Origin of the sequence: Paracoccus thiocyanatus (assembly GCF_900156255.1) — a bacterium.
In the GTDB taxonomy this organism is placed as follows: Bacteria; Pseudomonadota; Alphaproteobacteria; order Rhodobacterales; family Rhodobacteraceae; genus Paracoccus; species Paracoccus thiocyanatus.
The window spans coordinates 1-54,610 of record NZ_FTMK01000003.1; the positions used below are offsets into that span (position 1 = coordinate 1).

The window sequence follows — 54,610 nt, forward strand, 5'->3', positions numbered from 1 at the left end:
ATCATCGGACAATGCTTTGAAGATACGCTCAAATACTCCCGCGGCACCCCAATCCCGGAAACGGCGGTAGACCGAGTTCCATTTCCCGAACTCCTCCGGAAGATCGCGCCATTGCGCCCCAGTCCGAGCGATCCAGAAAACCGCCTCGAGAAAAAGGCGTGCATCACCGCCCGTTCGGCCGGGATCGGTCTTCTTGCCCAAGCAATGCGGCTCAATCTTCGCCCACTGGCAATCCGTGACGATGTAGCGTTCAACTGGCATCCAAACCTCCCGTTTGGAAAGCTTGAATCAGAAATCAGCTGACAGGGGAATCCTGATACTCAACAGACCCTAGAACGCGATCTCGCCGCCGGTGTCGTCCAGCTCCCAGGCCAGCGCCCGCCCGGCGGCGCCGGCAAAGCGGGCCAGCAGCGGGAAATGCACCTCGGACGAAGCAGGCTCTGACCGCTCGCGGCCGGGAACGGCATCCAGCCAGGACCACAGCGCCGGATCGGGCTTGGTGCGGCTGCATTCCGCCACCAGCCGCCAGCCGCTGGCGCCGCGGCAGACCAGCACACTGCCGCCCCAGGGCATGGCGGTTTCCAGGCACATCACCGCCAGCAGGATCAGCCGCGCCTCGATGCGCGGCAGATCCCCCTCGGCCTCCAGCCGCAGGCGGATGCGCCCGCCCTTTTCGACATCGGCCAGAAGCGCGGCCAGTTCCGCCGGGCTAAGCCGCTGGTCTGCCGCCGCATGGCCGAAAGCCACCCGGAACCAGCGGATCCGCGCCCGCGCCGCTTCGACGCTTTCGGTGATCAGCTGCATCTCGACACTGTTGCCGATGCCGGGAAATTCGCCGGCAAGCTGCAAAAGCTCGATCCCGTTGCCGATCGCCCCCAGGGGCGAGACGATGTCGTGGCACAGCCGCGACCCGACCAGCGCCGCCAGCCGCTCGGCGGCAATGGCGGCGACGGCGGTCTCGGCCGGGCAATGGATTGTCAGATCGTCCATGGCGGGCTAGCCTGTGCGGTGCCGTGAAAGAGGCACGAGATGAATGAAATCCTGGAACCCGGCATGATCGTGCGCCATCCCGGCGCGCCCGAATGGGGCACCGGGCAAGTGCAGTCGCGCATCGGCGACCGCATCACCATCAATTTCACCCATGCTGGCAAACAGGTCGTCAATGGCAGACATATCAATCTTGAACTGGTCACAACCCACACCCCTTGAACGACAAGTGCAGAGTAATTCAACTTTTACGCGTGTCAATCGCCGTCGCGGCGCGGGGTTGCGGGCGGTTGCAATGTGACGCACCCCCGCCTAGACACGGGGCCAGAAAGCAACCAGGCGGGTTCCAGGCCGTAAGATGACGCCAGAGACGTCCTATTTCACGACCCGCCTCGCCACGGCCGAGGCCGACCTGCTCGCGGCGCAGCGCCTGCGCTATCGCGTCTTCGTCCAGGAACTGGGCGGCGACGGCCCCCAGGTCGACCATCAGGGCCGGTTCGAGCGCGACGAATTCGACCCGGTCGTGGACCATCTGGTGCTGGTGGACAGCCGCCGCTCGCGCGAGGCGCTGGACCATGTGGTCGGCGTCTATCGCCTGCTGCCGGGAGAGCGGGCGGCGGATTTCGGGCGCTTCTATTGCGACAGCGAATACGACCTGGGGCCGTTGCGGGCATCGGGGCGGTCGCTGCTGGAACTGGGGCGGTCCTGCGTCGATCCGGCCTATCGCGGCGGCTCGGGCATGTTCCTGATGTGGAACGCACTGGCCGAATATGTGCTGGCCCGCGGGATCGAAATCCTGTTCGGCGTCGCCTCGTTCCACGGCACCGATGTGCAGGCGCTGGCCCAGCCGCTTTCCTGGCTTTACCACCATCACCTGGCGCCGGCGGCGATCCGGCCCCGCGCCCGGCCCGACGGCTATCGGCCGATGGACCTGGTCCCGGCCGATCAACTGGACCGCCGCGCGGCCATGGCGGGCATGCCGGCGCTGATCAAGGCCTATCTGCGGCTGGGCGGCATGGTCGGCGATGGCGCCTGGCTGGACCGCGCCTTCAACACCACCGACGTCTTCCTGATGGTCGACACCAAGGCTATGTCGCAAAAGCACCGCAAGTTCTACGAAACCCGGCAGGGGCAATGACCGGGGGCAACCGCGCCACCTGGCGCGACCAGGTCCCACCGCCGGCCATTCCACGGCCCGGCGCGCGCGGCTGGCTGCTGGTCGTGCTGCGCGGCGGCGGCATCGCCCTGGTGCTGGCGCTGGGGGTGCTGCTGATCGTGCCGCTGCGCCTGGCCGAGCGGCTGTTTTCCGGCCCGCGCCGCCCCGTCACCGGGCCCTGGGTGCAGGGCGTCTGCCGGCTCTGCCTGTGGATCATCGGGCTGCGCTGGCGCTGCCTGGGCCGGCCGATGCACGGCCCCGGCGCGGTGGTGGCGAACCATTCAAGCTGGCTCGACATCTTCGTGCTGAACGCGGCGATGCCGGTATTCTTCGTCTCGAAATCCGAGGTGGCGGGCTGGCCGGGCATCAACATCCTGACCCGCGTCACCGACACGCATTTCGTCGCCCGCGACCCGCGGCTGGCCCGCGCCCAGGCCCAGGAATTTGCCGCCCGCACCCGCGCCGGCCACCGCCTGCTGTTCTTTCCCGAAGGCACCAGCAGCGACGGGCGCCGCGTGCTGCCCTTCAAGCCGACGCTGTTCCAGGGCTTCCTGGACCCCGCCCTGCCCCAGGGGCTGGCGATCCAGCCGATGAGCGCGCATTACCACGCGCCCCAAGGCCGCGATCCGCGCTTTTACGGCTGGTGGGACGACATGGACCTGGGGCCGCATCTGCTGGCGGTGCTGGCGCAATATCCGCAAGGCGCGGTGACGGTGCGGCTGCACGCGCCGATCCCGGTGGCCGCAGAGACCCGCAAGACCCTGGCCGCCAAGGCCCAGGGCGCGGTGCGCCGCGGCTTCGACCAGGGCTGAACGGCCCCGCCGGCGGCACGGCCGGCATGAGTATTTGGAAAACGGTGAAGACGCCAGGTCCATGCCCCCGCTTTCACCGTTTCCCAAATACTCCGGCGGCGGCGAAGCCAGGAGCCGCGGCCCCTGGTCTTACAGCGGCCAGAACAGCGGGATGGTCAGGCAGGCGACGATGCCGCAGATGATGTCCAGCGGCACGCCGACCCGCAGGAAATCGCTGAACCTGTAGCCGCCGGGGCCATAGACCATCAGATGCGTCTGATAGCCGATGGGCGTGGCAAAGGCGACGGTGGCCGCGAACATCACCGCGACGACATAGGGGCGCGGATCGTGGCCCAGCGAATTGGCCAGCGCGATGGCAACCGGGGTCAGCAGCACCGCGACGGCATTGTTCGACAGCATCTCGGTCATCACCAGGCCCAGGAAATAGACGGCGATCAGCGTGGCAAAGGGGGGCAGGCCGGCAAGGCGGGGCGCGACCGCATCGACCACCAGGGTGATCGTGCCGGTATGTTCCAGCGCCTCGCCCACCGCCAGCATGGCGAAGATCATCGCCATCAGCCGGGCATCGACGAATTCGAACGCCTCTTCGGTGTCCACGCAACGCGTGATCAGGACCACGGCGGCGGCCATGAACGACAGGGCCATGATCGGCGCCACGTCGAACGCGGCCAGCGTGACCACCGACAAAAGCGACAGGATGGCGATCGGCGCCTTGCGGCGGCGGAACGGCCGGGCCGAGGGGCGCGAGACATCGACCAGCTCCATGTCCGCGGCAAGGCGGGCGATATCCTCGGGCGCGCCTTCCAAAAGCAGCGTGTCGCCGACCTGCACCACCAGGTCGTCCAGTTTCCGGCCGATGTTCTGGCTGCGCCGATGCGCGGCCAGCACATAGACCCCGTAGCGCCGGCGCAGGCGCATGTCGCCCAGCCGCCGCCCGACCAGCCGCGCGCCGGGCGAGATCAGCACCTCGACCGTATCGGTGGCGACGGAACTGAGCTTGTCCACCATCTGGAAGTTCTTGTTGGCCTGCATTTCCAGCAGGTCCGCCATTTCCGAGCGCAGCACCACCCGGTCGCCCGGTTCCAGCACCACCTCGGGCAGGTTGCGCCGCAGCGAAGCGTCGCCGCGCAGCACGTCGATGACCCGCACCGCCTCGCGCTTGAAGATCGGCGCCGACAGCACCGGCTGGCCGACCAGGCTGGAATCGCCGGGAATGGCGACCTCGGTGAAATATTTCATCTCGCGCCGGCCGCCCAGGAAGCCGGCCAGCGAGGTGCGGTCGGGCAACAGCCGCCAGCCGATGGTGGCGAAATAGGCGATGCCGGCCAGGGTGATGGCGATGCCGACCGGCGCGATCTCGAAGATGGTAAAGGGGGCCATGCCCGCCTCGCGCGCGACGCCGTCCACCAGCAGGTTGGTCGAGGTGCCGATCAGCGTGATCATGCCCGCCAGGATGGTCATGTAGCTTAGCGGGATCAGCAGCTTCGAGGCGGGGATCCTGGCCCGCAGCCCAAGCTGGATCAGGATCGGGATCATCACCGCCACCACCGGGGTGTTGTTCATGACCGTCGAGGCCAGGATGATGAAGCCGAAGGTCAGCCCGATGGTCAGGAACGGCCGGTCGGCGGCCTGTCGCGTCACCATGCCCGACAGGATCTCCAGCGCGCCGGTGCGCAAAAGCCCGCCCATGATCATGAACATGAAGGCGATGGTCCAGGGCGCCGCGTTCGAAAGCACCCCGGCGGCGTCCTTGATGGGCAGCAGGCCCAGAAGCATCAGCACCGCGGCGGTGCCGATCGCCACCACTTCGGGCGGGCGCTTTTCGCGGACGAACTCGATGAACATGACGGCGACGATAAGCAGCATCGCAACCGACGCATTGGTTCCGGTCAGTTCAAAGCCCAGCATGAAACCCCGTGGCGTAGCGCCGCTAAATCACGGCCCGTTCGATGGGTAATAGAATTATTTAGCCCGGCGTCGCAAGCGAAAGCCGCCGCGGCCCCTGTGGCGGCCCTGTGGCCGCCCGCCCGTCAGGCGCGGGGCGGCGTTGCGGCCAGCCGGCCGCCCTGGCGCAGCGGCTCGACCGCGACGGCCTTGCCGCTGCGGTCGTCGGTGGTCACAAGCACCCCTGCAAGCGTGGCCTCGGCCTCGGCCGGGGTAAAGCGTTCCTGGGCCATGCCGGTCAGGAAGCGGCGCAGCGGCTCGGCCTTTTCCATGCCGATCACGCTGTCATAATCGCCGCACATGCCGGCGTCGGTCTGATAGGCGGTGCCGCGGTTCAGGATCATCGCGTCGGCGGTCGGCACATGGGTATGGGTGCCCACGACCAGGCTGGCGCGGCCGTCGCACCAATGGCCCATGGCCATCTTTTCGCTGGTCGCCTCGGCATGGATGTCGACCACCGCGGCCTGCACCAGCCCGCCCAGCGGATGGGCGCGCAGCACCGTGTCGATGGCGGAAAACGGATCGTCGAAGGGCCGCTTCATGAAGACCTGGCCCAGCACCTGCGCCACCAGCACCTTGCGGCCGCGCGTCGCCTGAAACACCCGCGCGCCACGGCCGGGCGCGACCTTGGAATAGTTCAGCGGCCGGATGATGCGCGGCTCGGTCTCGATAAAGGACAGCATTTCCTTTTGGTCAAAGGCGTGGTCGCCCAGGGTGATGCAATCGGCCCCGGCCTCCAGGATCAGCTTGGCATGGCCGCCGGTCAGCCCCATGCCGCCGCTGGCGTTTTCGCCGTTCACCACGGTGAAATCGACGCCCAGCCGTTCCTTGAGCGGGCCAAGCCCTTCTGCAATCGCGCGCCGTCCCGCGCGCCCCATCACATCGCCAAGATAAAGAATCCGCATGGGCCAGCGTTAGGCGAAAGCGGGGGCGCGCTCAAGCCCCCGCAGGTTCGGCCAGCCGCAGAATCGGGCGGCGGGCTAGACCAGCCACGCGCCCAGCGCCACGCCCGCCAGCGCCGCGACCGCGCCCAGCGCCACGCCCGCGCCAAAGCCGCGGCGGCGGCGGGGCGGCGGCGGAGGCGGCGGCTCGCGCAGCAGTTCCGGCATGCGGCGTTCCAGGAACTCTGGCAGCAGCGGCGCGAATCGGCCCAGCACCTGTGCCGCGCGCGTCAGGTCGCGCAGCGCCGCATGGGGGCCCAGATTGTCGCGGATATAGCTTTCCACCACCGGCCGGGCGACCTCCCACATGTTGATCTGCGGATCCAGCGAGCGGGCGACGCCCTCGACCACCACCATGGTGCGTTGCAGCAGGATCAGTTCGGTCCGCGTGGCCATGCCGAAGCGTTCCGTCACCTCGAACAGATAGGCCAGCAGGTTGGCCATGGAAATCCGGCTGGCATCGGCGCCGAAGATCGGCTCGCCCACGGCGCGCAGCGCGCGGGCGAATTCCTTGATGTCGCGGTCGGGCGGCACATAGCCCGCCTCGAAATGCACCCGCGCGACGCGTTCATAGTCGCGGCGGATAAAGCCCATCAGGATTTCTGCATAGACGCGGCGGGTATATTCGTCGATCTCGCCCATGATGCCGAAATCATAGACGATGATATCGCCGTTCCTGGCCACCTTCAGGTTGCCCTGGTGCATGTCGGCATGGAAATAGCCGTCGCGCAGCGCATGGCGCAGGAAAAGCTGAAGCACGCGCGCGCCGATGGCCGGCAGGTCGTGCCCCGCCGCCCGCAGGGCCGCGACGTCGCCCATCGGCAGCCCCTCGGCCCAGTCGGTGGTCAGCACGCGGCGGGCGCTCAGGTGCCAATAGGGAACCGGCACCGCCATCCCCTCGTCGCCCGTGGTGTTCTCGGCGAATTCCGAGGCCGAGGCGGCTTCCAGCCGCAGGTCCAGTTCGCCCGACACCACCGATTCGAAATGCGCGACCACGTCGCGCGGCCGCAGCCGCCGGGTCGAGGGCGACAGCCGCTCGATCATGCCGGCGGCGAAATGGAAGGCGTCGATGTCGCGGCGAAAGGCGGCCTCGATGCCCGGCCGCAGCACCTTGACCGCCACCTCGCGGCCATTGTCCAGCCGCCGCGCCCGATGCACCTGCGCGATCGAGGCCGCGGCCACGGGTTCGGAAAAGGTGCTGAACAGCGCCTCGACCGGGCGGCCCAGCTCGGCGGCGACGGTGCGGCGCGCCTGTTCCTGCGCAAAGGGCGCCAGCCGGTCCTGAAGCATCGAAAGCTGAAGCGCCAGTTCCACGCCGACCACATCGGGGCGCGTGGACAGGATCTGGCCGAATTTCACATAGGCCGGCCCCAGCGCGGTGATGGCGCGGGTGACGGGCGGCAGCGCCGGGTCGCCCTTGTAGCCCAGCCAGGCAAAGGGCCAGCCCAGGATGCGCGCGGCGATGCGCAGGCGGGCGGGCGCATCGGCGGCGTCCAGCGCGACCTTCATCGCGCCGGTGCGCTCGAACGTGGCGCCGGTGCGGATCAGCCGCCAGATATTGTGCGGGCCGCGCATGCTAAAGCTTCCAGCCCGAATGCAACGCCGCGATGCCCATCGACAGGTTGCGCCACTGCACGCGGCCGAAGCCCGCTTCGCGGATCATCTCGGCGAATGTCTCCTGGTCGGGGAACTTGCGGATGGATTCGACCAGGTATTGATAGCTGTCGCGGTCGTTCGCGACGACCAGGCCCATGACCGGGATCACGTTGAAACTGTAGCGGTCGTAAAGCCATTGCAGCATCGGCACCGGCATCTGGCTGAACTCCAGCACCATCAGCCGGCCGCCGGGGCGCAGCACGCGGCGCGCCTCGGCCAGGGCCTGCGGAATGCGGGTGACGTTGCGGATGCCGAAGCTGATCGTGTAGCGGTCGAAGCTGTCATCGGCAAAGGGCAGCGCCATGGCGTCGCCCGTGACCCAGGCCAGGCGAGAGGCCAGCTTGCCGGCCTGGGCGCGATTGCGCCCCTCGACCAGCATCGATTCGGTCATGTCGCAGACGGTGACGCGCCCGCCCGGCGCGCGTTCCAGGAAGCGAAAGGCGATGTCGCCGGTGCCGCCGGCCACATCCAGCAGGTGCTGGCCGTCGCGCGGCGCCAGCCAGTCCATCATCGCGGTCTTCCAGATGCGGTGGACGCCGCCGCTCATCAGGTCGTTCATCACGTCATAGCGCGAGGCGACGCGCGAAAAGACGCCATGGACCAGCCCGGCCTTGTCCGTTTCGGCCACGGTGCGAAAGCCGAAATGGGTCTGCTTTGGCTCGTCAGGGGTCATGTCGCTTGTCCATCCGTCGTTTCGCGCCCAGATAGTCCGAAAACGCGCCGCGCGCCATAGCAAGGCCGCGGCGGCACCATGCGACGAACGGGAAGAAAATGCCAGAACTGCCAGAGGTCGAAACCGTCCGGCGCGGCCTTGAGCCGCATCTTGAAGGCCGCGTCATCGCCCGCGCCGAGGCCCGCCGCCCCGACCTGCGCTGGCCGCTGCCGCCGGACCTGGTCCAGGTCCTGACCGGCGCGCGGGTGACGCGGCTGCGGCGGCGGTCGAAATACATCCTGGCCGAGCTTGGGGACCGCGGCAGCCTGCTTTTGCACCTGGGCATGTCGGGGCGGATGCTGATCGAAGGGGAAAGCCAGGGCGAGTTCCACCGCGACCCGGCGATCCTGCCGCGCCACGACCATGTGGTGATCTGGACCGACCAGGGCACGCGCATCACCTTCAACGACGCGCGGCGATTCGGCATGGTGGACCTGGTGCCGCCGGGGGCCGACCACCCGCTGCTGGCGCATCTGGGCCCCGAGCCGCTGTCGGACAGCTTTACCCCCCAAGGGCTGGCGGGCGCGCTGGCCGGGCGGCGCATGCCGGTCAAGGCGGCGCTGCTGGACCAGCGCATCGTGGCGGGGCTGGGCAATATCTATGTCTCCGAGGCGCTGCATCGCGCCGGGATCGACCCGCGCCGGCTGGCCGGCCAGGTCGCCGCGCCCGAACTGGGGGCGCTGGTCGGCCATGTCCGCGCCGTGCTGGAAGAGGCGATCGCGGCCGGCGGATCAAGCCTGCGCGACCACCGCCAGGCGACGGGCGAGCTGGGCTATTTCCAGCATTCCTTCCGCGTCTATGGCCGCGAGGGCGCGCCCTGCCCGACGCCCGGCTGCGCGGGCATGGTGCAGCGCATCGTGCAATCGGGCCGGTCCAGCTTTTTCTGCCCGCTCTGCCAGAAGTGAAGCCGCCTGCGGCGGCTGCCTCCGGCGGGGATATTTGGGCACGAAAGAAGCGCGCTGGCCATGCCTGCGCGGATTTGTTACGAGTCGCGGTCAACTTGCTTGCGAAAGGCGAAGAGTCGATGGCTTACCAGACCCTCACCGTCGAAGTCGACGATTATGTGGCGCTGATCCGGCTGAACCGGCCCGAGGCGCTGAACGCGCTGAACGCGCAGCTTCTGGGCGAGTTGGGCGATGCGCTGGCGGATGCGGACCGCAATGAAAAGGTGCGCTGCATCGTGCTGACCGGCAGCGAGAAAGCCTTTGCCGCCGGCGCCGACATCAAGGAAATGTCCACCAAAAGCTTTGTCGATGTCTATGCCGGCGACCTGTTCGGCCCCGAGATCGACCGCATCACCGCCACGCGCAAGCCGGTCATCGCCGCGGTGTCCGGCTATGCGCTGGGGGGCGGTTGCGAGTTGGCCATGGCCTGCGACTTCATCATCTGCGCCGATAATGCCAAGTTCGGCCAGCCCGAGATCAACCTGGGCGTCATCGCCGGCATCGGCGGCACCCAGCGCCTGACCCGTTTCGTCGGCAAGTCCAAGGCGATGGACATGCATCTGACCGGCCGCTTCATGGACGCGGCCGAGGCCGAGCGCTCGGGCCTGGTCAGCCGGGTCGTGCCGGCCGCCAAGCTGATCGCCGAGGCGATGGCCGCCGCCCGCAAGATCGCCGAAAAAAGCCAGGTCGCCGCCATGTCCGCCAAGGAGGCGGTGAACCGCGCCTATGAAACGACATTGCGCGAAGGCATCCTGTTCGAGCGCCGCACCTTCCAGGCGCTGTTTTCCACCGAGGACCAGAAAGAAGGCATGGCCGCCTTTCTGGAAAAGCGCGAGCCGCAGTTCCGCGACCGCTGATTGGCGCTTGGCATCGGGCGCGAATGGCTTTATAGGCCCAGGCTTACATGCGTGTGGGCCCGCTTAAAGGCAAGAATCAGGACCGTCCCCTTGGGACGGTGCCATGGGCTTTGCGCAATCAGGACATGAAGAACAGATAGGACCGCACCCATGGCCAATACGCCCCAGTCCCAGAAGCGCGCCCGCCAGATCGAGCGCCGCACCGCCGTCAACAAGGCCCGCCGCTCGCGCATCCGCACCTTCCTGCGCAAGGTCGAGGAAGCCATCGCCGGCGGCAATGCCGAAACCGCGCGCGAGGCGCTGCGGATCGCCCAGCCCGAATTGATGCGCGGCGTGACCAAGGGCGTCATCCACAAGAACACCGCCGCGCGCAAGCTGTCGCGTCTTTCGGCGCGGGTCAAGGCGCTGGCCACGGCCTGAGCGGCTGCGGCATTTTCGCAACTTTCGGTAGAATTGGCCAAGGGCGCGCACCAATCGGGCGCGCCCTTGCGCATGGGCAACAGCCGGATTTTCCTAGCTTTTCCAGGCAATTTCCCCCACCTGCCCCAGCGTGGCCCGGCCGCCAGATTCGATCAGCCAAAGTGACTGTCAAGCAAGAAGATCGGTTGCTGGCGATGCGTGGTTCTTGCTAGCGTGTAGCCTGCGATTCACCGTCGCGCCTGGGGGACATGCCCTGAACCGTCGGCTCTGCCGCCGACAGGCAGGGCGGCAGCAGATCGGACAGATCCGCTACCGATGATGATGCAGCCGGCTGCCACCGGCCTGTATCGCATGTCTGCAAGTTTCGGCCGCAAGACGGCCCGCAGGTCGCCCTTGGCGGCCGGGGCTTTCTATTGCCGAAATATCCTGCGTTCAGGCTGCGGCACCGGATCGCCTCACGTCGGAAAAATCCGGCGGCATGTGGGGACAAGAGACGGAACCGGACGAGATGGACAGACTTTGGGGGCAGGCGCGTGAAGAACTTCAGAAAATCGTCGGAACCGACAGTTTCTCGACCTGGATCGAACCGCTGCGGCTGACCGGCGTCGCGGACGGCACCGCCACCATCGCCTGCCCGACGCGGTTCCTGTCCGACTGGGTGTCGCGCCATTACAGCGACGACATCCTCAAGGTGCTGGACCGCATGGGCGGCCCGGTGCAGCGGCTAAGCTTCGAAACCCGCAGCCAGACCGCGCGCCAGGCCGCCGCGCCCGCCGTCAAGCGCCCCGCCCCCCGCCCCGCCGCGGGCGAAGAGGAACTGGCCGCGCCGCTGGACAGCCGCTTTACCTTTGACAATTTCGTGGTGGGCAAGCCCAACGAACTGGCCCATGCCGCCGCCCGCCGCGTGGCCGAAGGGGGTCCCGTCACCTTCAACCCGCTGTTTCTTTACGGCGGCGTCGGCCTGGGCAAGACCCACCTGATGCATGCCATCGCCCGCGAGATCCAGGCCCGCCAGCCCGAGGCGCGGGTGCTTTACCTGTCGGCCGAACAGTTCATGTATCGCTTTGTCCAGGCGCTGCGCGACCGCACCGTCATGGATTTCAAGGAGCTGTTCCGCACCGTATCCGTGCTGATGGTCGATGACGTGCAATTCATCGCCGGCAAGGATTCCACGCAAGAGGAATTCTTCCACACCTTCAACACCCTGGTCGACCAGGGCAAGCAGATCGTCATTTCCGCCGACCGCGCGCCGGGCGAGATCAAGGACATGGAGGAGCGCATCAAGTCGCGCCTGCAATGCGGGCTGGTGGTGGACCTGCACCCGACCGATTACGAATTGCGCCTGGGCATCCTGCAAAGCAAGACCGACAGCTTCCGCGCGCAATATCCCGGCCTGCTGATCGCGCCGGGGGTGCTGGAATTCCTGGCCCACCGCATCACCTCGAATGTCCGGGTGCTGGAGGGGGCCTTGCAGCGGCTGTTTGCATTCGCCAGCCTGATGGGGCGGGAAATCACCCTGGACATGGCCCAGGAATGCCTGGCCGACATCCTGCGGGCCAATGACCGCAAGGTCTCGATCGAGGAAATCCAGCGCAAGGTGGCCGAGCATTACAATATCCGCCTGGCCGACATGATCGGGCCCAAGCGGGTGCGCACCGTCGCCCGGCCGCGCCAGATCGCCATGTATCTGGCCAAGCAGATGACCTCGCGCAGCCTGCCGGAAATCGGCCGCCGCTTTGGCGGGCGCGATCATACCACCATCATGCACGGCGTGAAGAAGATCGAGGAATTGCGCAGCGCCGACCGCGGCCTGTCCGAGGATATCGACCTGCTGCGCCGGCTGCTGGAAACCTGATCATCTGCTTGACCTTGCGCGGGATTGTGCCACATTGGCGCCCCGCGGGGCGGGTGCGGGGACAAGGCTGGAAAGACATAAGGGTTGACCATGAAATTCTCGATCGAACGTGCCGATCTGGTGAAGGCCGTATCCCAGGCCCAGTCCGTGGTCGAACGCCGCAACACCATCCCGATCCTTGCCAACGTGCTGATCGAGGCGGCGCCGGATGGCGTCAGCTTCCGCGCCACCGACCTGGACACCGAGATCGTGGACCGCGCCACCGCCCAGGTCGAGCGGCCGGGCGCCACCACCGTCTCGGCCGGGATGCTGAACGACATCGCCCGCAAGCTGCCCGACGGCGCGCTGGTGCAGCTTAGCCTGGACGCCGCCTCGGGGCGGCTGTCGGTGCAGGCGGGGCGGTCGAATTTCAGCCTGGCCACCCTGCCGCGCGAGGATTTTCCGGTCATGTCCTCGTCGGAATATTCGGCGAATTTCACCGCCCCCGCGACGGTGCTGCGCCGGCTGTTCGACAAGTCGAAATTCGCGATTTCCAACGAGGAAACCCGCTATTACCTGAACGGCGTCTACATGCATGTGGCCCAGGCCGAGGACGGGCCATCCCTGCGCTGCGTCGCCACCGACGGCCACCGGCTGGCGCGGATCGACGCAGCCCTGCCCGCGGGGGCCGAGGACATGCCCGGCGTGATCGTGCCGCGCAAGACCGTGGCCGAGCTGCGCAAGCTTCTGGACGATGACGAGGCCGAGATCGCCGTTTCCGTCAGCGAAACCAAGGTGCGTTTCGCCACGCCGACGCTGACCCTGACCTCGAAGGTGATCGACGGCACCTTCCCGGATTATTCCCGCGTGATCCCTTCGGGCAATACCCGCAAGCTGGAGGTCGATGCCGGCGATTTCGCCAAGGCGGTGGACCGGGTGGCGACCGTCAGCAGCGAACGCTCGCGCGCGGTGAAGCTGTCTTTGGACGAAGACCGGCTGGTCCTGTCGGTGAACGCCCCCGATGCCGGCGCCGCGGATGAAGAACTGTCCGTCGCATATGCCGACGAGCCGCTGGAAATCGGCTTCAACGCCAAATACCTGCACGAGATCGCCAGCCAGATCGAGCGCGAGAACGCGGTCTTCCTGTTCAACGGTTCGGGCGATGCGGCGCTGATCCGCGAAGGGGGCGACACCAGCGCGGTCTATGTCGTCATGCCGATGCGCGTGTGACCCTGACCCGCCTGCACCTGACCCAGTTCCGCAGCTGGGCCAGGCTGGAAATCCAGGCGGATCGCCGCCCCGTCGCCATTCATGGCCCGAACGGCGCGGGCAAGACCAATATCCTGGAAGCCGTCTCGATGCTGTCGCCCGGCCGGGGCATGCGCGGCGCCGCACCCGGCGACCAGGCCCGCAAGGGGCCGGGGGTCGGCTGGCAGATCGCGGCCCGGATCGGCGACCATCAGGTGACGACCCGCGCCCTGCCCGGCCAGCCGCGCGAGGTGGCGATCGACGACAAGCCTTCGACCCAGATCGCGCTTGGCCGGCTGATGCGGGTGATCTGGCTGACCCCGGCCATGGACCGGCTGTGGACCGATGCGCCCGAACAGCGCCGCCGCTTCCTGGACCGCGTCACGCTAAGCTTTACCCCCGGCCATGCCGAGGATGCGCTGGCCTATGACAAGGCCATGCGCGAAAGAAACCGCCTGCTGCGCGACGAGATCCGCGACCCCGGCTGGTATCGCGCGCTGGAGGCGCAGATGGCCCAGGCCGGCGCGGCCCTGACCCGCAACCGGCTGGACGCCATAGCCCGGATCATGGCGGCGCAAGACGGGGCCGAGACCGCCTTTCCCGCCGCCAGCCTGGCGCTTTTGCCGGGCGAAGGCGCGGCCGACGATCCCGACGCCGAAAGCATCGCCGACCGCCTGGCGCAGGGGCGCGGCCGCGACATGGCGGCCGGGCGCACGCTGAGCGGCCCGCATCGCGCCGATCTGGGCGCGCATTGGGGGCCGCAGGCCATGCCCGCGGCGCTGTCCTCGACCGGCGAGCAGAAGGCGCTGCTTCTGTCGCTGATCCTGGCCAATGCCCGCGCGCTGGAGGGCGAGCGCCCGGTTCTGCTGCTGGATGAGGTGGCGGCGCATCTGGACGCCGGCCGCCGCGCGGCGCTTTACGATGAAATCTGCGCGCTGGACGCCCAGGCCTGGCTGACCGGCACCGGGCCGGAGCTGTTCGAGGCGCTGCGCGGCCGCGCGCAATTCGTCGCTGTCGCGCGGGAGGGCGAGACCTCGGCCATGGGTATTTGAAAAACGGTGAAAAGCGCAGGCCAGGCAAGCGTCAGGCGAACAGGTCGGTCAGTTCGAAGCGGGTGACGTCGACCAGCCCCAGATCCGAGATGCGCAGTTCCGGGATCACCACCAGTGCCAAGAGCGAATGCTGCATATAGGCGTTGTTGAGCCGGCAGCCGCAATCCTGCATGGCCTGGACGATGGCCTGCGCGGCCCCGGCCACCTCGGGGGCGGGGCGGTCGGAGATCAGCCCGGCGATGGGCAGCGCCACCGTCGCCAGTTCCGCGCCGTCGCGGAACAGGGTGACGCCGCCGCCGATCCGGCCCAAGTGATTGGCCGCCGCCGCCATGCTGTCGCGGCAGGTGCCGACGACGATCATGTGGTGGCTGTCATGCGCCACGGTCGAGGCCATGGCCATCCGGCCCCGGTAGCCGAAGCCCGAGACAAAGCCGTTCACCACGCCGCCCGTGGCCCGGTGGCGTTCGACCAGGGCGATATGGCAGGTCTCGCCCCGCCCCTCGATCACGCCGTCGCGGATCGGCAGCTCGGCGGTCAGGGCGCGGGTCGGGGCCTGGTTCTCGACCACGCCGATCACCCGCACGCGGGCGCTGTCGCCGCTGGCGCGGACGGCGAAATCGGCGGCGGCGAGTTCCTTGCCCAGATGCACCGAGCTGCGCGCCGCCTCGGGCCAGGCGATGCGCGGGCAATCGACCAGCAGCCGGCCCTGTTCGGCGACCAGCCGGCCCTGGGCGATCACCGCCTCGACGGGCAGGCTTCGCAGGTCCGGGGTCAGGATCACATCCGCCCGCCGGCCCGGCGTGATGCTGCCCAGTTCGCGTTCCAGCCCGAAATGCTGGGCGGCGTTGATCGTTGCCATCTGGATCGCCACCAGCGGGTCGCAGCCGCAGGCGATGGCATGGCGCAGGACGCGGTTCATATGCCCGTCATGGACCAGCGTGCCGGAATGGCTGTCATCGGTGCAAAGGATGAAGAAGCGCGGGTCGAGTCCCTTTTCGGTGATGGCGGTGATCTGGCTTGCCACGTCATACCAGGCCGAGCCCAGCCGCATCATGCAGCCCATGCCCTGGCGCACGCGGGCGATGCCCTGCGCCTCGGTCGTGGTCTCGTGGTCGTCATTGGCGCCGCCGGCGACATAGGCGTGGAAGGGCCGGCCCAGGTCGGGGCTGGCGTAATGGCCGCCCACCGTCTTGCCGGCGGCGCGGGTGGCGGCGATTTCGGCCAGCATCTGGCTGTCGCCCGCGGCGACGCCGGGAAAGTTCATCATCTCGCCCAAGGCCACGATGCCGTCCCAGCCCATGGCCTGCGCCACCTCGCCCTCGGTGATCGGCTGGCCGGTGGTTTCCAGGCCGGGGGCGGATGGCGCGCAGCTTGGCATCTGGGTGAACATGCTGATCGGCTGCAAAAGCGATTCGTCGCGCATCAGCCGCACGCCGTCCAGCCCCAGAACATTGGCGATCTCGTGCGGGTCGTGGAAGATCGTCGTGGTGCCATGCGGGATCACCGCCGCCGCGAATCCGGCGGGCGTCAGCATCCCCGATTCGACATGCATATGCGCGTCGATCAGGCCCGGGACCATGTAGCGGCCCGCCGCCTCGATCACCTGCGTCTCGGGGCCGACAGCGGGACCGGCATCGGGGCCGACATAGGCCACGCGGCCATCGGCCACGGCGATGTCGGTTCCGGGGATCACCTCGCGCGTGTGGACATTGACCCATTGCCCGTCCCGGATCACCAGATCGGCGGGCGCGCGCCCCGCCGCCACCTCGACCAGCCGCGCCTGGGCCTCGATCCACGGTTTCAACATGCCTGTCTCCTTGTTCATCCCCCGCAGATTGCGGCAGGGTGGCGCGAAAGGAAAGGCGGCGCGATGGAATGGAGCGGCGAGGCCAGCGTGATGGCGCAGCACAGGCACGGCGAAAGCGCGGTGATCCTGACCGTTCTGACGCGCGAGGCGGGGCTGATCCGCGGCCTGGTGCCCGGCGGGGCCAGCGCCCGGCGCGCCGCCATGCTGCAACCCGGCAACCGCATCAGCCTGCGCTGGCGGGCGCGGCTGGAGGATCAGCTGGGCACATTCGCGGCCGAGCCGGCGCGGGCGCGGCCGGGGCTGCTGGCCGGGGCCGATGCGCTGGCGGGCGTGAATGCCGTCACCGCGCTTGTGACCTTTGCCCTGCCCGAACGCGACCCCCATCCCCGCCTGGCCGACACGACCGAGACGCTTCTGGACCAGATGGACGCGGGCGCGGATTGGGCGGAAACCTATCTGCGCTGGGAAATGCGGCTGCTGGACGAGCTGGGCTTTGGCCTTGACCTGACCCGCTGCGCGGTGACCGGCACGCGCGACGGGCTGGCCTATGTCAGCCCGCGCTCGGGCCGGGCGGTGTCGGCGCAGGCGGCGGGGGATTGGGCGCCGCGGCTTTTGCCGCTGCCCGCCATGCTGGGCGGGCGCGGCAATGGCGGGATCGGCGATGCGCTGGCCGTGACCGGGCATTTCCTGAACGCGCGCCTGGCCGAAGGCCATGCGGGCAAGCCCCTGCCCCCGGCCCGCGCCCGGCTGGTGGCCCGGCTGGCCGGGCGCGACTAGGCGGCGGTCACGAGCCTTGCGCGGACCTGCACCCGCCGGGCGCCGGGCAAAGCGCCGTCATTCCTTGCGCTGGCCCGGCTCATAGGTCAGATAGGTCGGCCCCTGGATGGTCAGCACCCCGCCTTGGAAGGTGATGCCGTCGGCCCCCGAAAGCGCCTGGAAATAGCGCGATTCCAGTTCCCCGGCCCTGCCCGAACAGGCCATCTTCGTCGTGACCAGCGGACCCAGGGCAAAGCCCGGCGGCTCGGCGTTTTGCGCCGCCGAATAGCTGTTGCAGGGCGCGCGGCCGGAAACCGAGCCGTCGGCCTCGATCGTCAGGCCGACATTGCGCTGCGGCACGGTGTCCGAGCCGATGCCGACCAGCACATAGGCGCCGGTCGGGATATTGCTGCCCGGCACGTCGGGCGTGGCCGGCTCGCAGGCGGCAAGGCCAAGCGTGGCGGCAAAGGCCGCGGAAATCATCGGGATGCGGGTCATGGACAGCTCCGTTCAGTTTGGTTGCCGTCCATAATGCCGCAACGGCCCCCGCTGTCCAGCAGGGGCCGGAATTTCATCCTAGCCCAGTAGCCTGCGTGCAATGACCTGGGCCTGGATTTCCGCCGCGCCCTCAAAGATGTTCAGGATGCGCGCATCGCACAGCACCCGGCTGATGGCATATTCCAGCGCGAAACCGTTGCCGCCATGGATTTGCAGCGCATTGTCCGCGGCTGACCAGGCGACGCGGGCGCCCAGAAGCTTGGCCATCCCGGCTTCCAGGTCGCAGCGCCGGCCGTGATCCTTTTCCCAGGCGCTGAAATAGGTCAGTTGCCGGGCGATCATGATTTCCACCGCCATCATCGCCAGCTTGTCGGCGACGCGCGGGAACGCGATCAGCGGCTTGCCGAACTGCTTGCGGTCGATGGCGTATTGCATGCCGATCTCGGCCGCCGATTGCGCCACGCCCACGGCGCGGGCGGCGGTCTGGATGCGCGCGGATTCAAAGGTCTCCATCAATTGCTTGAAGCCGCGCCCCGGCTCGCCGCCCAGCAGGTTCTCGGCCCGGACGCGGAAACCGTCAAAGCCAAGCTCGTATTCCTTCATGCCGCGATAGCCCAGCACCTCGATCTCGCCGCCGGTCATGCCGGGGGTCGGGAACGGGTCCTCGTCGGTGCCCGGCGTCTTTTCGGCCAGGAACATCGACAGGCCGCGCCAATCCGTCGTTTCGGGGTCGGTGCGCGCCAAAAGCGTCATCACATGGGTGCGCTGCGCATGGGTGATCCAGGTCTTGTTGCCCGTCACCACCCAGTCGTCGCCGTCGCGCACCGCGCGGGTGCGCAGGCTGCCCAGGTCGCTGCCGGTATTCGGTTCCGTAAACACCGCCGTCGACAGGATCTCGCCCGAGGCAAGGCCGGGCAGCCATTTCGCCTTTTGCTCTTCGGTGCCGCCGCACAGGATCAGTTCGGCGGCGATCTCGCTGCGGGTCCCAAGGCTGCCCACGCCGATATAGCCGCGCGACAATTCCTCGGTCACGACCACCATCGAGGCTTTCGACAGCCCCAGGCCCCCGAACTCCTCGGGGATGGTCAGGCCAAAGACGCCCAGTTCGGCCAGTTCCTCGATGACCTCCATCGGGATCAGCTCGTCTTTCAGGTGCCATTCATGGGCGTTGGGGATCACCCGCTCATCGGCATAGCGGCGGAACTGGTCGCGGATCATCTCCAGGTCCTCGTCCAGCCCCGTCGCGCCAAAGGTGGCGCGGCCCTGATTGTCCTGCATCAGCCGCGCAAGTTCCGCCCGCGCCGGGGCGGTATTGCCGCGCATCAGCTTGGCCGCCGCCGCGCCGGGCTGCCAGTCCAGGCCAAGATCCGAAAGCCGCGCGAATTCGGTCTGGCTCATCGGGATGCCGCCGGCGATCTGGCTCAGATATTCGCCCAGGCCGATCTGCACGATTAGCGCCTCGGTCCGGCCCAGCCGGCCGGCCTCGTCCAGCCGGCCGGCCCAGGCGGTCAGTTGCCGGACCGATTCGACATAGGTGGCCAGCCAGGACAGCGCATGGGCGGCGTGCTGGTGCTGTTCCAGCGCCGCCGGCTCGGGCTTGCCCGAGGGCGCGACCAGCGCCCGCAGCGCCTCGGTCGCGCGCGATTGCAGGGATTCAAGTTCGGGCAGCGCCTCGGCTGCAAGCGCAAGCAGGGCAGAGGGCGTATCGGCGGGCATCGCGGGCATGTCCTTCATGGCAGACTCCTTTGCGGCGTTGCAGCATGACTAGCGGCTTCGCAGCCGCAGCGCAACTATCATGCGCAACATGGACGCCAGGCGAACGAAAGTGTCGGGCCGGCGCATCCCCCGCCGCGGGGCGGCACGGCGCATCCCACGAATCGGGGGTATCACCCGGCCCAAAGCGTGATAAGGGATGGTCCCGCCAATTCCTTAGCGATCCTGGCAGCCAGCACGGACGATCAGACGACAGAGAACCCAGCCATGCCCGCATACCGTTCCCGCACCACCACCCATGGCCGCAATATGGCAGGGGCCCGTGGCCTCTGGCGCGCGACCGGCGTCAAGAACAGCGATTTCGGCAAGCCGATCATCGCCATCGTCAACAGCTTCACCCAGTTCGTGCCCGGCCATGTGCATCTGAAGGACCTGGGCCAGATGGTCGCCCGCGAGGTCGAGGCGGCGGGCGGCATCGCCAAGGAATTCAACACCATCGCGGTCGATGACGGCATCGCCATGGGCCATGACGGGATGCTGTATTCCCTGCCCTCGCGCGAATTGATCGCCGATTCGGTGGAATACATGGTCAATGCGCATTGCGCCGACGCCATGGTCTGCATCTCGAACTGCGACAAGATCACGCCGGGCATGTTGATGGCGGCGATGCGGCTGAACATCCCGGCGATCTTCGTCTCGGGCGGCCCGATGGAGGCGGGCAAGGTCACGCTGGGCGACGGGCGCAGCGTGGCGCTTGACCTGGTGGACGCCATGGTCGCCGCCGCCGACGACAATGTCTCGGACGCGGACCTGGCCGCCATCGAGGAAGCCGCCTGCCCCACCTGCGGCTCTTGTTCGGGGATGTTCACCGCCAACTCGATGAACTGCCTGTCCGAGGCGCTGGGGCTGTCGCTGCCCGGAAACGGCTCGACGCTGGCCACCCATTCGCTGCGCAAGACCCTGTTCCTGGAAGCCGGCCGCCGCATCGTCGACGTGACGCGCCGCTATTACGAACAGGGCGACGCCTCGGTCCTGCCGCGCAACATCGCCAGCAAGGCGGCATTCGCCAACGCCATGTCGCTGGACATCGCCATGGGCGGCTCGACCAATACCGTGCTGCATCTTCTGGCCATCGCCCAGGAAGGCGGCGTGGATTTCACCATGGACGACATCGACGCGCTGTCGCGCAAGGTGCCCTGCCTGTGCAAGGTCGCGCCTAACAAGGCCGACGTGCATATGGAGGACGTGCATCGCGCCGGCGGCATCATGGCGATCCTGGGGGAACTTGACCGCGGCGGGCTGATCGACCGCGATTGCCCCACCGTCCATGCCGCCACCATCGGCGCCGCCATCGACCAATGGGACATCGCCCGCAGCAACGACCCGACGGCGCGCGAACTGTTCCTGGCCGCGCCGGGCGGCGTGCCGACGCAAACCGCCTTCAGCCAGTCCTCGCTCTGGCCGGACCTGGATCTGGACCGCGAACAAGGGGTAATCCGCTCGGCCCAAACGCCGTTTTCCAAGGATGGCGGGCTGGCGGTGCTGAAAGGCAATATCGCCCCCGACGGCTGCATCGTGAAAACCGCGGGCGTGGACGAATCGATCCTGGTGTTTTCCGGCCGGGCCAAGGTCTATGAAAGCCAGGACGCCGCCGTCTCGGGCATCCTGACCGGCAAGGTCCAGGCCGGCGACGTGGTCGTCATCCGCTACGAAGGCCCGAAAGGCGGGCCGGGGATGCAGGAAATGCTGTATCCGACCAGCTACCTGAAATCCAAGGGCCTGGGCAAGGCTTGCGCGCTGATCACCGACGGCCGCTTTTCGGGCGGCACCTCGGGCCTGTCGATCGGCCATGCCAGCCCCGAGGCGGCGGCCGGCGGCACCATCGGCCTGGTGCGCGACGGCGACCCGATCCAGATCGACATCCCCAACCGCACCATCCGCCTGGACGTGCCCGAGGACGAACTGGCCGCGCGCCGCGCCGAACAGGACGCCAAGGGCTGGAAACCCGCCCAGCCGCGCCAGCGCCAGGTCTCGACCGCGCTCAAGGTCTATGCGCAATTCGCCTCTTCGGCCGACAAGGGCGCGGTGCGCATCCTGCCGGAATAGCACCGCGGACGCCCGGCCCCGCGCCGGGCGCATCCCCTTGCGCCGGCGCGAAACCCCGAATGACTGGCCGGAAAGCCTTCAGCCGGACCCCTGCCCCGGACCCCTGCCCATGCCGCCCAGCATCCTGTGGCTTTGCCGCGACTTCCGTTTCCGGGACAATGCCGCCCTGGCCGCCGCCGCGGCCGCGGGGCCGGTGCTGCCGGTCTTTCTGATCGACGCCGCCTTGCGGGCGCAGGGCGCGGCCAGCCGCTGGCGGCTGCAACGCGCGCTTCTGGCCTTTGACGCCGAATTGCGCCGCCGCCACGGGACGGGGGTGCTGGTGCTGCAAGGCGAGCCCTGGGACATCCTGCCCGCCCTGGCCACCCGCATCGGCGCGTGGTCGCTGCACATGAACGACTGGCCCGATCCCGCCACCATTGCCGCGCAGCAGCGGCTGGGCCGGGCCCTGGCCGGCACGGCGCTGCGGCTGGTGCTGCATCCGGGCCACCTGCTTGCCCATCCCCGCGCCCTGCGCACCGGCGCGGGCGGCGGCGCCTATCGCGTCTTCACCCCCTTCGCCCGCGCCCTGCGCGCCATCGGCCCCGACCGGCCCGATACCCGGACCCTGCGCCTTTCGCCGCTGGCCGATCCGCCGCCGGGTCTGGCGCTGGACCGGCTGGACCTGGCCCCGGACCTGCATGGCGGCCGCGCGGTGCTGGACCGCCACGCCTTGCCTGCGGGCGAGGCGGCGGCGCAGGCCCGGCTTGGCGATTTCCTGGACCGCGCCGCCGGCTATGCCGCCCAGCGCGACCGGCCCGACCTGAATGCGACCTCGGGCCTCTCGGAACATTTAGCGGTGGGAGAGATCGGCCCGCGCGACCTCTGGGCCGCCGCCACGGCCCGCGCCAAGGCCGATCCCGCCGCCAGCGCCGGCATCGCCGCCTTCCTGACGGAACTGATCTGGCGCGAATTCGCCTGGCACCTGCTGGTCGAATGTCCCCGGCTTGCCCAGCAGCCCTGGCGGCCGGAATGGGCGGATTTCCCCTGGCAGGGCGACAGCGCCGAACTGACCCGCTGGCGGCGCGCCGATACCGGCATCGCGCTGGTCGATGCCGGGCTGCGCGAAATGCGCGTGACCGGGCGGATGCACAACCGGGTGCGCATGGTGGCGGCAAGCTGGCTGACCAAGCACCTGCTGGCCGACTGGCGGCTGGGGCTGGCGCATTTCGCCGACAGCCTGACCGACTGGGACCCGGCCGCCAATGCGATGAACTGGCAATGGGTGGCGGGCTGCGGCCCCGATGCCGCGCCGTTTTTCCGCATCTTCAACCCCGAAAGGCAGGCCGCGCAATTCGACCCGCGGGGCCGCTATCGCCGGCGCTGGCTGCTGGGCTGGCAAGGCGCCGCGGGGGCCGAGGCGCGGGCCTATTTCGACAGCCTGCCCCCCGGCTGGGACCTGGCCCGCGCCTGGCAGGACCGCGCCACGCCCGAAAGGCTGGCCCAGGGCCGGGCCCGCGCGCTAAAGGCCCATGCCGGCTTCCGCCAGCCCCCAGACCACTAACCGCCGCCCTAGCCCTCCAGCGCCAGCCGGCGCAGCGCCTGCCGCACCTGTTCGCCCACTGACAGGGCCATGTCCACCACCGCCCCGTCTTCGTCCGCGGCCAGCGGCTCCAGCGCGGCAAGCTGCGAATCCAGCAGCCGGGCGGGAAAGAAATGCCCCTCGCGGTGGGTCAGCCGGCGTTCCAGCAGCGCGCGCGAGCCATGCACATGCACGAACCGCACCCTGGGCGCGCCCTGGCGCAGCATGTCGCGATAGGCCCGCTTCAGCGCCGAACAGCCCAGGACCGAACATTGCCCTTGCGCCTGGTGGCGGGCGATCTCGGCCGCCAGCGCCCGCAGCCAGGGCGCGCGGTCGGCATCGTCCAGCGCGATGCCGGCGCGCATCTTGGCCAGATTGGCCGCGGGGTGGAAACTGTCGCCCTCGACAAAGGGCCAGCCCAGATGCCGGGCCAGCGCCTTGCCGGTGGTGCTTTTGCCCGCACCCGACACCCCCATCACCACCAGATGCTGCGTCACCAGCCCCACCATCCGGCCAAAGCGCGGATCGCCGCCGGCCGCAACCGGCGATCATGACCAGCCGGCAAGGCCAAGGCGCGGGCGGGGCGGTAAAGGGCTGCGTCCATGAATGCCTTTCTGCTGCGGTCTCGCGCCGGCGCCTTGGCGCCAGCCGCTCAACCGGAACGGTCGTCATGCCGCGCCAGTTCCTGGCGCATCAGCCGCATCTCGTCGGCCAGCGCCAGTTCCAGCGCCGCGCCCTCGGCCGGGACCGCGCCGGGGTCCTCTTGCCCGTCGCGAAGCACGGCGCGTTCCTCCAGCCAGTCCAGCAGGCCGGCGCGCGACTCGGCCGGCAGCCCGCCCAACAGGCGCATCAGGATGCGGCGCTGCGCGATCAGGCGGCCTTCCAGCGCCGCGATGCGTGCCGCGGTATCGGGTAACGGATCGGTCATGGGCCTTGCTCCGCGATGCCGCCCGGCGGGGACGGCCGGGCCGGGCCATGATGGCACGGATCGCCGCCGCGGGCAAAGCCGCGCGTCAGCGCCGCTGCGCGATACTGCCGCCCTCGATCCGCCGCAACGAGATTTCCAGCCGCGCCTCGGCCGCGACGATCTCGGCCAGCACGCGCCGGGTATAATGCATATGGTCGATGGCGGCGCGCGCCGCGCCCTCGGGGTCGCGGGCGATGATGGTGTCATGGATGGCGCGATGCTGGGCGCGCAGCACGTCGCGCACCTCGGGGCGCGCATACAGTTTCTGGCGGTTGTGAAACACGCCCTTGCGCAGCATCCCCGACAGCGCCCGCATGATTTGCAGCAGCACGATATTGTGGCTGGCCTCGTAGACGGCGACATGCAGGTCCACATCCGCCTCGGCCTCGTCGCGGGGATCGGCATCGTCATGGGCCTGGTCGATGCGCGCCATGCAGCGGCCCAGGGTCTCGCGGTCCACGTCATTGGCGCGCGTCGCCGCCAGGCTGGCCGCCATCCCCTCCAGCGTGCCGCGCAGTTCCAGGTAATCCTCGACCACCTCGGGGCGCGAGGCCATCAGTTCCACCAGCGGATCGGTGATGCTGGTCGCCAGCGGCGCCACCCGCCGCCCGCCGCCCGGCTCGGCCAGGATCAGCCCCTTGTCCTCCAGCAGCCGGATGCCCTGGCGCAGGGTCGGGCGCGACACGTTCAGCCGCAGCGCCATTTCCCGCTCGGGCAGCAAGGGGTCCCCCGGCCGCAGCGAGCCTTCCAGAATCAGGTCCTCGATATGCCGCGCGGTGGCCTGTGCGGCAGGGGCGCCCTTGTTCACTTCGCTGGCCATCGGCGGTTCCTTTTCGGCAGGTCGGAAATTCAACGGTTTAGGGCGCGCAGCCCGGCCCCACAGGTTAGCCGCAGCGCCTGGTCGGGTGCAATGGATTTCCCACTTGACCGAAGCGGTAAAATAATTTTACCAAATAGAAAGGCCGGGTAAAGGGGGATGCTCGGGCGGCGCGACGCGCCGCGGGGCGCGCATGGCCGGCCTTGTGCGAAAGGGGGGGAAAGCCATGACGCGACCCGGCAAGCCGCCGCAGGACAGCGCCCGCCACCGGGCCACCTGCGCGCCATCAGCCCCATCCCGGACGACCGCGCAGGATTGCGCATCCGCAACGGCGGCACCGCCCGCCCCATCTGAGGAGGAAAGATGGCTGGACTGATCACATTCATCCTGGCCCTGCTGCCCATCGCCACGGTCTTCGTGCTGCTGGTGGTGCTGGCGAAATCGGCCAAGGTCTCGATGCTGGTGGCCTATCTGGTCACGGCCGCCACCGCCCTGCTGGTCTGGGGCACCGAGTTGAACAAGGTCCTGGGCGCGACCGTCAACGGCGTCGTGACCGCGGGCAGCCTGCTTTACATCGTCTTCGGCGCCATCCTGATGCTTTACACGCTGGAAGAAAGCGGCGGCATCCGCTCGATCCGGGCCGGCTTCACCTCGATCTCGCCGGACCGGCGGGTGCAGGCGATCATCATCGCCTGGCTTTTCGGCTCGCTGATCGAGGGGGCGTCGGGCTTTGGCACGCCGGCGGCCATCGCAGCGCCCCTGCTGGTCGCCATCGGCTTTCCCGCCATGGCCGCGGTCATGGTCACGCTGATCATCCAAAGCACGCCGGTTTCCTTCGGCGCGGTCGGCACGCCGATCCTGGTCGGCGTGCGCACCGGCCTTGGCGACCAGCAGATCGTCGAGACGACCATCGCGCCCATGGCCTTCGGCGACTACCTGCTGGAGATCGCGGTCAAGGTCGCCACCATCCACGGGCTGATCGGCTTCCTGATCCCGCTGATCCTGGTGGGGATGCTGACGCGCTTCTTCGGCGCCAACCGTTCCTTTGCCGAAGGCTTCCGCATCTGGAAATTCGCGCTTTTCGCGGGCCTTGCCTTCACCCTGCCCTATTACATCATCGCAGCGACGCTTGGGCCGGAATTCCCCTCGCTCCTGGGCGGCATCATCGGGCTGATGATCGTGGTGCCGGCGGCGCAGCGCGGCTTCCTGATCCCCAAGGACAGCTTCGACTTCCCGCCGCGCCGCGACTGGAACGCTGATTGGGTCGGCAAGCTGGACGACCTGCCGGACCACGGCGCCGGCAAGCCGGTGATGCCGCTGGCCAAGGCCTGGGCGCCCTATGTCTTCGTGGTGGCGCTGCTGGTCATCACCCGCTCGATCGCGCCGGTCAAGGCGTGGCTGACCTCGCCCGAGATGACGCTGGCCTTCCGCGACCTCTTCGGCTCGGGCATCAACGCCTCGGTGCAGGTGCTGTTCCTGCCCGGCACCATCCTGATCCTGGCCTCGCTTTTTACCTTCGTGCTGCATGGCATGTCGGGGCGCGATTACGGGCGGGCGCTGAAAGCCTCGGGGACGACCATGGCGGCGGCCGCCCCGGCGCTGCTGCTGGCGGTGCCGATGGTGCAGGTGTTCCTGAACTCGGCCTCGGACAGCTATGCCAGCATGCCCATCGTGCTGGCGCAGGGCGTCTCGTCGGTGGTGGGCGATGCCTGGCCGATGTTCGCGCCGCTGATCGGGGCCATGGGCGCCTTTGTCGCCGGCTCGAACACGGTCAGCAACATGATGTTCTCGCTCTTCCAGTTCTCGACCGCCGAACAGATCGGCCTGGGGGCTGCGGGCGCGGGCACCGTGGTGGCGCTGCAAGCCATCGGCGGCGCGGCGGGCAACATGATCTGCGTGCATAACGTCGTCGCCGCCTCGGCCACCGTCGGCCTTGTCGACCGCGAAGGCGCGATCATCCGCAAGACCCTGATCCCCATGGCCTATTATGTGGTGCAGGGCGGGCTGATCGGCTTTGCGCTCTTGACCGGCAACCTGATGTGGTGGCTCGCTGCGGTGATCTGGGCCGCGGCGGTGCTGTTCTTCATGTCGCGCAGCCGCGGCGCCCTGCCGGCCACCGTGACCAACTAAGGGGAAAGCCATGCCCGGAGAGCCAAAGCCGACGGTCGGTCTGTTCGTGACCTGCCTTGTCGACGCCATCCGCCCGCAGATCGGCTTCGCAGCCCTCCAGCTTCTTCAGGAAGCGGGCTGCGAGGTCGAGGTGCCGCAGGCTCAGACCTGCTGCGGCCAGCCGGCGCTGAACAGCGGCGACGACCGCGACGCGGCGCATCTGGCCCGCCAGACCATCGCGGCGTTCGAGGGCTACGATTATGTCGTCCTGCCCTCGGGTTCCTGCGCGGCGACCATGGTGCATGGCTATCCGGACCTTTTGGCGGGCGACCCGGACTGGGCCGCCCGCGCCCGCGCCATGGCCGCGAAAACCCATGAAATCACCAGCTTCCTCTACGATATCATGGGCTACGCGCCACGGGGGCAAAGGCTTCACGCCTCTGCCACCTATCACGATAGCTGCTCGGGCCTGCGCGATCTTGGCATCGCCGCCCAGCCCCGCGCGCTTCTGGCCCAGGTCGAGGGGCTGGAACTGCGCGGCCTGCCCGGCAATGATGTCTGCTGCGGCTTCGGCGGCACCTTCTGCGTGAAATATTCCGCCATCTCGAACGCCATCGTCACCGAAAAGGCCGAGGCGATCGAGGGGACCGGCGCCGACATCCTGCTGGCCGGCGATCTGGGTTGCCTGATGAACATGGCCGGCAAACTGCATCGCCGCGGCGCCAAGACCCGCTGCTTCCACACCGTCGAGGTTCTGGCCGGCCAGGCGGACGGCCCCGCCATCGGCGAGGATGCGCCATGACCGCGCCCCTCAAGGCCCCTTTCAAGGCCCGCGCGGCGGCGGCCCTGGCCGATCCGGTGCTGAAGATCGCCATCGACCGCACCACCGGCAATGCCGAAAGGAAGCGCGCCGCCGCCCTGGCCGCCTTTCCCGAATACGAATCCGCCCGCGCCCGCGGCCAGGCGATCAAGGACCATGTCACCGCCCATCTGGGCCACTACCTGGAACTGTTCGAGCGGAACGCCACCGCCCGCGGCGCCCAGGTCCATTGGGCCAGCGACGATGCCCAGGCCCGCGCCATCGTCACCCGCATTTGCCTGGCCGCCGATGCCAAACTGGTGACGCGCGCCAAATCCATGCTGGGCGAGGAAATCGGCCTGCCCCACGCCCTGGCCGATGCCGGGATCGAGCGGGTGGAAACCGACCTGGCCGAACATATCATCCAGCTTGCGGGCGAGGCGCCTTCGCATATCATCTGGCCGGCCATGCACCGCACCCGCGAACAGGTGGCCCAGCTTTTCAAGGCCGGCCACCAGCCGCCCCCCGCCGCCGAAGACCCGGCGACCATGGTGCAAAGCGCCCGCCGCGTCCTGCGCGAAAAATTCCTGTCCGCCGATATCGGCATATCCGGCGCGAATTTCCTGGTCGCCGATACCGGCGCCACCTGCACCGTCACGAACGAGGGCAATGCCGAACTGACCACCACCCCCCCGCGCATCCATATCGTGACCGCGGGGATCGAAAAGCTGGTGCCCTCGACCGCCCATGCCTTCGCGCTGCTGCGCCTGCTGGTGCGGTCGGCGACGGGGGGCGAGATGACGCAATACACCACCTTCCACGCCGGCCCCAAGCGCCCCGGCGATGCCGACGGGCCCGAGGAAATGCATATCGTCCTGGTCGATAACGGCCGCACGACAATGCTGGGTGACGAGTTCCGCGAGATGTTGCGCTGCATCCGCTGCGGCGCCTGCATGAACCATTGCGTCGTCTATCGCCAGATCGGCGGCCATGCCTATGGCGGTACCTATCCCGGCCCGATGGGCTCGGTGCTGACGCCGGTCCTGGACGGGCTGGCGGCGTCGCGCGACCTGCCCCATGCCTGCACCATGAACGGCCGCTGCGCCGAGGTCTGCCCGGTCGGCATCCCGCTGCCCACGCTGCTGCGCGCCTGGCGCCGCCGCAGTTGGCGCGAGGGGCTGGAACCCGCCCCCACCCGCGCCGGCATCGGGCTTTGGGCGCAACTGGCCCGCCGCCCCAGGCTTTATCGCCTGGCGACCCGCATCGGCCTGCCGGTGCTGCGGCTGTTCGGGCGCGGCGGCTGGATTTCGCGCCTGCCGCTGGCCGGCGGCTGGACCGACCACCGCGACCTGCCCCGCCCGGCGGCCCGCAGCTTCATGGACGAATACCGCGCCCGGCAAAGGCCCCGCCAATGACCGCCCGCGACCGCATCCTTTCCGCCATCCGCGCCACCCTCGGCCCCGGCAAGCCCCCGGCGCAGATCGCGGCCGAGGCCGCCGCGCTGCTCGACGCCCCCGACGCCGCCCGTCCGCGCCTGGCCGCGCCGACCCTGCCCGAGGCTTTCGCGCTCAAGGCCGCCGCCCTTGGCACCAGCATCGACCGCATCGCCAGCCTGGCCGAAGCCCCGCAGGCCATGGCCCGCTATCTGGACGCCCACGGCCTGCCGCCCCGCTTCGCCATGCAGCCCGCGCCGGAACTGGCGGCGCTCGACTGGCAGGGCCTCGCCCCGCATCCGGGCAGCGCGCCGGACGAACCCGCCGCCCTGGGCCTCGCGCTTCACGGCATCGCCGAAACCGGCTCTCTGGTCATCCATTCCGGGCCGGACAACCCGATCCTGCTGTCCTTCCTGCCGCTGCATCACGTGGTGCTGCTGCGCGAAGCCACGCTTTTGCCCTATCTGGAAGACTACGCCGCCCGCCTTTCCGCGCAGGCGATCCCGCGCAACGCCATCCTGATCACCGGCCCCAGCGGCACCACCGATATCGAGGGCAGCTATGTCCGCGGCGCCCACGGCCCCGGCTTCCTGCATGTCATCCTGATCGCGGATGCGGGCTGACCGCCGCGCCGATCTGTCCTAGCATGGCCCGACCCGACCAGAGGGCCGCCATGCAACAAGACCCCGCGCAAGCGCAGGAAACGCCGCGCGAACATTTCCTGCTTTTCGTCGCCATCCCGCCGCCCGACATCGCGGCCCGGATCGAGGCCGCCTGGCAGCACGCAAACCGCCGCGACCGCTTTCGCCGCGCCACGCTGCACATGACCATCCTGCCGGTGATCCGCACCCCGCAGCTTGCGCCGGGCATGGTCCAGGCGCTTGGCCGGCCGCTGGAGGGGCTGGATTTCCCCGCCTTCGACCTGGTGCTGGACCAGCTGACCACCTTTGGCCCGCCGCGCCGGCGCGACCGGCCGCTGGTGCTGGCCGGCCAGCAGGAAAACCCCGCCCCCGACGCGCTGTGCCAGGCGCTGTGGCAGCGCCTGGTCCGCGCCGGCCTGGGCGTCGCCCGCCACCGCGTCACCCCGCATGTCACCCTGGCCTATGGCAAGCCCCTGCCGCCGTGCCGCCGGTGCATTGGCGCGTGGACACGCTTACCCTGATCGACAGCCTGCAAGGGCTGGGCCGGCATGTCCCCCTGGCGCAATGGCGGCTGGGCTGAAGCCTTATCGACAATCCCCGCCGCCGCCCTTATCCATGGCGCCATGAGCGCGGGATCAGAAGAAACCCTGGCGGTCCGCATCAGCCGGGTGCTGGCCGACCGGATCGTCTCGGGCCGGATCGGGCCGGGCGAGCGCCTGCGCCAGGACCATATCGCCGAGGAATTCGGCGCCAGCCATGTCCCCGTCCGCGAAGCCTTTCGCCGGCTGGAGGCCCAGGGCCTGGCGATCAGCGAACCGCGCCGCGGCGTGCGCGTCGCCGCCTTCGACCTGCCCGAGGTGCGCGAGGTGGCGGAAATGCGCGCCGCGCTGGAAGAACTGGCGCTGCGCCATGCCGCCCCGCACCTGACCCCCGCGATCCTGAACGCCGCCGAGGCGGCGACCAAGGCCGGCGACGCCTCGCGCGACGTCCGCTCGTGGGAGGCGGCGAACCGCCGTTTCCACAAGCTGATCGTGACGCCCTGCGCCATGCCGCGCTTGCTTGCCACCATCGACGACCTGCACGCGGCCAGCGCCCGCTTTCTGTTCGCCGCCTGGCAGTCGAACTGGGAAACGCGGACCGACCACGACCACCGCGCCATCCTGGCGGCGCTGCGCCGCGGCGACGTGGATACCGCCTGCGCCACGCTGGCGCGGCATGTGCGCTGGATCGGCCGCCGGCCCGCCCCCGCCAGCACCGGCAAGTCCGATGCCTTCGCGATCGAGGGCTAGTCCTTTCGCGCCACCAGCCAGCTTGCCACATAGGTCAGCGGCACGCCCCGCGCCCCGCCATGCCGGGCCTCGTAGCGCGCCAGGAAATCGCGCAGCGCGCCGGGCGAGCGGATCTGCCCGGCGCAACCATTGACCCCGGTGGCGCGCAGGTGCCGCAAGACCTCCAGCGCGCCGGGGAAATGCAGCACGATCCGCCATTCCCCCGCGCCGCCGACCTGCCAGCCCGGCGGCAGCAGCGCCGCCAACTGCGCCCCGCTCAGGTATGACGGCGCCGCCGCCCGGCTGCCCAGGCCCCGCAATTCGGGAAAATGCCCCGGCGCAAAGCTTGAGATCGCAAGCCAGCCCGCCGGCGCCACCGCCGCGCACAGCCGCGCCATCACCAGCCCCGGATCGGCAACCCATTGGATCATCGAGGCCGACGCCGCCAGATCCACCGCCCCCGGCAGCGCCACCGCCGCCACGTCGCCGGGCAGGTAATCCGCCGCCACCCCGGCCAGGTCCGGCGCGGCCAGGTCATTCAGCCACAGCCGCGCCGGCCGCAGCCCCAGCAGGTGCCGGGTCAGGTGGCCCGAGCCATAGCCCGCCTCCAGCACCCGCGCCGGCCGATGCCCCGGCGCGGCCCGGCGATAGGCCGCGAACAGCCGCGCCGCGATCCGCCTTTGCGCCAGCGCCGCGCCGTCATAGCTTGCCATCCCGCGCGCGAAGGACCGCGCGACCCGCCCGGCCGTGCCGGCGGCGTCCGGCAGCGGCGGCAGGGACCGCGCCCCTTCCTCGCCATGCCCCGCACCCTGCCGGTCCCTGCGCAAATCCGCCGCATAGCCCGGAACGGCGGCGAAAGGCCCCTTGCCGTCCTTGGATGCCGCCGGCCCGGTCACGCCAGCACCTCGGCCCAGTCGCGCCATTGCGCAAAGGGATTATGCCCGCAATCCAGCATCTCGACCGGCCGCCCGCGCCAGGCCCGGCGCAGGTTCGCGGCGGCAAAGATGCGGTCGGCTGCGCCCAGCAGGATGCGGTCGAAATCCGGTGCCTGCCCGGCCCCCCAGCCCAGCACCGCCAGCAATTCGGCGCGCAGCGCCGCAAGATCGGCACCGGGCGCGACCGGGCAATCCGCCCGCCGCGCGAATTGCCGCAGCGAGGCCGGCGACAGGTTTTCCGCCGTCGCCCGCACCCGGTCGCGCGGGATGCCCAGATCGTCGTCGCAGGGCGCCCATGACCCGCAAACCGCCACCTTGCGCCGAAACCGCCGCAGGTCCAGCCGGCAGGCCGCCGCCACGCCAAAGGACCAGGCGACCAGATCGACCGCCGCATAGCCCCGCGGCCAGTCCGGGGCGGTCATGTCGCGGTAATCCGACAGCACCAGCACATCCGCCGCCCCGGCCAGGTGCCGCAGCGGCTCAGGCCCGACCGCCCAGCCGGTCAGCACCACGATCAGTTCGGACGCGCCCTTGCGACGCAGCCATTCCGCCCTCATCGCCAGCCCGCGATCTGAACCATGGCGGCGCAGATGCGCGCCACCTCCTCGGGGCCGGCGACAAAGGGCGGCATGCAGTAAAGCAACCGCCCGAACGGCCGCAGCCACACCCCGCTGTCGCGGCAAAAGCCATGCACCCGGCCCATATCGACCGGCTCGCGCAATTCGATCACCCCGATCGCGCCCAGCACCCGCACATCGCGCAGGCCCGGCAGCCCGCGCGCCGGGGCAAGGCCGCGGCGCAGCCCGGCCTCGATCCCCGCGACCTGCCCCTGCCAGGCACCCTCGGCCAGCAGGTCCAGGCTGGCGCAGGCCACGGCGCAGGCCAGCGGATTGCCCATGAAGGTCGGCCCATGCATCAAGACTGGCGCCGGCCCGTCCGCAATCGCCTCGGCCACCCGGCTTGATGCGATGGTGGCGGCAAAGCTCATCATGCCGCCGGTCAGCGCCTTGCCCAGGCACAAGATGTCGGGCACCACCCCGGCGCGCTGCATGGCAAACAGCGTGCCGGTGCGGCCAAATCCGGTGGCGATCTCGTCCAGGATCAGCAGCACCCCGTGCCGGTCGCACAGCGCCCGGACGCCCTCCAGCCAGCGCGGATGGTAAAACCACATGCCGCCCGCGCCCTGCACCACCGGCTCGACGATGAAACCGGCGATTTCATGGGCCTTCTCGGCAAACAGCGCCGCGACCGCGGCAAGCCCGTTCCGCGCCGGATCCTCGTCCCATTCCGCGCCAAAGGGAATGGGCGGGCGCGGCACGAAATGCTGCACCTGCAAGGCGGCGCCGAAATGGCTGTGCATCCCGGTTTCGGGGTCGCACAGGCTCATCGCCTTCCAGGTGTCGCCGTAATAGCCGCCGCGGGCGCTGGCGAAAGCCGTGCGCCCCGCCTGCCCCAGCCCGGCCTGGGCCTGCACCGCCATCTTCAGCGCCACCTCGACCGCGACCGAGCCGCTGTCGGAATAAAAGATCCGGTCCAGACCCGCCGGCAGCATCGAAACCAGCCGCTGCGCCAGTTCGACCGCCGGGGCATGCGTCAGCCCGCCGAACATCACATGCGGCAGCCGCTCCAACTGCGCCTGCATCGCCGCGACCAGCCGCGGGTGGCGGTGCCCATGCGCCATGGCCCACCACGAGGACATGGCGTCGATCATCCGCACCCCGTCCGCCAGTGTGAGCCACACCCCTTCGGCCGCCGCGACCTCATGCACCGGCCCCGGCGCGCGGATCGAGGCATAGGGATGCCACAGGTGCCGCCGCTCGAAATCCCGCATCACAGCATCTCGCGGATGGCGGCCACGTCGATGCCGGCGAAGCCCGCCTCCAGCGCCTCGGCCGTCACCCGCTCCAGCATCGGCAGCCGGCCCAGGTCGCGCACCGCGCCGAACGCGCAGATCGCGCGGCGGCTCTCCGCGGCCTCGTCGCCGATAAAGGCCACGCCTGCGACCCGACAGCCCGCCGCCCGCAGCGCCGCCAGCGACAGCAGCGCGTGGTTGATCGTGCCCAAAGCGGTGCGGCAGCACAGCACCACCGGCGCGCCCCAGCCGGCGATGACATCCAGGTAAAGCAGCCCCGGCGCCAGCGGCACCATCAGCCCGCCCGCGCCCTCGACCACCAAGGGCGCCACCGCGGGCAGGGCCAGCCGCGCCGGATCAATCACGACCCCCTCGCGCCCGGCCGCCAGATGCGGCGAGGCGGGCAGCGCCAGCCGATACGCCTCGGGCAGCACCGGCCGCCCGGACAGCCGCGCCACGACCTCGCTGTCGGTTTCCTCCTCCAGCCCGGCCTGCACCGGCTTCCAATAGCGCGCCCCCAGCGCGCGGGTCAGCCCGGCGCTGAAGACCGTCTTGCCGATCCCGGTATCGGTGCCCGCCACGATCACCGCGCCCATGCCGCCTCCAGCGCCGCAAACAGCGCCGCGATGTCGCCCGCGCCAACGTTCCCGGTCACGGAAATCCGTAGCCGCGCCGTCCCCCTGGGCACCGTCGGCGGCCGCACCGCGCGCAGGTCGAAGCCCCGACCCTGCAAGGCCGCGGCCAGCGCCAAGGCCCGCCGATCATCGCCGACGATCACCGCAATGACCTGGCTTTGCGCCCTGATGCCGCAACGCCGCGCCGCATCGCGCGCCTGCGCCATCCGCGCCCGCGCGCCTGCGACCAGCGCCGGCCGCTCTTCCAGCGCCCGCAAGGCCGCGCGCAGCACCGCCGCCGCCAAGGGCGAAGGCGCGGTGGCATAGACAAAGGCCCGCGCCCGGTTCACCAGCGTCTCGACCAGCACCCGGTCGGCGCAGACCAGCGCGCCCGAGCCGCCCAGCCCCTTGCCCCCGGTATGCAGCGTGACCAGCGGACAGCCCAAGCCCCGCGCCAGGCCCCTGCCCTGCGGGCCGAAGACGCCGGTCGCATGCGCCTCGTCCACCACCAGAACCGCGTCCTCGCGCGCCGCCAGCGCCGCCAGGGCCGGCAATGGCGCCAAATCGCCCTGCATCGAATAGACGCTTTCGACCGCGATCCAGACCCGGCCGCGCCCGCCGCCCGCGCGCCATTCCCCGATCACCCGCGCCGCGTCGCCCGCGTCGTTATGGGCAAAGCCGCGGCATTCCGCCCGGCCCAGCCGCATCCCCTCATGCGCGCTGGCATGGACCAGCGCATCATGGACCATCAGGTCGCCCCGCATCGGCAGCGCCGAAAAGATCGCCTGGTTGGCCTGGAAGCCGCCGCCCATGTAAAGGCATGCCTCGGCGCCAAAGAATGCCGCCGCCTCGGCCTCCAGCGCCTCGTGCTCGGCATGGTTGCCGCGCAGCAGCCGCGACCCGCCGGCCCCGACCGCGACGCCGCGCGCCAAGGCATCGCGCGCCGCCCGCGCCAGCAGCGCCGACCCCGCCAGCCCCAGATAGTCGTTCGAGGCGAAATCCAGCCCCGCCGCCCCCGCCCGCCGCCGCAGCCGGCCGCGCTGCGCCAAGGCCTCCAGCGCCGCGTGATGCCGGGCAAAGCTCATGCCGCCGCCTCGGCCCGCAGGCCCAGCCGCGCGAACAGCGCCGCGTCCTTGTCCTCGCCCGGATTGCCGGCGGTCAGCAGCAGCTCGCCGACAAAGATCGAATTGGCCCCGGCGAAAAAGCACAGCGCCTGCATCTCGTCGCTCATCGCGGACCGGCCTGCGGACAGCCGCACATGCGACCGCGGCATCAGGATGCGCGCGGTGGCGATGGTGCGCACCATCTCGATCGGGTCCAGCGCCGGCGCATCGGCCAAGGGCGTGCCCGCCATCGGCATCAGCATGTTGATCGGCACCGATTCCGGCGGCTCCTCCAGCCCGGCCAGGGTCTCCAGCATCGAAATCCGGTCCGCCTCGGTCTCGCCCAGCCCGACGATGCCGCCGGCGCAGACGGCGATCCCCGCCGCCCGCACCCGGTCCAGCGTGTCCAGCCGGTCGCCAAAGCTGCGCGTGCCGATGACCTGCGGATAGAACCGCTCTGACGTGTCGATATTGTGGTTATAGTAATCCAGCCCTGCGTCCTTCAGCCGCAGCGCCTGGTCGCCGTCCAGCATGCCCAGCGTCATGCAGGTTTCCATCCCCAGCGCCTTGACGCCGCGGATCATCGCCAGCACCGCCGGCATGTCGCGTTCCTTGGGCGACCGCCAGGCCGCGCCCATGCAATAGCGGGTGGCGCCGGCGGCCTTGGCGCGCCGGGCCTCGGCCAGCACCCGCTCGACCTCCATCAGCTTCGAGGCGCCCAGTTCCGACCCGTGCCGCGCCGATTGCGAGCAATAGGCGCAATCCTCGGGGCAGCCGCCGGTCTTGATCGACAAAAGCTTGGAACATTGCACGGCATTGGGGTCGAAATGCGCCCGATGCACGGTCTGGGCCTGAAACAGCAGGTCCATCAGCGGCTGGCGATAGATCGTGGCGGCGCGCGATTGCTGGGTCATCGACCCCTCCCTGAAGCTGACTTTCAGGGGTATCTATAAAACCGGGGGGCGCGCCTTGTTAAGCTGGATATATTATCTATTATTTTAGATCAGATATACAGGCCATAAAATTCGCGCCTTTTCAACATCATACTCCGCGGCCCCGGCTGGCAAAAGCGGGACCGCGGGGCCGTTTCAGTCATCCATGCCCAGTTCAGCAAAGGTCGTCGGATGAAAGACCACCTCGACCCGGCGGCCGCTTTCGTCCTTGCCGTAAACTTCATAACAGCCGTCATCGACCGTCACGTTATGGACCACCCAGCCCTGGCTTTTCAGCCGGGTCTTCAACTCGTCGACCGGGCGCCATTTCTCCATCGAGACGTGGCAATCATAGGCGGCAGCGGGCATCGCCAGCGCGATCAGGGCGGCGGTCAGGGTTACAAGACGCATGGTTTCATCTCCTGCATTAGCGTTCTTCGCAAGCCTGTCTAACAGGGGCAAGCTTACAGCCCGCTTACAACCCAGGCGATTCGCCGCGCCCTCAGGGGCCCAGGATGCGCAGCTTGGCCACGCGCCCGTCGCAGCGCTGCACGGCGACGCGCAGCCGGTCCAGCAGATGGGTTTGCACATAGGTCGCGTGAAAGCGCGTCGGCGCGAACAGGGTCAGGCAGGTTTCGTCCCGTTCCGCCTCGATCAGGCCGGCGAACCAGGCGTCGAACAGCGCCGGGTCCTCGGCCGCCAGCCGGGCGCGCGCCTCGGCCCACAGCCCTTCGGCCGGCATCGGCTCGGCCCGGTGCAGGGGCACGACATTGGTCGCGGGCTCGGCCGGCCGGCCGCCCAGCCTTTCGACGAAATCGGGGCCGACATTCGGCCATTCCTCCTTTGTATCCAACAAGATACGCTCCAGGTTCAGGCCCAGGACGGACACCCTGCCCCGCGCGCCCTGGCGCTTGACCTCGATCCAGCCCAGGCCGCGCAGCTTGGCCATCTCGCGCTTGACGGTGCGTTCGTCGACGCACCACAGCCGGGCGATCTCGCGCTGGCCGATGGTCAATTCGTCGCGCTGCCAGTTATAGCGCGTGGTGATCAGCGCCATCAGCCGCAGGACCAGCCGCTGCCGGTGCTTGTCGCCGGCCAGGCCATGCGCCATCATGGCCGAAAGCAAGTCGTATTTCTTTGCCGCCGCCTCTCGGCCAACGGCACGGATCACCTGCATGTCTGCTCCCGCCCCCGGAAATATCCGGCTGCCTTCCATCTGCCCGATGGGTCCGGCCGGTCAGGCAGAACCCGGATGACGGCGTCGGTCTGCTGCCGTTTGAAACGCTTTTCGCCATCTGTGTCGTATTTGCGTCCTGAAATCCGATTCTGTCAAGCGATTCCCCGCCGGTCCGGAATCCCCGTCCAAATCATCAAAGAAAAAGGGTATCAAATGGTATAGGGGGTCATCCATGCCGTCCCCTTATCGGGCGGTTTTGTCCCCCAATCCGCCCGCAACACCAGCGCACTGTCCCCCTTTTCGGGATCGGCGTTGCGCGCCGCGGCGTCCGGGAATCGCCCGCCGATTCGCCTGGTGGGGCCGGGAAAGCGCGGAATTTCCATATCCTGACCGTTGCATTAAAACGCCTTTTGCCAAAAGCGCAAATCCGGCGTAAAAGCGAAACAGAAGAAAATCTGCGTCCTAGAAAATACAGGCATCCTATGTATACGCACGAAGACCTCGCCAAGTTGCAGGCCCAGTCCCTCAAGATGCAGGGCTGGATCCGGCGCCAGACCTTCAGCCCGGCCAATGAAAAGACCCTGCGCCGCTTTTCCAGTTGGGAGGTGTCCGAGCTGATCTTCCGCATCAACCAGTCCACCTTCCGCGGCAAGCTGGCGGCCGAGCCGAACCTTCCCCTCGGGGAAGTCGAAGAGGACGGCCGCCAGCGCTGGTTCTCGCTTGAAGAGATCAACGAGCTGCGCCGCCGCATCCGCATCAACCGCAAGACGCTGATGCCCTGGCGGGCCAAGGGCAAGCGCGCCTTCCGCGCCGCCATCGCCAATTTCAAGGGCGGCGCCGGCAAGTCCACCGTGGCGCTGCACTTCGCCCATGCCGCGGCGCTGGACGGCTATCGGGTTCTGGTCGTCGATTTCGACCCGCAAGCCACGCTGAGCCATTCCATGGGCCTGACCGACGTGGGCGAGGATCATACCGTCTGGGGCATCATGGCCCGCGACCTGGAGCGCGAGACCGACCGCATGAACGCCGCTGCCCGCGGCGCGGAAAGCGGCACCGCCCTGCCCCAGCGCAAGCTGCCGGCCTCGATCCGCGATATGGGCCTGGGCATGCTGCGGCCGGCGGACTTCATCAAGCCGACCGCCTGGCCGACCATCGACATCATCCCAAGCTGCGCCAACGCCGCCTTCGTCGAATTCGCCAGCGCCCAGTATCGGCACCTGAACCCGGAATGGACCTTTTTCGGTGCGGTGTCGCGGTTCCTGGACAGCCTGGCGGACGATGCCTATGACCTGATCCTGTTCGATTGCCCGCCGGCCATCGGCTATCAGTCGATGAACGCGGTCTTTGCCGCCGACATGCTTTATATCCCTTCGGGCCCCGGCTACTGGGAATACGATTCCACCACCAGTTTCATCGGCCAGCTTTCCGAAGCGCTGGAGGACCTGTCGCATGGCTTTGAAAACTTCCCCACGGGGAAGATCAAGCTGCCCAAGGCATTCGCCGATATCCGCTTCCTGATGACCCGGTTCGAGCCTTCGAACGAGCTGCACCAGGCGATGTATGACGCCTTTCAGCAGGTTTTCGGCCAGCATATGGCGCAGCACCCGATCGAACTGACCCGCGCGGTCGAGCAGTCGGGCCGGTTCCTGAGCTCGATCTACGAGATCGACTATCGCGAAATGACCCGCGGCACCTGGCGGCGGGCGCGGGCGACGTTCGACCAGGCCTATGAGGAGTTCAAATCCCACGTCGTCGCCGCATGGGAAAAGCTGGAGGATGAGGCATGAGCCGCAAGCGCCGCATGTTCGACATCGAAATGCCCGAGGAACCGGCCGATGCCGCGCCCGAAACCTTCCCCGCGGGGAAGGAGGAACGGGAACATCGCCGCGGCCCGATGGCCACCGCCATCACCGAGACCGCGGATTCCACCCGCGACCGCGCCCGTGTCGAGGCGCAGATCCGTGCCGAAAACGACGCCCTGGCGCAAGAGCATGTGCGGCTGAAGCGCGCCGGGCTGATCACCGACCTGATCCCGCTGGACGCCATCGACACCCGCAAGCTGATCCGCGACCGTGCGCCGGGACCGGATTACGAATTGTCCGAACTGATTGAATCCATTCGCGATATCGGCCTGTCGAACCCAATCCGGGTCGAGCCGGCCGAGGATGGCCGCTATGAGCTGATCCAGGGCTGGCGCCGGCTTTCCGCCTATCGGCAATTGCTGGAAGAGACCGGCGATGCCGAGAGATGGGGCCGGATTCCGGCCGGCATTGCGGCGCGCGGCGACGAGTTGGAGCGGCTTTATCGCCGCATGGTCGATGAAAACATGGTCCGCAAGGACATCTCTTTCGCCGAGATGGCGCAGCTTGCGCTGCATTACGCCATGGACCCGGTGACCGAGGAAAGCGACCCCGAAAAGGCGGTGGCGATCCTGTTCAAATCCGCGGGCTACCAGAAGCGCAGCTATATCCGCAGCTTTATCCGGCTGATCGAGGCGCTGGACGGCGCGCTGCTTTATGCGCCCGACATCCCGCGCGCGCTGGGTCTGGCGCTGGCGCAACGGCTGGACGAGGTGCCGGGCGCGGCGGCGGCGATCCGGGCCGAGCTGAAGGACTGGGATTCGCGCTCGGTCCAGGATGAACTGGACGTGCTGCGCCGCTATGCGGGGCAGGGCGGCGACGCCGGCGCGACCCTGGCCGCGCCGCGCAACGCCGCGCCGACGGTTCCGGCCGGCAAGGCGCGGATCAGCTTTCAGATCCAGCGGCCGCAGGGCAGCGCGAAATGCACCGCTTCGAACGGGCGGCTGGAAATCCGCCTGCCGCGGGACTTTTCGGCGGTGGACCGGCGCAAGCTGGAAGCGGCGGTGCGGGCGATGCTGGAGAGCCTGGACTGACCCTTCCCCGCGGGGAAGGCTTCGCGGTCCGGGCGTCCCCGCGACCTTCCCCGCGGGGAAGGTTTGCGCCGCGGGGGCGGGGCTTTTCGGGGTGGAAAGCGGCCTGCGCGTCGGGGGTGCAGGACAACCCTGGAAGTAATCCGCAAAACGGTGCTATTTTGCGGATAAGACGGATCGGAGGGTAGGAAAGATGCCGCGGGCTTCGGACATGGTTTATCACGAAAAACCCGCTGCGCACCAGGTTTTTGACGCCGGGGCGTGGATTTCCGCCCAAGGACGGCTGGCCGTCGAACTGGCGCGCGCCGCCTTCGCGCTGGGGCGGCTGGACGGCGCGGTCGCGGCGCTGGATCCCGCCGCGCGCCAGGGCGCCAATCGCCGCCTGGCGCTGATCGAGGTCGAGGCGATGCTATGGGCGCAAGGCACCGCCCTGCGCCGCGAGGAGATCGGCCGCGACCTGATGGAGGCCCGCGCCGGCGCCGACCTGGAGGCGATGCGCCTGGCGCGTTGGGCCATCCGGCGGCTGGAGGGCCAGGGCGACGCCCAGGATCTGCGCGGCTTTCTGGGCCTGCACCGGGCCGAGGTTTCGGGGCTGGACGACCTGTTGGCGACGCGGCCGACCGGGCGGGATTTCGACGGCGCCGTGGCCGAGTTCCATGACCTGGCCGGCCAGGTCGCGGGGCTGGCGCCGCTGGCGCGGGCGGCGGCGCTGCGGGTCCTGTGGCGGTCCTGCGGCCTGTCCGCCCCCGAGGTTCTGGCCGAACCCGCCGTCTGGACCGCGCGCGCCATGGCCGAGGGCTGCGACGGGCTGGGCTTTGTGCCGCTGGGCCGGCATGGCCGCGCGGTCTGGGTCGATGCCGGCACCCCGGCCGAGCGGCTGGCGCGGCATCTTGCCGCAGTCGCCGCCGCGGCCCAGGACGCGCGGCACGAACTGGCGCGGGTCCTGGACTGGCAGGCCCGCGCGCTGGCCGCCATGGCCGGGATCAAGGGCGACAACCCCGGCCGGGTGGTGCGGGCGCTGGCCGCCCATCCGCTGCTGAGCGCCGCGATGCTGGAGGAAAGCGCCGGCATCAGCCGCGACACGGCCGAGCGGATGCTGGCGCGGATGAAGGGGCTGGGGCTGGCGCGGGAAATCACCGGCGGCCGGCGCTTTCGGCTGTGGATGGCGGCGGGATAGCGTTGCGGGCGCGAAGAAATGCTTGTCCGTCCGGGGCCATCCGCGGATGATCCGGCATGGCCCGGCCCCAGGGCGGGGCGGGTAAGGGATGCGCAGGCGGGGACGCGACATGCAGATGGTGGACAGGGTTTTTGTGATCACAGGCGCGGGCTCGGGCCTGGGCGCGGCGGTGGCGCGCATGGCGGTCGGCGCGGGCGCGCGGGCCATGCTGCTGGACGTCAATGCCGAGGCCGGCGCGGGCATGGCGGCGGAACTGGGCAAGGCGGCGCGGTTCCATGGCTGCGACGTGACCAGCGGCGCGCAGGGCGAGGCGGCGGTGGCCGCTGCGCTGGCGGCATTCGGACGCATCGACGTGCTGGTGAACTGCGCCGGCGTGGCGCCGGGCGAAAAGATCGTCGGGCGCGAGGGGCCGCATGGGCTGGAAAGTTTCGCCCGCGCCGTCCAGATCAACCTGGTCGGCACCTTCAACATGCTGCGGCTGGCCGCCGATGCCATGGCCAGGAATGCGCCGGGCGAGGGCGGCGAGCGGGGGGTGATCGTGAACACCGCCTCGGTCGCGGCCTATGACGGGCAGATCGGGCAGGCGGCCTATGCGGCGTCCAAGGGCGGGGTGGCGGCGCTGACCCTGCCGGCGGCGCGGGAACTGGCGCGGCACGGGATCAGGGTGATGACCATCGCGCCGGGCATCTTTGCCACGCCGATGATGGCCGGGCTGCCGCAAGAGGTGCAGGATAGCCTGGGCGCCACCGTGCCGTTTCCGCCGCGGCTGGGCAATCCGGCGGAATATGCGGCGCTGGTGCGCCATATCGTCGAAAACCAGATGCTGAACGGCGAGGTCATCCGGCTGGACGGCGCGCTGCGCATGGCGCCGAAATAAGGGGGGTTCTTCATGGATAGCGATCCGATTGTCATCACGGGCGCGGCCCGCACGCCGATGGGCGGCTTCCAGGGCGATCTGGCCGGCGTCGAGGCCGCCGTGCTGGGCGCGACCGCGATCCGCGCCGCGCTGGGGGGCCTGGACCCGCAGGCGGTGGACGAAATCATCATGGGCTGCGTGCTGCCCGCCGGCCAGGGCCAGGCCCCGGCGCGGCAGGCGGGCTTGGGGGCGGGCCTGCCTTTGGGCGCGGGGGCCACGACCGTCAACAAGATGTGCGGATCGGGGATGAAGGCGGCGATGCTGGGCCATGACCTGATCGTCGCCGGTTCCGCCGATGTGGTGGTGGCGGGCGGCATGGAGAGCATGTCGAACGCGCCCTATCTGCTGCCGAAAGCGCGCGGCGGCTATCGCATGGGCCATGGGCAGGTGATGGACCACATGTTCCTGGACGGGCTGGAGGATGCCTATGACAAGGGCCGGCTGATGGGCACCTTCGCCGAGGATTGCGCGGAAGCTTATCAGTTCACGCGCGAGGCGCAGGACGAGTTCGCGATTGCCTCGTTGACCCGCGCGCAAGGGGCGATTGCCGCCGGGCATTTCGCGGCCGAGATCGCGCCGGTGACGGTCGGGGGACGCGGCGGCGAGACGGTCGTGGACACCGACGAGCAGCCGGGCAAGGCGCGGCTGGACAAGATCGCGACCTTGAGGCCGGCCTTTCGGCCGGGGGGCACGGTGACGGCGGCCAATTCCTCGTCGATCTCGGACGGGGCGGCGGCGCTGGTCCTGATGCGGGCATCCGAGGCCGAGCGGCGCGGGCTGACCCCGCGGGCGCGCATCCTGGGCCATGCGAGTTACGCCGACAAGCCGGGCCTGTTTCCGACCGCGCCCATCGGCGCGGTCCGGCGCTTGCTGGAGCGGACGGGGACGCGGCTTTCGGATTACGACCTGTTTGAAATCAACGAGGCTTTCGCCGTGGTCGCCATGGCGGCGATGCGCGATCTTGGCCTGGCGCATGAGGCGGTGAATATCCATGGCGGCGCCTGCGCGCTGGGCCATCCCATCGGCGCGTCGGGGGCGCGGGTGCTGGTCACGCTGCTGGCGGCGCTGGAGACGCATGGGGGACAGCGCGGCATCGCGTCCCTGTGCATCGGCGGCGGCGAGGCGACGGCGCTGGCCATCGAGCGGATGGGCTGAGGCCGGGCGATCCGGGCCGCGGGCGCTTTGCGTTGCGCGACCGGCGGGGGGCGTGTAGAACCGCCCGGATCGAGCGTTGCTTAAGGGAGCCCGCGCATGCGCAGAGTTGTCGTCACCGGATTGGGGATGGTCACGCCGCTGGCCTCGGGGGTCGAGGAGACCTGGTCGAGGCTTCTGGCCGGGGAATCCGGCGCCGGACCGATCACCCGGTTCGATCCGGCCGGTGTCGCGACGAAATATGCCTGCGAGATCCCCTTTGGCGATGGGACGGACGGCACGTTCAACCCCGACGCGTGGATGGAGCCCAAGGACCGGCGCAAGGTCGATGATTTCATCCTTTACGGCATGGCCGCCGCGGAACAGGCGGTAAGGGATTCCGGCTGGGTGCCGGCCAATGACGAGGAGCGCGAGCGCACCGGGGTCATGATCGGCTCGGGCATCGGCGGGCTGTCGTCGATCGCCGATACGGCGGTGCTGATCAAGGAACGCGGGGCCAAGCGGGTCAGCCCCTTCTTCATTCCGGGGGCGCTGATCAACCTGGTTTCGGGGCAGGTCTCGATCCGCTTCGGCTTCAAGGGGCCGAACCATGCGGTGGTGACGGCCTGTTCCACCGGCGCCCATGCCATCGGCGACGCGGCGCGGCTGATCGGCTTTGGCGATGCGGATGTGATGGTCGCGGGCGGCGCGGAAAGCCCGATCTGCGAGATCGGCATCGCCGGCTTCAACGCCTGCAAGGCGCTGTCGACCAAGCGCCAGGACGACCCCAAGGCCGCCAGCCGCCCCTGGGACGAGGATCGCGACGGCTTCGTCATGGGCGAGGGCGCGGGCGTCGTCGTGCTGGAGGAATACGAACACGCCAAGGCGCGCGGCGCGCGCATCTATGCCGAGGTCCTGGGCTATGGCATGTCGGGCGACGCCTATCACATCACCGCCCCCAGCGAGGATGGCGATGGCGGATTCCGCAGCATGGCCAGCGCCTTGAAGCGCGCCAACCTGTCGCCGGGCGATCTGGACTATATCAACGCGCATGGCACCTCGACCATGGCGGACGTGATCGAACTGGGCGCGGTCGAGCGGATGCTGGGCAATGTGGCGGGCAATGTGGTCATGTCCTCGACCAAGTCGAGCATCGGGCACCTGCTGGGCGCCGCGGGCGCGGTCGAGGCGATCTTCTGCATCCTGGCGATCCGCGACCAGGTCTGTCCGCCGACCATCAACCTGGACAATCCCGCGCGCGAGACGCCCATCGACCTGGCCGCCAATGCCGCGGTGCGGCGCAAGGTGGATTACACGCTGTCCAACAGCTTCGGCTTTGGCGGGACCAATGCCAGCCTGGTGCTGGGACGGGTCAAGGAATGATCTGGCGCCACATCGCGTCGAATTTCCTGACGCTGCTGATCGTGATCCTGATCGCGGTCGCGGCGGCGGTGGCCTGGGCCAAGCACCAATATACCAGCCCCGGCCCGCATGCCGTGGCCGCCTGTGTCCGCGTCGCCCCCGGCGCCAGCCTGAATGCGGTCAGCCAGCAACTGGCCGAGCAGGGCGTCGTCTCGAACGCCTATGTGTTCCGGGCGGGCGCGGATTACGCCGGGAAATCGCGCGCGCTGAAATACGGCTCATACCTGATGCCGCCGGGGGCCAGCATGGAGGACATCGTCCGCGCCATCACCGCCGGCGGCCCCAGCACCTGCGGCACCGAGGTGGTGTTCCGCATCGGCGTGCGGGAAAATTCGGTGATCCTGCGCGACATGGATGCCGAAACCGGAGAGTTTGCCGAACAGGCGAAATACAATCCCGCCGGCGAGCCCGCGCCCGAGGCCATCGTCGCGGCGCAGGCCAGGCCCGATGCGCGGCTGCGCATTTCGGTCGCCGAGGGGGTGACGAGCTGGCAGGTGGCCGAGGGGCTGAAACAGGCGGGCTTCCTGGAGGGCGAGGTCGCGGACCTGCCCGAGGAAGGCAGCCTGGCCCCCGATACCTATGATGTCGAAAAGGGCGCCGACCGCGCCGAGATCCTGGCCGAGATGGAGCGGCGGCAGGCGGCGATCCTGGCCGCCGCCTGGGAGGCGCGCGAGCCCGACCTGCCCTATGCCTCGGCCGAGGAGGCGCTGATCATGGCCTCGATCATCGAAAAGGAGACCGGCCAGCCGGAAGAGCGCCGGGTGGTGGCCAGCGTCTTTGTCAACCGGCTGCGCCAGGGCATGCGGCTGGAGACCGACCCGACGGTGATCTATGGCATCACCGAGGGGCGCGGGGTCCTGGACCGCGGCATCCGCGGGTCCGAATTGCGGCGGCGCACGGCCTATAACACCTATCAGATCGACGGGCTGCCGCCGACGCCCATCGCCAATCCCGGCCGCGCCGCCATCGCCGCGGCGCTGGACCCCGAGGATACGGATTTCGTGTTCTTCGTCGCCGACGGCTCGGGCGGGCATGCATTCGGCCGCACGCTGGAGGAGCATAACCGCAATGTCGCCCGCTGGCGCGAGATCGAGCGCCAGCGCGGCGAGCCGCTGTCGCCGGTGCAGGGCGACTGAGGGGCGGCGTTTTCGAGGGTTGGTCGGTTTTTTTGAGTATTTGGGAAACGGTGAAAGGCGCGCCTGCGCCCCGGCGGCGGGTGTTGCGCCGGGCGTGCGGCGGGGCGTTGCGTGGGGTAAGCGGTTGTTCTTGCGCGGGAAATCGGTGCGGGACGGGCGCAATCCCTGGTTTTGCGTTGACTTGGCGCACGCCCTGAAGTAGAAATTACCCATGCTGGGAGAGATGGGCAAGCGGCCGGGGGGCGACCCCAAAGGCCGCTTTTTTCATGTCTCGCTCGTGCGGACAGGCACACGAGGGCAGGGCGATCAAATATGACCAAGAGTTTCGATCCGGGGCCTGGGGCGCCGGAAGGGCCTTTCACGCCCGGCGTCGTCACGGCGCCGGAGGTGAACGTGCTGGAGATCGCGGACGGGCTGTTCCGGTCCTATGCGGCGGAACTGAACCGGCTGCGCGAAAAGATCGAGGCGGGAGAAACGGGTGAATTGAAGGAATCCACCCGGCTGGTGCGCGACCTGCGGGCCGCGACCCAGATGGTGCTGGAGGAAAGGAGCAAGGTTGACAAGCTTCGCAAGGATGCTGCCGCAGGGGTCGGTGCCGGCGCGCTTGACCTTGACGCGGCACGAGACGAGATCGGGCGCCGCCTGGCTTGCCTGCGCCGCGCCGAAGGAGGTTGACGATTTCCTGGCCGGCCTGGGCGAGAATGCGCTGGCGGCGCTGCCCTGGCTTTTCGAGTTCTGGGCGCTGCCGCATCAGTTGCCGCCCGAGGGCGACTGGAAGACCTGGGTGATCATGGGCGGGCGCGGCGCGGGCAAGACCCGCGCCGGGGCCGAATGGGTGCGCGCCCAGGTCGAGGGCGCGACGCCCGAGGCGCCGGGACGGGCGCGGCGCGTGGCCCTGGTCAGCGAGACGCTGGACCAGGCGCGCGACGTGATGGTGTTCGGGGATTCGGGGATCCTGGCCTCGTCCCCGCCCGACCGGCGGCCGGTCTGGGAGGCGGGGCGGCGGCGGCTGGTCTGGCCGAACGGGGCCACGGCGCAGTTGTTTTCGGCCCATGAGCCCGAGGCGCTGCGCGGGCCGCAATTCGACGCGGCCTGGGTCGACGAGCTGGCCAAGTGGAAGAAGGCCGAGGAATGCTGGGACATGCTGCAATTCGCGCTGCGGCTGGGGCCGCATCCGCAGCAGGTCGTCACCACCACGCCCAGGAACGTGGCGGTGCTGAAGCGGCTGTTGCGGCAATCCTCGACCGTGACCACCCATGCGCCGACCGATGCGAACCGCGCCTATCTGGCGGAAAGTTTCCTGGCCGAGGTGCAGGCGCGCTATGGCGGCACCCGGCTGGGGCGGCAGGAGCTGGAGGGGTTGCTGCTGGAGGATGTCGAGGGGGCGCTGTGGAGCGCGGCTGTGCTGGAGCGCGCCCGCGTCGAGGCGGCGCCTGCGCTGTCGCGCATCGTCGTCGCCGTCGATCCGGCGGTGACGGGCGGCGCGGCTGCGGACGAATGCGGCATCGTGGTCGCGGGCGTTCTGGCCGAGGGGCCGGTGACGGAATGGCGGGCCTATGTGCTGGAGGATGCCTCGGTCCGGGGCGGGCCTTTGGACTGGGCGCGGGCCGCCATCGCCGCCATGCAGCGCCACGGGGCCGAGCGGCTGGTGGCCGAGGTCAACCAGGGCGGCGACCTGGTCGAGAGCGTGATCCGCCAGGTCGATCCGCTGGTGCCGTTCCGTGCCCTGCGGGCCGGGCGCGGCAAGGGCCTGCGCGCCGAGCCGGTGGCGGCGCTATACGAGCAGGGGCGGGTGCATCACCTGCGCGGGCTGGGGCCGCTGGAGGAGCAGATGTGCCGCATGACGGTCGCGGGCTATGATGGGCGCGGCTCTCCTGACCGGCTGGATGCGCTGGTCTGGGCGATCCACGAGCTGATGATCGAGCCGGGGGCGCATCACCTGCGCCCGGCGGTCCGGGGGTTATAGGGGGCTGTAGGGGGCTTTGCCCCCCGCGCCTGCCGCCCCCCTGGACGGGGGGCCGCAGGCGCTTCCCCCCAGGGTATTTTCGAAACGGAGAAAGGGCCTTTCGGGGTCCGGGAGGGGTCGCGGGCCGCGGCCGCTTTTTCATTGGCATTTCAGGAGGAAGCCATGGCATTTCCCTGGTTCGGGCGGGGGGCTGCGCCCACAAGGCCGCCCGGCGCGGTCGAGACGAAGGCCAGCGCCGCCGGCAAGCTGGTGGCGCTGGCGGCGGGGTCGGGCCGGGTGGTCTGGTCGCCGCGCGACACGGTCAGCCTGACGCGGCTGGGCTTTGTCGGCAATCCGGTCGGGTTCCGCGCCGTGCGGCTGATCGCCGAGGCCGCCGCCGCCGTGCCGCTGATCTGCCAGGACCGCGAGCGCCGCTATGAGGTGCATCCGGTGCTGGACCTGATGCGCCGGCCCAATCCCGGCCAGGGCCGGGCCGAGCTGTTCGAGGCGCTTTACGGCCAGATCCTGCTGAGCGGCGACGGCTATCTTGAGGCGGTGGGCGGCGGGCCGGCGGGCCTGCCGGCCGAGTTGCATGTGCTGCGTTCGGACCGGATAGCGGTGGTGCCGGGGGCCGATGGCTGGCCGGTCGCCTATGAATATGGCGTCGGCGGGCGCAAGGTGCGCTTCGACATGGCCGGCAGTCCCGATCCGATCTGCCATATCCGCAGCTTTCATCCTCTGGACGACCATCACGGGCTGTCGCCGATGCAGGCGGCGGCGGTGGCGGTGGATGTGCATAACAGCGCGTCGAGCTGGTCCAAGGCGCTTTTGGACAATGCGGCGCGGCCCAGCGGCGCCATCGTCTACAAGGGCGCGGACGGGCAGGGCAGCCTGTCGCCCGACCAATACGAGCGGCTGGTGACGGAAATGGAGATGCATCACCAGGGCGCGCGCAATGCCGGGCGGCCGATGCTGCTGGAGGGCGGGCTGGACTGGAAGCCGATGGGGTTTTCGCCCAGCGACATGGAGTTCCACCAGACCAAGCTGGCCGCCGCGCGCGAGATCGCCCAGGCCTTTGGCGTGCCGCCGATGCTGATCGGCATTCCGGGCGAGGCGACCTATGCCAATTACGCCGAGGCGCATCGGGCCTTTTACCGGCTGACGGTGCTGCCGCTGGTGTCGCGCGTGGCCGGCGCCCTGGGCTGGTGGCTGTCCGAGCATCTGGGGACCGAGATCGACCTGCGCGCCGATCCCGACCAGGTGCCGGCTTTGGCCGAGGAGCGCGACCAGCATTGGAAGCGCGTCGGCGAGGCCGGCTTCCTGACCCCGGCCGAGAAGCGGGCGGCGCTGGGGCTGCCGCCTTTGGCCGATGCGGAGGGGTAGATGGAGGGCTCGCGTTTCGTCAAGGAGCCCTTCGACTGGCACGACCAGCGCCTTGAGACGCAGGAGCGGATCATGGCGCTGCAATTTTCCCAGGTGGAGCGCCGGCTGGAGCGCATCGAGGCGCTGATCGAGGGGCTGGAGCGGCGGTTGTGGATGACCGTCTATGGCGTCGTCGCGGTCATCCTGACCCAGGCGGTGCAGTCGATCCTGGAATATGCGCCGAAAGGAGGGTGAGGTGAGTTCGAAAGATTACCGGCTGGAGTTGAAATATGCCGCCGGCGGATCGCTGGTGGCCGAGGGCACAGGGATCGAGGGCTATGCCAGCCTGTTCGGCCTGGCCGACCAGGGCGGCGATGTCGTGGTCCGGGGCGCCTATGCCGCCAGCCTGAAGCGGCTGGCGGCGCGGGGCGATCGGGTGCGGATGCTGTGGCAGCACGATCCCGCCCGGCCCATCGGCGTCTGGGAGGAGATCCGCGAGGACGAGAAGGGGCTCTGGGTCCGGGGGCGGCTTTTGCCCGAGATCGCCCAGGCCCGCGAGGCGGCGGCGCTGGTCGCGGCGGGGGCCATCGACGGGCTGTCGATCGGCTATCGCACCATCGCGGCCGAGCGCGACGGCAAGGGCCGGCGCCTGCTGTCCGAGGTCGAGCTGTGGGAGGTGTCGCTGGTCACCTTTCCGATGCTGGCCGAGGCCAAGGTCGGCACCAAGTCCGATGCCGGCCACGAGATGGCGGCGGCCTTTCGGGCCGCGACGCTGGCGCTGCGCGCCAAGTGAGTTTCACCGAAACGGAGGGGATCATGACCGAGGTGAAAGCCGCGGCCGGGGCGGATGTGCCCGGCGACCTGGGGGCCGAGATGCTGGGCTTTGTCCAGGAGTTGAAGGCATTCCGCAGCGAGATTCAGAACCGATTGGAAGCACAGGAAACACGCATGACCATGCTGGACCGCAAGACGATTTCCCGCCCCCGCGCGCCGCTCGCGGCCGAGGCCGACCAGGGCGCGCCGCACCAGAAGGCCTTTGACGCCTATATCCGCCATGGCGACGACGGCGCGCTGCGCGGGTTGCCGCTGGAGGGCAAGGCGATGACCACCACCAGCGACGGCGGCTTCCTGGTGGCGCCGACGGTGGCCATGCAGGTGCAGGAGGCGCTGAACGTCACCGCATCATTGCGCCGGGTCGCCAATGTGGTGGCGGTAGAATCCGCAAGCTACGAGGTGCTGGTCGATATGGGCGACATCGCCCATGGCTGGGCGACCGAGGCCGCGGCCCAGGCCGAGACCGGCACCCCCAGCGTGCAGCGGGTGGTGATCCCGGTGCATGAGCTTTCGGCCATGCCCAAGGCCAGCCAGCGGCTGCTGGACGACGCGGCCTTCGATGTCGAGACCTGGCTGGCCGGGCGCATCGCCGAGAAATTCGCCCGCGCCGAGGCCACGGCTTTCATCAGCGGCGACGGGGTGAACAAGCCGCGCGGCATCCTGACCCATGCCAAGGCGCCGAACGGCAGCGCGACCAATGTGCAGATCGGCACCATCCCTTCGGGCGGGACCGGCGATTTCGCCGCCACCAACCCGGCGAATGCGCTGATCGACCTGGTCTATGCGCTGGGCGCGCAATACCGCGCCAACGCCAGCTTCGTGATGAACTCCAAGACCGCCGCCGCGGTGCGCAAGATGCGCGATGCGGACGGCCGCTTCCTGTGGGCGGACAGCCTGGCCATGGGGCAGCCGGCGCAGCTTCTGGGCTATCCGGTGCTGGTCTGCGAGGACATGCCCGACATCGCCCAGGGCTCGCATTCCATCGGGTTCGGCGACTTCCGCTCGGCCTATACCATCGTCGAGCGGCCGGACCTGCGGGTGCTGCGCGATCCCTTCTCGGCCAAGCCGCATGTGCTGTTCTATGCCACCAAGCGGGTGGGCGGCGGCGTCACCGATGCGCGGGCCGTCAAGCTGATGGTCTTCGGCTGATCCGGGGCCGAAGCGGGGGCCGCGCCGGGGATCTGCGCCCTGCTGGCAAGTGCAACTGTCCGCGCGCGCGAGGGTGCAGCGGCGCGGCCCCCTTAGCCCGAAGCCCTGCGAATGGGAGAGACGAGGATGATGCTTGTGGAAGTGACGGCGCCCGCAGCCGCGGCGCTGCCCGTCGCGGTGTTGCGCGACCATCTGCGGCTGGGAACCGGGTTCGGCATGCCGGGCGATGGCGCCGGGGACGGGGCCGAGACCGCGGCGCTGGCGGGTTTCCTGCGCGCGGCCATCGCCACCGTCGAGGCGCGCACCGGCAAGGTGCTGCTGGCCCGGCGGTTCCGGCTGCGGCTGGAGGCATGGCGCGACCCCCAGGGCCAGCCCCTGCCGCTGGCCCCGGTCGAGGCGGTCGAGACGGTCGAGATCGCCGATGCGGCCGGCGCGGTCGCGGTGGTCGATCCGGCGGCCTGGCGGCTGGTGGCGGACATGCAGCGGCCGGTGCTGGCCCCGGTGGGGACGGTGCTGCCGGCGGTGCCCCAGGGCGGGTTCGCCGAGATCAACTTTCGCGCCGGGTTCGGGGCGGAATGGGCGCAGGTGCCGGCCGACCTGGCGCAGGCGGTGCTGCTGCTGGCCGCGCGCTATCACGAGGATCGCAGCTTCGAAGGCTCGGCCGGGGCGCTGCCCTTTGGCGTCGGCGCGCTGATCGAACGCTGGCGGTCGGTCCGGGTGCTGGGGGGGCGCGGCAACCCGCGCGGCCGGGCATGAGGCGGCCGCGGCCGAGCGTGCCGCTGGTCGTGGAAACCCCGGACCGGGTGCCCGACGGGATGGGCGGGTTCCGCCTGACCTGGCAGGAGGTCGGGCGCATCTGGGCCGAGATGCGGTCGGGCGCCGGGGCGGAGCGCGGCGCCGAACTGGGGGCGCAGAGCGTCGTGACCTGGCGGATCATCGTCAGGGCGGCGCCTGCCGGCGATGCCCGCCGCCCGCGCCCCGAGCAGCGGCTGCGCCTGGGCGAGGGCGCGGCCGCCCGGCGCTTTCGCATCGAGGCGGTGGCCGAAAGCGATGCCGGCGGCCGCTGGCTGGTCTGCATCGCCAAAGAGGAGACGGGGGCATGAGCTACCTTGGAACGGCCGCGCTGCAATCAGAGGTCTATCGCGTGCTGCGCGAGGACGGGGCGCTGCGCGACCTGGTGGGCGACGCGATCTATGACGCCATGCCGGTGGCGGCGCCGGCGGGGGTGCATGTCTCGCTGGGCCCCGAAGAGGTGCGCGACGCCGGCGACATGACGGGCGGCGGCGCGGTGCATGATTTCGTGGTCTCGGTCCTGTCGGGGGCCGAGGCGGCGGGCGGCTTTGGCGCCGTCAAGGCGGCGGCGGTCGCGGTCAGCGAGGCGCTGGAGGGCGGCGAAATGGTGCTGGAGCGCGGGCATCTGGCGGGGCTGTGGTTCCTGCGCGCCCGCGCCCGGCGGGTGGAAAACGGCGCGGGGCGGCGGGTCGATCTGACCTTTCGCGCGCGCATCGACCTGGGTTGAGGAGAAACGGCGATGGCGGTGCAGAACGGACGCGACCTGCTGATCAAGATGGACATGACCGGCGACGGCCATTTCGAGACCGTGGCGGGGCTGCGGGCGACCCGGCTGGGCTTCAATGCCGAGACGGTGGACGTGACCAGCCTGGAAAGCCAAGGGCGCTGGCGCGAATTGCTGGCGGGCGCTGGGGTGCGCTCGGCCAGCATCTCGGGGTCGGGGGTGTTCCGGGACGGGACCACGGACGAACGCGCGCGGCAGGTGTTCTTTGACGGCGAGGTGCCGCGCTTCCAGGTGGTGATCCCGGATTTCGGCACGGTCGAGGGGCCGTTCCAGATCACGGCGCTGGAATATGCGGGCAGTTACAATGGCGAGGCGACATATGAGATTTCCATGGCAAGCGCAGGCGCGATCAGCTTCGTCGCCTTCTGAAGCCGTCAACCCGCTGGCGGGCGAGGTCGAGATCTGGCTGGACGGGCGGCGCCATGTCGCCCGGCTGACCCTGGGCGCCCTGGCGGGGCTGGAGGCGGACCTGGGCGCGGAAAGCATGATCGCGCTGGTCGAACGCTTCGAGGGCGGGCGGTTTTCCAGCCGCGACGTGATGGCGGTGTTGGTCGCGGGCCTGCGGGCGGGCGGCTGGCCGGGCGGCATGGACGCCTTGGCCGCGGCCGATCTGCGCGGCGGGCCGGTGGCGGCCGCCCATGCGGCGGCGGCGCTTTTGGCGCGGGCCTTTCGCATCGAGGGGACATGAGCGGCGGGCTGGACTGGCCGGGGCTGATGCGCATGGGCCTGGGCCCGGCGCGGCTGGGCGGGCTGGGGCTGCGGCCCGCCCAGTTCTGGGCGCTGACCCCGGCCGAACTGGCCCTGATGCTGGGCGTCGAGCCGGGGCGCCGGGGCGCGATGACGCGCGACCGGCTGGCGGAACTGGTCGCGCGCTATCCCGACCGGCCCGCAGGTTAGCATGAAAGGAGGCGCCGTCATGGCAGAGAAGGACGGATTGGACCGGCTGGACGAGGACGGGCCGGCGCTGGGCTGCGGCCTGGAGCAAAGCAGCCGGCTGGCGGCAGAGTTCGACGCCGAACTGGGGCGGCTGCGGCAGTCGATGGTCTATACCAACCGCGAGGTCGGCACGCTGACAGCGGGCATCGGCAGCGGGCTGCGCCGGGCGTTTTCCGGGCTGGTCCTGGACGGCATGAAGCTGTCGGACGCGCTGAAGGGCATTGCCCGCAGCATGGCCGACAGCGCCTTCGCCGTGGCGATGAAGCCGGTCGAGCAGGCGCTGGCCGGGGCCATCGCGCAGGGGGTGAACGGCATGGTTTCGGCCGTGCTGCCCTTTTCCCAGGGGGCGGCGTTTTCGCAGGGGCGGGTGATGCCCTTTGCCAAGGGCGGCGTGGTCAGCCAGCCCACATATTTCCCGATGCGCGGCGCGACCGGGCTGATGGGCGAGGCCGGGGCCGAGGCGATCATGCCGCTGCGCCGCGGTGCGG

58 protein-coding genes (1 of these 58 cut by a window edge) are annotated in these 54,610 nt (G+C 69.5%); 38 read left to right on the plus strand and 20 right to left on the minus strand.

From position 1 onward, the window contains the following. The coding region (locus F3H32_RS02815) for a transposase (RefSeq protein ID WP_149764235.1) at positions 1–261 on the minus strand (261 nt) is incomplete at its 3' end. A gap of 69 nt (positions 262–330) precedes the next feature. Continuing rightward, positions 331–990, minus strand: a complete 660-nt coding sequence (locus F3H32_RS02820; protein ID WP_149764237.1) for a histidine phosphotransferase family protein — start codon at positions 988–990, stop codon at positions 331–333. A gap of 39 nt (positions 991–1,029) precedes the next feature. Here F3H32_RS02820 and F3H32_RS02825 point away from each other — a divergent pair, with 39 nt between their 5' ends. The 3 genes from F3H32_RS02825 (at position 1,030) to F3H32_RS02835 (ending at position 2,955) form a co-directional block, all read left to right on the plus strand. Next, a complete protein-coding gene (locus F3H32_RS02825; protein ID WP_115756554.1) occupies positions 1,030–1,209 on the plus strand; it encodes a DUF3553 domain-containing protein in 180 nt (59 codons plus the stop codon). Between the two features lie 136 nt (positions 1,210–1,345). Beyond that, entirely contained in the window at positions 1,346–2,125 is a 780-nt protein-coding gene (locus F3H32_RS02830) for a GNAT family N-acetyltransferase (protein WP_149764239.1), read from the plus strand. Continuing rightward, positions 2,122–2,955: a lysophospholipid acyltransferase family protein gene (locus F3H32_RS02835; protein ID WP_149764241.1), complete on the plus strand. Its 834-nt coding sequence runs from the start codon at positions 2,122–2,124 to the stop codon at positions 2,953–2,955. Before F3H32_RS02830 ends, F3H32_RS02835 begins: the two co-directional genes overlap by 4 nt. A 129-nt stretch (positions 2,956–3,084) precedes the next feature. Here the strand turns inward: F3H32_RS02835 and F3H32_RS02840 are convergent, their stop codons facing one another. The 4 genes from F3H32_RS02840 to ubiE form a co-directional block, all read right to left on the minus strand. Then, on the minus strand, positions 3,085–4,863 hold the full coding sequence (locus F3H32_RS02840; protein ID WP_149764243.1) for an SLC13 family permease: 1,779 nt from the start codon (positions 4,861–4,863) through the stop codon (positions 3,085–3,087). A gap of 122 nt (positions 4,864–4,985) precedes the next feature. Beyond that, the gene (locus F3H32_RS02845) at positions 4,986–5,804 is read right to left on the minus strand and encodes a TIGR00282 family metallophosphoesterase (RefSeq protein WP_149764245.1); all 819 of its coding nucleotides are present in this window, start codon (positions 5,802–5,804) and stop codon (positions 4,986–4,988) included. A 75-nt stretch (positions 5,805–5,879) separates the two neighbouring features. Next, positions 5,880–7,415, minus strand: a complete 1,536-nt coding sequence (gene ubiB, locus F3H32_RS02850; RefSeq protein WP_149764247.1) for a 2-polyprenylphenol 6-hydroxylase — start codon at positions 7,413–7,415, stop codon at positions 5,880–5,882. A 1-nt stretch (position 7,416) separates the two neighbouring features. Further along, positions 7,417–8,169, minus strand: a complete 753-nt coding sequence (gene ubiE / locus F3H32_RS02855) for a bifunctional demethylmenaquinone methyltransferase/2-methoxy-6-polyprenyl-1,4-benzoquinol methylase UbiE (RefSeq protein ID WP_149764250.1) — start codon at positions 8,167–8,169, stop codon at positions 7,417–7,419. A gap of 98 nt (positions 8,170–8,267) precedes the next feature. Here ubiE and mutM point away from each other — a divergent pair, with 98 nt between their 5' ends. The 6 genes from mutM (at position 8,268) to recF (ending at position 14,563) form a co-directional block, all read left to right on the plus strand. Next, positions 8,268–9,113, plus strand: coding sequence for a bifunctional DNA-formamidopyrimidine glycosylase/DNA-(apurinic or apyrimidinic site) lyase (mutM, locus tag F3H32_RS02860; protein WP_149764252.1), 846 nt, complete (start codon positions 8,268–8,270; stop codon positions 9,111–9,113). Between the two features lie 119 nt (positions 9,114–9,232). Beyond that, on the plus strand, positions 9,233–10,009 hold the full coding sequence (locus F3H32_RS02865; protein WP_149764254.1) for an enoyl-CoA hydratase: 777 nt from the start codon (positions 9,233–9,235) through the stop codon (positions 10,007–10,009). A 150-nt stretch (positions 10,010–10,159) separates the two neighbouring features. After that, complete coding sequence (gene rpsT / locus F3H32_RS02870) at positions 10,160–10,429, plus strand: 30S ribosomal protein S20 (RefSeq protein WP_115756960.1); 270 nt, start codon at positions 10,160–10,162, stop codon at positions 10,427–10,429. A gap of 508 nt (positions 10,430–10,937) precedes the next feature. Then, the gene (dnaA, locus tag F3H32_RS02875) at positions 10,938–12,284 is read left to right on the plus strand and encodes a chromosomal replication initiator protein DnaA (RefSeq protein ID WP_149764256.1); all 1,347 of its coding nucleotides are present in this window, start codon (positions 10,938–10,940) and stop codon (positions 12,282–12,284) included. A gap of 90 nt (positions 12,285–12,374) precedes the next feature. After that, positions 12,375–13,493 carry a DNA polymerase III subunit beta gene (gene dnaN, locus F3H32_RS02880; RefSeq protein ID WP_115756958.1) on the plus strand — a complete coding sequence of 373 codons (1,119 nt, stop codon included), beginning with the start codon at positions 12,375–12,377 and terminating at the stop codon, positions 13,491–13,493. Next, positions 13,490–14,563 carry a DNA replication/repair protein RecF gene (gene recF / locus F3H32_RS02885; RefSeq protein ID WP_149764258.1) on the plus strand — a complete coding sequence of 358 codons (1,074 nt, stop codon included), beginning with the start codon at positions 13,490–13,492 and terminating at the stop codon, positions 14,561–14,563. Before dnaN ends, recF begins: the two co-directional genes overlap by 4 nt. 31 nt (positions 14,564–14,594) lie before the next feature. Here the strand turns inward: recF and F3H32_RS02890 are convergent, their stop codons facing one another. Beyond that, the gene (locus F3H32_RS02890; RefSeq protein ID WP_149764260.1) at positions 14,595–16,370 is read right to left on the minus strand and encodes an adenine deaminase; all 1,776 of its coding nucleotides are present in this window, start codon (positions 16,368–16,370) and stop codon (positions 14,595–14,597) included. A 63-nt stretch (positions 16,371–16,433) separates the two neighbouring features. Between F3H32_RS02890 and recO the strand changes: the two genes are divergently transcribed. Next, the gene (gene recO, locus F3H32_RS02895) at positions 16,434–17,147 is read left to right on the plus strand and encodes a DNA repair protein RecO (protein WP_149764262.1); all 714 of its coding nucleotides are present in this window, start codon (positions 16,434–16,436) and stop codon (positions 17,145–17,147) included. 57 nt (positions 17,148–17,204) lie between these two features. On the opposite strand, the gene F3H32_RS02900 is transcribed toward recO, so the two are convergent. Together F3H32_RS02900 and F3H32_RS02905 are read right to left on the minus strand one after the other, a co-directional pair. Continuing rightward, positions 17,205–17,624, minus strand: coding sequence for an META domain-containing protein (locus F3H32_RS02900; protein WP_149764264.1), 420 nt, complete (start codon positions 17,622–17,624; stop codon positions 17,205–17,207). Between the two features lie 78 nt (positions 17,625–17,702). Next, positions 17,703–19,358 (minus strand): acyl-CoA dehydrogenase family protein, encoded by a 1,656-nt coding sequence (locus F3H32_RS02905; protein ID WP_149764266.1) that lies wholly within the window; start codon positions 19,356–19,358, stop codon positions 17,703–17,705. A 246-nt stretch (positions 19,359–19,604) separates the two neighbouring features. Here F3H32_RS02905 and ilvD point away from each other — a divergent pair, with 246 nt between their 5' ends. Continuing rightward, positions 19,605–21,443, plus strand: coding sequence for a dihydroxy-acid dehydratase (gene ilvD, locus F3H32_RS02910; RefSeq protein WP_149764268.1), 1,839 nt, complete (start codon positions 19,605–19,607; stop codon positions 21,441–21,443). Between the two features lie 109 nt (positions 21,444–21,552). Further along, complete coding sequence (locus F3H32_RS02915; protein ID WP_149764270.1) at positions 21,553–22,983, plus strand: cryptochrome/photolyase family protein; 1,431 nt, start codon at positions 21,553–21,555, stop codon at positions 22,981–22,983. A gap of 8 nt (positions 22,984–22,991) precedes the next feature. On the opposite strand, the gene F3H32_RS02920 is transcribed toward F3H32_RS02915, so the two are convergent. From F3H32_RS02920 to F3H32_RS02930, 3 genes are all read right to left on the minus strand, one after another. Further along, the gene (locus F3H32_RS02920) at positions 22,992–23,510 is read right to left on the minus strand and encodes a gluconokinase (RefSeq protein ID WP_149764272.1); all 519 of its coding nucleotides are present in this window, start codon (positions 23,508–23,510) and stop codon (positions 22,992–22,994) included. Positions 23,511–23,653: 143 nt separating this feature from the next. Next, complete coding sequence (locus F3H32_RS02925) at positions 23,654–23,929, minus strand: hypothetical protein (protein WP_149764274.1); 276 nt, start codon at positions 23,927–23,929, stop codon at positions 23,654–23,656. An 85-nt stretch (positions 23,930–24,014) separates the two neighbouring features. Beyond that, entirely contained in the window at positions 24,015–24,788 is a 774-nt protein-coding gene (locus F3H32_RS02930; protein ID WP_115757085.1) for an FCD domain-containing protein, read from the minus strand. A 360-nt stretch (positions 24,789–25,148) separates the two neighbouring features. Between F3H32_RS02930 and F3H32_RS02935 the strand changes: the two genes are divergently transcribed. From F3H32_RS02935 to F3H32_RS02960, 6 genes are all read left to right on the plus strand, one after another. Further along, positions 25,149–26,915: an L-lactate permease gene (locus tag F3H32_RS02935; RefSeq protein WP_149764276.1), complete on the plus strand. Its 1,767-nt coding sequence runs from the start codon at positions 25,149–25,151 to the stop codon at positions 26,913–26,915. Between the two features lie 10 nt (positions 26,916–26,925). Continuing rightward, positions 26,926–27,696, plus strand: a complete 771-nt coding sequence (locus tag F3H32_RS02940; RefSeq protein ID WP_149764278.1) for a (Fe-S)-binding protein — start codon at positions 26,926–26,928, stop codon at positions 27,694–27,696. Beyond that, positions 27,693–29,108 carry a lactate utilization protein B gene (locus F3H32_RS02945; RefSeq protein WP_149764280.1) on the plus strand — a complete coding sequence of 472 codons (1,416 nt, stop codon included), beginning with the start codon at positions 27,693–27,695 and terminating at the stop codon, positions 29,106–29,108. Before F3H32_RS02940 ends, F3H32_RS02945 begins: the two co-directional genes overlap by 4 nt. Next, on the plus strand, positions 29,105–29,749 hold the full coding sequence (locus F3H32_RS02950) for a LutC/YkgG family protein (protein WP_149764282.1): 645 nt from the start codon (positions 29,105–29,107) through the stop codon (positions 29,747–29,749). The genes F3H32_RS02945 and F3H32_RS02950 overlap by 4 nt, the downstream gene beginning before the upstream one ends. A gap of 50 nt (positions 29,750–29,799) precedes the next feature. Then, on the plus strand, positions 29,800–30,288 hold the full coding sequence (locus tag F3H32_RS02955) for a 2'-5' RNA ligase family protein (RefSeq protein ID WP_223191330.1): 489 nt from the start codon (positions 29,800–29,802) through the stop codon (positions 30,286–30,288). Between the two features lie 102 nt (positions 30,289–30,390). Continuing rightward, the gene (locus tag F3H32_RS02960) at positions 30,391–31,056 is read left to right on the plus strand and encodes a GntR family transcriptional regulator (protein WP_149764284.1); all 666 of its coding nucleotides are present in this window, start codon (positions 30,391–30,393) and stop codon (positions 31,054–31,056) included. On the opposite strand, the gene F3H32_RS02965 is transcribed toward F3H32_RS02960, so the two are convergent. The 8 genes from F3H32_RS02965 to F3H32_RS03000 form a co-directional block, all read right to left on the minus strand. After that, positions 31,053–31,958, minus strand: a complete 906-nt coding sequence (locus F3H32_RS02965) for a methyltransferase domain-containing protein (protein WP_223191331.1) — start codon at positions 31,956–31,958, stop codon at positions 31,053–31,055. The two genes, F3H32_RS02960 and F3H32_RS02965, sit on opposite strands and share 4 nt — an antisense overlap. Then, positions 31,928–32,527 (minus strand): pimeloyl-ACP methyl esterase BioG family protein, encoded by a 600-nt coding sequence (locus F3H32_RS02970; protein WP_149764286.1) that lies wholly within the window; start codon positions 32,525–32,527, stop codon positions 31,928–31,930. The genes F3H32_RS02965 and F3H32_RS02970 overlap by 31 nt, the downstream gene beginning before the upstream one ends. Continuing rightward, positions 32,524–33,801, minus strand: coding sequence for an adenosylmethionine--8-amino-7-oxononanoate transaminase (gene bioA, locus F3H32_RS02975; RefSeq protein ID WP_149764288.1), 1,278 nt, complete (start codon positions 33,799–33,801; stop codon positions 32,524–32,526). Before bioA ends, F3H32_RS02970 begins: the two co-directional genes overlap by 4 nt. Next, entirely contained in the window at positions 33,801–34,418 is a 618-nt protein-coding gene (gene bioD, locus F3H32_RS02980) for a dethiobiotin synthase (RefSeq protein ID WP_149764289.1), read from the minus strand. The genes bioA and bioD overlap by 1 nt, the downstream gene beginning before the upstream one ends. Beyond that, complete coding sequence (locus F3H32_RS02985) at positions 34,406–35,521, minus strand: aminotransferase class I/II-fold pyridoxal phosphate-dependent enzyme (RefSeq protein WP_149764291.1); 1,116 nt, start codon at positions 35,519–35,521, stop codon at positions 34,406–34,408. Before F3H32_RS02985 ends, bioD begins: the two co-directional genes overlap by 13 nt. Continuing rightward, complete coding sequence (gene bioB / locus F3H32_RS02990; RefSeq protein WP_149764293.1) at positions 35,518–36,453, minus strand: biotin synthase BioB; 936 nt, start codon at positions 36,451–36,453, stop codon at positions 35,518–35,520. The genes F3H32_RS02985 and bioB overlap by 4 nt, the downstream gene beginning before the upstream one ends. Positions 36,454–36,627: 174 nt before the next feature. After that, entirely contained in the window at positions 36,628–36,882 is a 255-nt protein-coding gene (locus tag F3H32_RS17655; protein WP_188128574.1) for a PepSY domain-containing protein, read from the minus strand. Between the two features lie 91 nt (positions 36,883–36,973). Further along, complete coding sequence (locus F3H32_RS03000; RefSeq protein ID WP_149764297.1) at positions 36,974–37,648, minus strand: DnaA N-terminal domain-containing protein; 675 nt, start codon at positions 37,646–37,648, stop codon at positions 36,974–36,976. 482 nt (positions 37,649–38,130) lie between these two features. Here F3H32_RS03000 and F3H32_RS03005 point away from each other — a divergent pair, with 482 nt between their 5' ends. The 20 genes from F3H32_RS03005 to F3H32_RS03100 form a co-directional block, all read left to right on the plus strand. Further along, on the plus strand, positions 38,131–39,435 hold the full coding sequence (locus tag F3H32_RS03005; RefSeq protein ID WP_149764299.1) for an AAA family ATPase: 1,305 nt from the start codon (positions 38,131–38,133) through the stop codon (positions 39,433–39,435). Continuing rightward, positions 39,432–40,541, plus strand: coding sequence for a ParB/RepB/Spo0J family partition protein (locus tag F3H32_RS03010; RefSeq protein ID WP_149764301.1), 1,110 nt, complete (start codon positions 39,432–39,434; stop codon positions 40,539–40,541). Before F3H32_RS03005 ends, F3H32_RS03010 begins: the two co-directional genes overlap by 4 nt. Positions 40,542–40,749: 208 nt before the next feature. After that, a complete protein-coding gene (locus tag F3H32_RS03015) occupies positions 40,750–41,715 on the plus strand; it encodes a hypothetical protein (RefSeq protein WP_223191332.1) in 966 nt (321 codons plus the stop codon). Positions 41,716–41,824: 109 nt separating this feature from the next. After that, entirely contained in the window at positions 41,825–42,592 is a 768-nt protein-coding gene (locus tag F3H32_RS03020; protein ID WP_149764305.1) for an SDR family NAD(P)-dependent oxidoreductase, read from the plus strand. 12 nt (positions 42,593–42,604) lie between these two features. Continuing rightward, positions 42,605–43,786: an acetyl-CoA C-acyltransferase gene (locus tag F3H32_RS03025; RefSeq protein WP_149764307.1), complete on the plus strand. Its 1,182-nt coding sequence runs from the start codon at positions 42,605–42,607 to the stop codon at positions 43,784–43,786. A gap of 96 nt (positions 43,787–43,882) precedes the next feature. After that, the gene (gene fabF, locus F3H32_RS03030; RefSeq protein ID WP_149764309.1) at positions 43,883–45,145 is read left to right on the plus strand and encodes a beta-ketoacyl-ACP synthase II; all 1,263 of its coding nucleotides are present in this window, start codon (positions 43,883–43,885) and stop codon (positions 45,143–45,145) included. Next, positions 45,142–46,320 (plus strand): endolytic transglycosylase MltG, encoded by a 1,179-nt coding sequence (gene mltG / locus F3H32_RS03035; RefSeq protein ID WP_149764311.1) that lies wholly within the window; start codon positions 45,142–45,144, stop codon positions 46,318–46,320. The genes fabF and mltG overlap by 4 nt, the downstream gene beginning before the upstream one ends. Before the next feature lie 312 nt (positions 46,321–46,632). Next, a complete protein-coding gene (locus tag F3H32_RS03040; protein WP_149764313.1) occupies positions 46,633–46,995 on the plus strand; it encodes a permease in 363 nt (120 codons plus the stop codon). Then, entirely contained in the window at positions 46,895–48,286 is a 1,392-nt protein-coding gene (locus F3H32_RS03045; RefSeq protein ID WP_188128575.1) for a DNA-packaging protein, read from the plus strand. The genes F3H32_RS03040 and F3H32_RS03045 overlap by 101 nt, the downstream gene beginning before the upstream one ends. Positions 48,287–48,448: 162 nt before the next feature. Beyond that, a complete protein-coding gene (locus F3H32_RS03050) occupies positions 48,449–49,648 on the plus strand; it encodes a phage portal protein (protein ID WP_149764315.1) in 1,200 nt (399 codons plus the stop codon). After that, positions 49,649–49,882, plus strand: coding sequence for a GTA head formation protein, RCAP_rcc01685 family (locus F3H32_RS03055; RefSeq protein WP_024843692.1), 234 nt, complete (start codon positions 49,649–49,651; stop codon positions 49,880–49,882). It abuts the gene before it with no gap. Continuing rightward, positions 49,863–50,420, plus strand: a complete 558-nt coding sequence (locus F3H32_RS03060; protein ID WP_149764317.1) for an HK97 family phage prohead protease — start codon at positions 49,863–49,865, stop codon at positions 50,418–50,420. Before F3H32_RS03055 ends, F3H32_RS03060 begins: the two co-directional genes overlap by 20 nt. Positions 50,421–50,443: 23 nt before the next feature. Then, positions 50,444–51,610, plus strand: a complete 1,167-nt coding sequence (locus F3H32_RS03065; RefSeq protein ID WP_115756749.1) for a phage major capsid protein — start codon at positions 50,444–50,446, stop codon at positions 51,608–51,610. Positions 51,611–51,736: 126 nt separating this feature from the next. Beyond that, a complete protein-coding gene (locus tag F3H32_RS03070; protein ID WP_149764319.1) occupies positions 51,737–52,366 on the plus strand; it encodes a head-tail connector protein in 630 nt (209 codons plus the stop codon). Next, entirely contained in the window at positions 52,363–52,713 is a 351-nt protein-coding gene (locus F3H32_RS03075; RefSeq protein WP_149764321.1) for a head-tail adaptor protein, read from the plus strand. Before F3H32_RS03070 ends, F3H32_RS03075 begins: the two co-directional genes overlap by 4 nt. Next, positions 52,710–53,129, plus strand: a complete 420-nt coding sequence (locus F3H32_RS03080) for a DUF3168 domain-containing protein (protein ID WP_149764323.1) — start codon at positions 52,710–52,712, stop codon at positions 53,127–53,129. Before F3H32_RS03075 ends, F3H32_RS03080 begins: the two co-directional genes overlap by 4 nt. 12 nt (positions 53,130–53,141) lie before the next feature. Next, the gene (locus F3H32_RS03085; protein WP_149764325.1) at positions 53,142–53,555 is read left to right on the plus strand and encodes a phage major tail protein, TP901-1 family; all 414 of its coding nucleotides are present in this window, start codon (positions 53,142–53,144) and stop codon (positions 53,553–53,555) included. Next, a complete protein-coding gene (locus F3H32_RS03090; RefSeq protein WP_149764327.1) occupies positions 53,506–53,874 on the plus strand; it encodes a gene transfer agent family protein in 369 nt (122 codons plus the stop codon). The genes F3H32_RS03085 and F3H32_RS03090 overlap by 50 nt, the downstream gene beginning before the upstream one ends. Continuing rightward, positions 53,871–54,083, plus strand: coding sequence for a phage tail assembly chaperone (locus F3H32_RS03095; protein WP_149764329.1), 213 nt, complete (start codon positions 53,871–53,873; stop codon positions 54,081–54,083). The genes F3H32_RS03090 and F3H32_RS03095 overlap by 4 nt, the downstream gene beginning before the upstream one ends. Before the next feature lie 19 nt (positions 54,084–54,102). After that, a protein-coding gene (locus F3H32_RS03100) for a phage tail tape measure protein (protein WP_149764331.1) crosses the window boundary here: on the plus strand, positions 54,103–54,610 show its 5' portion. The gene runs 158 nt beyond the window's last position; 508 of the gene's 666 nt are visible here — the first part of the coding sequence; it begins with the start codon at positions 54,103–54,105; its stop codon lies beyond the right edge, outside the window.

Bases quoted from the DNA above. Each gene is read 5' to 3' on its own strand.
- F3H32_RS02820 (WP_149764237.1), bottom strand. From the start codon at position 990: ATGGACGATCTGACAATCCATTGCCCGGCCGAGACCGCCGTCGCCGCC.
- F3H32_RS02825 (WP_115756554.1), top strand. From the start codon at position 1,030: ATGAATGAAATCCTGGAACCCGGCATGATCGTGCGCCATCCCGGCGCG.
- F3H32_RS02830 (WP_149764239.1), top strand. From the start codon at position 1,346: ATGACGCCAGAGACGTCCTATTTCACGACCCGCCTCGCCACGGCCGAG.
- F3H32_RS02835 (WP_149764241.1), top strand. From the start codon at position 2,122: ATGACCGGGGGCAACCGCGCCACCTGGCGCGACCAGGTCCCACCGCCG.
- F3H32_RS02840 (WP_149764243.1), bottom strand. From the start codon at position 4,863: ATGCTGGGCTTTGAACTGACCGGAACCAATGCGTCGGTTGCGATGCTG.
- F3H32_RS02845 (WP_149764245.1), bottom strand. From the start codon at position 5,804: ATGCGGATTCTTTATCTTGGCGATGTGATGGGGCGCGCGGGACGGCGC.
- ubiB (WP_149764247.1), bottom strand. From the start codon at position 7,415: ATGCGCGGCCCGCACAATATCTGGCGGCTGATCCGCACCGGCGCCACG.
- ubiE (WP_149764250.1), bottom strand. From the start codon at position 8,169: ATGACCCCTGACGAGCCAAAGCAGACCCATTTCGGCTTTCGCACCGTG.
- mutM (WP_149764252.1), top strand. From the start codon at position 8,268: ATGCCAGAACTGCCAGAGGTCGAAACCGTCCGGCGCGGCCTTGAGCCG.
- F3H32_RS02865 (WP_149764254.1), top strand. From the start codon at position 9,233: ATGGCTTACCAGACCCTCACCGTCGAAGTCGACGATTATGTGGCGCTG.
- rpsT (WP_115756960.1), top strand. From the start codon at position 10,160: ATGGCCAATACGCCCCAGTCCCAGAAGCGCGCCCGCCAGATCGAGCGC.
- dnaA (WP_149764256.1), top strand. From the start codon at position 10,938: ATGGACAGACTTTGGGGGCAGGCGCGTGAAGAACTTCAGAAAATCGTC.
- dnaN (WP_115756958.1), top strand. From the start codon at position 12,375: ATGAAATTCTCGATCGAACGTGCCGATCTGGTGAAGGCCGTATCCCAG.
- F3H32_RS02890 (WP_149764260.1), bottom strand. From the start codon at position 16,370: ATGTTGAAACCGTGGATCGAGGCCCAGGCGCGGCTGGTCGAGGTGGCG.
- recO (WP_149764262.1), top strand. From the start codon at position 16,434: ATGGAATGGAGCGGCGAGGCCAGCGTGATGGCGCAGCACAGGCACGGC.
- F3H32_RS02900 (WP_149764264.1), bottom strand. From the start codon at position 17,624: ATGACCCGCATCCCGATGATTTCCGCGGCCTTTGCCGCCACGCTTGGC.
- F3H32_RS02905 (WP_149764266.1), bottom strand. From the start codon at position 19,358: ATGAAGGACATGCCCGCGATGCCCGCCGATACGCCCTCTGCCCTGCTT.
- ilvD (WP_149764268.1), top strand. From the start codon at position 19,605: ATGCCCGCATACCGTTCCCGCACCACCACCCATGGCCGCAATATGGCA.
- F3H32_RS02915 (WP_149764270.1), top strand. From the start codon at position 21,553: ATGCCGCCCAGCATCCTGTGGCTTTGCCGCGACTTCCGTTTCCGGGAC.
- F3H32_RS02920 (WP_149764272.1), bottom strand. From the start codon at position 23,510: ATGGTGGGGCTGGTGACGCAGCATCTGGTGGTGATGGGGGTGTCGGGT.
- F3H32_RS02925 (WP_149764274.1), bottom strand. From the start codon at position 23,929: ATGACCGATCCGTTACCCGATACCGCGGCACGCATCGCGGCGCTGGAA.
- F3H32_RS02930 (WP_115757085.1), bottom strand. From the start codon at position 24,788: ATGGCCAGCGAAGTGAACAAGGGCGCCCCTGCCGCACAGGCCACCGCG.
- F3H32_RS02935 (WP_149764276.1), top strand. From the start codon at position 25,149: ATGGCTGGACTGATCACATTCATCCTGGCCCTGCTGCCCATCGCCACG.
- F3H32_RS02940 (WP_149764278.1), top strand. From the start codon at position 26,926: ATGCCCGGAGAGCCAAAGCCGACGGTCGGTCTGTTCGTGACCTGCCTT.
- F3H32_RS02945 (WP_149764280.1), top strand. From the start codon at position 27,693: ATGACCGCGCCCCTCAAGGCCCCTTTCAAGGCCCGCGCGGCGGCGGCC.
- F3H32_RS02950 (WP_149764282.1), top strand. From the start codon at position 29,105: ATGACCGCCCGCGACCGCATCCTTTCCGCCATCCGCGCCACCCTCGGC.
- F3H32_RS02955 (WP_223191330.1), top strand. From the start codon at position 29,800: ATGCAACAAGACCCCGCGCAAGCGCAGGAAACGCCGCGCGAACATTTC.
- F3H32_RS02960 (WP_149764284.1), top strand. From the start codon at position 30,391: ATGAGCGCGGGATCAGAAGAAACCCTGGCGGTCCGCATCAGCCGGGTG.
- F3H32_RS02965 (WP_223191331.1), bottom strand. From the start codon at position 31,958: ATGGCGCGACTGGGCCGAGGTGCTGGCGTGACCGGGCCGGCGGCATCC.
- F3H32_RS02970 (WP_149764286.1), bottom strand. From the start codon at position 32,527: ATGAGGGCGGAATGGCTGCGTCGCAAGGGCGCGTCCGAACTGATCGTG.
- bioA (WP_149764288.1), bottom strand. From the start codon at position 33,801: ATGCGGGATTTCGAGCGGCGGCACCTGTGGCATCCCTATGCCTCGATC.
- bioD (WP_149764289.1), bottom strand. From the start codon at position 34,418: ATGGGCGCGGTGATCGTGGCGGGCACCGATACCGGGATCGGCAAGACG.
- F3H32_RS02985 (WP_149764291.1), bottom strand. From the start codon at position 35,521: ATGAGCTTTGCCCGGCATCACGCGGCGCTGGAGGCCTTGGCGCAGCGC.
- bioB (WP_149764293.1), bottom strand. From the start codon at position 36,453: ATGACCCAGCAATCGCGCGCCGCCACGATCTATCGCCAGCCGCTGATG.
- F3H32_RS17655 (WP_188128574.1), bottom strand. From the start codon at position 36,882: ATGCGTCTTGTAACCCTGACCGCCGCCCTGATCGCGCTGGCGATGCCC.
- F3H32_RS03000 (WP_149764297.1), bottom strand. From the start codon at position 37,648: ATGCAGGTGATCCGTGCCGTTGGCCGAGAGGCGGCGGCAAAGAAATAC.
- F3H32_RS03005 (WP_149764299.1), top strand. From the start codon at position 38,131: ATGTATACGCACGAAGACCTCGCCAAGTTGCAGGCCCAGTCCCTCAAG.
- F3H32_RS03010 (WP_149764301.1), top strand. From the start codon at position 39,432: ATGAGCCGCAAGCGCCGCATGTTCGACATCGAAATGCCCGAGGAACCG.
- F3H32_RS03015 (WP_223191332.1), top strand. From the start codon at position 40,750: ATGGTTTATCACGAAAAACCCGCTGCGCACCAGGTTTTTGACGCCGGG.
- F3H32_RS03020 (WP_149764305.1), top strand. From the start codon at position 41,825: ATGCAGATGGTGGACAGGGTTTTTGTGATCACAGGCGCGGGCTCGGGC.
- F3H32_RS03025 (WP_149764307.1), top strand. From the start codon at position 42,605: ATGGATAGCGATCCGATTGTCATCACGGGCGCGGCCCGCACGCCGATG.
- fabF (WP_149764309.1), top strand. From the start codon at position 43,883: ATGCGCAGAGTTGTCGTCACCGGATTGGGGATGGTCACGCCGCTGGCC.
- mltG (WP_149764311.1), top strand. From the start codon at position 45,142: ATGATCTGGCGCCACATCGCGTCGAATTTCCTGACGCTGCTGATCGTG.
- F3H32_RS03040 (WP_149764313.1), top strand. From the start codon at position 46,633: ATGACCAAGAGTTTCGATCCGGGGCCTGGGGCGCCGGAAGGGCCTTTC.
- F3H32_RS03045 (WP_188128575.1), top strand. From the start codon at position 46,895: ATGCTGCCGCAGGGGTCGGTGCCGGCGCGCTTGACCTTGACGCGGCAC.
- F3H32_RS03050 (WP_149764315.1), top strand. From the start codon at position 48,449: ATGGCATTTCCCTGGTTCGGGCGGGGGGCTGCGCCCACAAGGCCGCCC.
- F3H32_RS03055 (WP_024843692.1), top strand. From the start codon at position 49,649: ATGGAGGGCTCGCGTTTCGTCAAGGAGCCCTTCGACTGGCACGACCAG.
- F3H32_RS03060 (WP_149764317.1), top strand. From the start codon at position 49,863: ATGCGCCGAAAGGAGGGTGAGGTGAGTTCGAAAGATTACCGGCTGGAG.
- F3H32_RS03065 (WP_115756749.1), top strand. From the start codon at position 50,444: ATGACCGAGGTGAAAGCCGCGGCCGGGGCGGATGTGCCCGGCGACCTG.
- F3H32_RS03070 (WP_149764319.1), top strand. From the start codon at position 51,737: ATGATGCTTGTGGAAGTGACGGCGCCCGCAGCCGCGGCGCTGCCCGTC.
- F3H32_RS03075 (WP_149764321.1), top strand. From the start codon at position 52,363: ATGAGGCGGCCGCGGCCGAGCGTGCCGCTGGTCGTGGAAACCCCGGAC.
- F3H32_RS03080 (WP_149764323.1), top strand. From the start codon at position 52,710: ATGAGCTACCTTGGAACGGCCGCGCTGCAATCAGAGGTCTATCGCGTG.
- F3H32_RS03085 (WP_149764325.1), top strand. From the start codon at position 53,142: ATGGCGGTGCAGAACGGACGCGACCTGCTGATCAAGATGGACATGACC.
- F3H32_RS03090 (WP_149764327.1), top strand. From the start codon at position 53,506: ATGAGATTTCCATGGCAAGCGCAGGCGCGATCAGCTTCGTCGCCTTCT.
- F3H32_RS03095 (WP_149764329.1), top strand. From the start codon at position 53,871: ATGAGCGGCGGGCTGGACTGGCCGGGGCTGATGCGCATGGGCCTGGGC.